This window comes from Streptomyces sp. NPDC008238 (assembly GCF_042956445.1).
Taxonomy (GTDB): Bacteria; Actinomycetota; Actinomycetes; order Streptomycetales; family Streptomycetaceae; genus Actinacidiphila.
Genome location: NZ_JBIBGK010000043.1, coordinates 1 through 48,009, shown reverse-complemented (window position 1 = coordinate 48,009; position 48,009 = coordinate 1). Strand labels below are relative to the sequence as shown.

Sequence of the window (48,009 nt, the reverse complement as noted above, 5' to 3'; positions counted from 1 at the left end):
TCGATGAGCGGCACGGTCGGTACGCCGGGTCAGGGTAATTACGCCGCTGCGAACGCCTTCCTGGATGCGTTGGCGGAGCAGCGTCGTGCGGATGGCCTGGTGGCGACGTCGATCGCGTGGGGTCCGTGGGCCGAGGGTGGCATGGCGGCCGACGAGACGATGGCCGCCCGGATGCGCCGTGATGGTGTGCCGCCGATGCGGGTGGATCTGGCGGTCGACGCCCTGCGGCGGGCGGTCGGTTCCGGTGAGGCCGCGCTCACCGTGGCGGACGTGGAATGGGACCGCTTCCTCGCGGGATTCACCACCGTGCGCCGCAGCTCGCTGTTTGCCGAGCTTCCTGAGGTGCGCGCGAAGCAGGCAGAGGTGGCGGTGACGGCCGCCGACGCCGGAGGCCCGACGTCTCTCGCGAAGCGGTTGTCCACCGTCGCTGGGGCTGAGCAGGAGCGGATGCTGCTGGAGCTGGTCAGGAGCCAAGTGGCGGCCGTCCTGGGTCATGCCGGTGTCGATGCGGTGGGGGCCGGGAGGGCGTTCAAGGAGCTGGGCTTCGACTCACTGACCGCGGTCGAGTTGCGCAACCGGTTGGGTGCGGCGACGGAGCTGCGCTTGCCGGCGACGCTGGTCTACGACTACCCGACGTCCGCTGCGCTCGCCGGCTATCTGCGGGACGAGTTGCTGGGGACGATCCGGGTCACGGATGCCGACCTCCCCGCGGCGGTCGCCACGGACGACGATCCCATCGCGATCGTGGCGATGAGCTGCCGTTTCCCCGGCGGTGTCACGACTCCCGAAGAACTGTGGCAGTTGCTGGTGACGGGGACGGACGCGGTGGGGGAGTTCCCCGTCGACCGCGGCTGGGACCTGGAGGAGCTTTACAGTCCGGACCCGGATCGTCAGGGGACGTTCTATGCCCGCGGAGGTGGATTCCTCTACGACGCCGCCGAGTTCGACGCGGACTTCTTCGGGATCTCGCCGCGTGAGGCGCTGGCGATGGATCCGCAGCAGCGGTTGCTGCTGGAGACGTCGTGGGAGGCGTTCGAGCGGGCCGGCATCGCCCCCTCCTCGCTGCGCGGCAGCCGGACCGGTGTGTTCGTCGGCACCAACGGCCAGGACTACTACCTCTCCCTTCTCGCCGGGGAGACCGAGGGCCTCGAAGGTCACCTCGGGACGGGCAATGCCGGCAGTGTGATGTCGGGTCGGGTGTCGTACGCGCTGGGGCTTGAGGGGCCGGCGGTGACCGTGGACACGGCGTGTTCGTCGTCGCTAGTGGCGTTGCATTGGGCGGTGCAGGCGCTGCGGCAGGGCGAGTGCTCCATGGCGCTGGCGGGCGGCGTCACGGTGATGTCGACGCCTGAGACCTTCGTCGACTTCAGTCGCCAGCGGGGTCTGGCGGAGGACGGCCGGATCAAGGCGTTCGCGGCGGCTGCGGACGGTACGGGGTGGGGTGAGGGCGTCGGCATGCTGCTCGTGGAGCGGCTGTCGGACGCCCGGCGCAACGGCCACCCGGTGCTGGCGCTGGTGCGGGGCTCGGCGGTGAACCAGGACGGTGCGAGCAACGGTCTGACGGCGCCGAACGGTCCGTCGCAGCAGCGGGTGATCCGGCAGGCCTTGGCGAGCGCTGGGCTGTCCGCCTCGGACGTGGACGCGGTGGAGGCGCACGGCACGGGCACCCGGCTCGGGGACCCGATCGAGGCCCAGGCGCTGCTGGCCACCTACGGCCAGGACCGGATGCCGGAGCAGCCGCTGTTCCTGGGATCGATCAAGTCCAACCTCGGCCACACGCAGGCCGCGGCCGGCGTCGCGGGCGTCATCAAGATGGTCATGGCGATGCGCCACGGGGTGCTGCCGCAGACGCTGCACGTGGACGAGCCGACCCCGCACGTGGACTGGTCGGCCGGCGAGATCGCCCTGCTCACCGAACGGCGGGAGTGGCCGGAGACGGGCCGTCCGCGCCGGGCCGGTGTCTCGTCGTTCGGCATCAGCGGCACCAACGCCCACACGATCATCGAGCAGGCCACCGAGGTAGCGCAGGCAGACGAGGCGGACGAGGGGGACGCCGATCGCCCGGCGACATCGGCATGGGTGCTGTCGGGCAAGTCCGAGGATGCCCTGCGGGACCAGGCGGCACGCCTCCACGCCCGACTCGACGCCCGCACCGGCCTGCGCCCGGTGGACATCGGCCGTGCGCTGGCGAGCGGTCGGGCCGCGCTCGACCATCGTGCCGTCATCGTCGCCGGCGACCGCGACGCGTTCCTCCAGCGGCTTGCGTCCGTGGCCGGCGGAGAGTCCGCGGGTGTGGTGACCGGATCCCCGGTCGTGGGCAAGCTCGCGTTCTTGTTCACGGGGCAGGGCAGCCAGCGGCTCGGGATGGGGCGTGAGCTGTACGACACGTACCCGGTCTTCGCGGACGCGTTGGACGCTGTCTGCGCCCGGATGGACGCTCACCTCAATGTGCCGTTGAGGGATGTGCTGTTCGGGGAGGACGCGGGGGCTCTGGACCGGACGGAGTTCGCGCAGCCCGCGTTGTTCGCGGTGGAGGTGGCGCTGTTCCGGCTGGTCGAGTCGTGGGGTGTGCGACCGGACTTCGTGTCGGGGCACTCGGTGGGTGAGATCGCCGCGGCGCACGTGGCGGGTGTCTTCTCGCTGGAGGACGCGTGTGCTCTGGTGGCGGCGCGGGGTCGGTTGATGCAGGCGCTGCCGGGTGGCGGCGTGATGATCGCGCTGGAGGCCTCGGAGGACGAGGTCCTGCCGCTGCTGAACGACCGCGTGAGCATTGCCGCCGTCAACGGCCCGCGGTCGGTCGTGGTCGCCGGTGACGAGGACGTCGCCACGGCGATCGCGGCGTCCTTCGCGGGGCGGAAGTCGAAGCGGCTGCAGGTCAGTCATGCGTTCCATTCACCGCACATGGACGGGATGTTGCAGGCGTTCCGTGAGGTGGTGTTCGGGCTGTCCTTCGAGGTGCCGCGGATCCCGGTCGTCTCGAACCTGACCGGTGCCGTGGTCACGGACGAGCTGGCGTCCGCGGAGTTCTGGGTGCGGCACGTTCGTGAGGCCGTGCGCTTCCTGGACGGCGTCCGCACCCTGGAGGACGCCGGGGTCACCACGTACGTCGAGCTCGGCCCGGACGGTGTGCTGTCGGCGATGGCGCAGGAGTGCGTGACGGGCGAGGGCGTGGCCTTCGTTCCGGTGCTGCGCAAGGGCCGTCCGGAAGCCGAGACGGCCGTCACGGCTATGGCGCGGGCACATGTGCGAGGCGTGGAGGTCGACTGGCGCACGTTCTTCGCCGGGGCCCGAGACCGGTACGTCGACTTGCCGACTTATGCGTTCCAGCGGCAGAGGTACTGGCCGGAGCCCATCGACGCGCCTCAGCGCGGTGTCATCGCCGATGCGTCGGACGCTCGCTTCTGGGACGTGGTGGAGCGGGAGGATCTGGCGTCGCTCCTGGCCGAGTTGGACGTGTCCGGTGATGCGTCGCTGGGTGAGGTGCTTCCGGCGTTGTCCGCGTGGCGTCGTCAGGGTCGTGAGCGGTCGGAGGTGGACGGCTGGCGGTACCGGGTGGTGTGGAAGCCGCTCGCCGAGGCCTCCGGCGCGCGGTTGTCCGGGTCGTGGCTGGTGGTCGTGCCGGCCGGGGGCGCCGACGACGCACTGGTGGTGGGCGCGCTGGCGGGCCGGGGCGCCGACGTCCAGCGGGTCGTGGTCGGCCGGGGCACGGATCGCGCGGCGCTGGCGGAACTGGTCGACGGTGAGTACGCGGGTGTCGTGTCGATGCTGGACCTCGCCGGCACGGTGGCGTTGGTACAGGCCCTGGGCGATGCCCGAGTGGACGCCCGGTTGTGGTGTCTGACGCGGGGTGCGGTCTCGGTCGGCCGGTCGGACCGGCTGGTGTCGCCGGTGCAGGCGCAGGTGTGGGGTCTGGGCCGGGTCGCCGCGCTGGAGGTCCCGGAGCGCTGGGGTGGCCTGATCGACCTCCCTGGGCTCCTGGACGAGCGGGCGCAGTCCCGTCTGGTGGGTGTGCTGGCCGGTTCCGGTGAGGACCAGGTGGCCGTGCGCTCAACCGGTGTCTTCGGCAGACGGCTGGTCCGCGCGGCGCTGCCGGAGGACACGGAGTCGTGGGTCCCGTCCGGGACGGTGCTGGTGACGGGTGGCACGGGTGCGCTGGGCAGCCGTGTCGCGCGGTGGCTGGCGGGTGCCGGTGCCGAGCGGCTGGTGCTGACCAGCCGGCGCGGCATGGAGGCGACCGGTGCCGCGGAGTTGGTGGCGGAACTGGGCGTCGACGTCTCGGTCGTCGCGTGTGATGCCTCCGACCGGGAGCCCCTGCGTGCGGTGCTGGCTGAACACGCCGCTGCGCTGACCGCCGTCGTGCACACGGCTGGTGTGCTGGACGACGGGGTGCTCGATGCCCTGACCCCGGAACGTCTTGAGACCGTTCTGCGGGCGAAGGCCACGTCGGCGGCGAACCTGCACGAGCTGACGAGCGAGCTCGGCATCGTGCTGGACGCGTTCGTGCTGTTCTCGTCGGTCAGTGGCACGGTCGGCACGTCCGGGCAGGCGAACTACGCGGCTGCGAACGCCTTCCTGGACGCTTTGGCGGAGCAGCGCCGGGCGGACGGTCTGGCGGCGACGTCGATCGCGTGGGGTCCGTGGGCCGAGGGCGGCATGGCCGCCGACGAGGAGATGGCGGCCCGCATGCGCCGAGGCGGGGTCCCGCCGATGAAGGCCGGGTCCGCCGTCACGGCGATGGGACGCGCCGTCGGCGCCGCCGACGCCACCGTCGTGATCGCGGACTTCGTCTGGGAGCGCTTCGCCTCCGAGTTCACCGCCGGGCGCCCCAGCAACCTGTTCGCCGATCTGGTGGACGCAAGGCCTGTCCCTACGGACGCCACCACACCCGATGCGTCGGTCGTCGCGGCGTCGACGTCCCTGGCCGAGCGGCTGGCGGCCCTTCCCGCGGCTGAGCGGGAGCGTGAACTGCTCGCACTGGTGCGTGCCCAGGTCGCGGCTGTGCTCGGTCATGCCGGTGTCGACGCGGTGGGGGCCGGGCGGGCGTTCAAGGAGCTGGGCTTCGACTCGCTGACGGCCGTCGAGCTGCGGAACCGGCTGGGTGCGGCGACCGAGCTGCGGTTGCCGGCGACGCTGGTTTACGACTACCCGACGTCCGCGGCGCTGGCGGAGTATCTGCGCGGTGAGCTGCTGGGGACGGTGCGGGTCGCGGATGCCGATCTGCCCGCGGCGGTCGCCACCGATGACGACCCGATCGCGATCGTGGCGATGAGCTGCCGCTTCCCAGGCGGCGTGCGGACACCGGAAGACCTGTGGCAGTTGCTGGTGACGGGGACGGACGCGGTGGGGGAGTTCCCCGTCGACCGCGGCTGGGACCTGGAACGGCTCTACAGTTCCGACCCGGACCGTCAGGGGACGTTCTACGCCCGCGGAGGTGGATTCCTCTACGACGCCGCCGAGTTCGACGCGGACTTCTTCGGGATCTCCCCGCGTGAGGCGCTGGCCATGGATCCGCAGCAGCGGCTGCTGCTGGAGACGTCGTGGGAGGCGTTCGAGCGGGCCGGCATCGACCCGACCTCGTTGCGCGGAAGCCAGGCGGGCGTCTTCGTCGGCACCAACGGGCAGGACTACGCCACGGCACTCCAGTCGATCCCCGACGGCATCGAAGGATTCCTGGGCACGGGCAACGCGGCCAGCATCGTCTCCGGCCGGCTCTCCTACGCCTTCGGGCTCGAAGGCCCCGCGATGACGGTCGACACCGCCTGTTCCGCGTCCTTGGTCGCCCTGCACCTCGCCGCTCAGGCCCTGCGCAGCGGTGAGTGCTCGCTCGCACTGGCCGGCGGTGTGACGGTGATGTCGTCGCCTGGCACGTTCATCGACTTCAGCCGGCAGCGCGGGCTCGCCGAGGACGGCCGGATCAAGGCGTTCGCCGCCGCCGCGGACGGTACGGGGTGGGGTGAGGGCGTCGGCATGCTCCTCGTGGAGCGGCTGTCGGACGCACGGCGCAACGGCCACCCGGTCCTCGCCCTCGTCCGGGGCTCGGCGGTGAACCAGGACGGTGCGAGCAACGGTCTGACGGCGCCGAACGGCCCGTCGCAGCAGCGCGTGATCCGCCAGGCCCTGGCGAGCGCCGGGCTGTCCGCCTCGGACGTGGACGCGGTGGAGGCGCACGGCACGGGCACCCGTCTGGGCGACCCGATCGAGGCCCAGGCCCTTCTGGCCACCTACGGCCAGGACCGGATGCCGGAGCAGCCACTGTTCCTGGGATCGATCAAGTCCAACCTCGGTCACACGCAGGCCGCGGCCGGTGTAGCGGGCGTCATCAAGATGGTGCTGGCGATGCGGCACGGCGTCCTGCCGCAGACCCTCCACGTCGACGAGCCGACCCCGCACGTCGACTGGGCGGCCGGCGAGATCGCCCTGCTCACCGAACGGCGGGAATGGCCGGAGACGGGCCGTCCGCGCCGGGCCGGTATCTCGTCGTTCGGCATCAGCGGCACCAACGCCCACACCATCGTGGAGCAGGCCCCGGACGACATCGCCGCGACGGCCCCGTCCGACCGGCCCGCGGTGACGCCGTGGGTGCTGTCGGCGAAGAACGGGACGGCGCTGGCCCTCCAGGCCGACAGGCTCCGGGCTCGTATCGCAGCCGATCCGCTGCTGGAGCCGGTCGACGTGGCCTACACCCTGGCCACGTCGCGGGCCGCTCTGGAGCGGCGTGCGGTGGTCGTGGCGGGGGAGCGGGAGGAGTTCCTGGAGGCGCTCACGGCCGTGGCCGCGGGCGAGGAGGCGTCCGACCTCCACCTCGGGACAGCCGCGGACGGCGCGCTCGCGTTCCTGTTCACGGGGCAGGGCAGCCAGCGGCCGGGGGCGGGACGGGCGCTCTACGACAGCTACCCGGCCTTCGCGGACGCCCTGGACGCGGTCTGCGCCCGGATGGACGCGCATCTCGATGTGCCGCTGCAGGACGTGCTGTTCGGCGACGACGGCGACCTGCTCGACCGGACCGGGTACACGCAGCCAGCGCTGTTCGCGCTGGAGGTGGCACTGTTCCGGCTGGTCGAGTCGTGGGGCCTGACGCCGGACTTCGTGTCCGGGCACTCGATCGGTGAGATCGCCGCCGCCCACGTGGCGGGAGTCTTTTCGCTGGAGGACGCGTGCACGCTGGTGGCGGCGCGTGGGCGGTTGATGCAGGCGCTGCCGGGTGGTGGCGTGATGATCGCGTTGCAGGCCTCGGAGGACGAGGTCCTGCCGCTGCTGAACGAGCGCGTGAGCATCGCGGCCGTCAACGGGCCGCAGGCGGTGGTGGTCGCCGGTGACGAGGACGCGGCGACGGCGATCGTGGCGCGGTTCGCGGACCGGAAGTCGAAGCGGCTGACGGTCAGTCACGCCTTCCACTCCCCGCACATGGACGGCATGCTGGCGGACTTCCGGAAGGTCGCCGAGGGCCTGGCCTTCGCCCCGCCCCGGATTCCCGTCGTTTCCCAGCTCACCGGTGCCGTGGTCACCGACGAGATGTCCTCGCCCGACTTCTGGGTGCGGCACGTCCGTGAGGCCGTCCGCTTCCTGGACGGCGTCCGCGCTCTGGAGGAAGCCGGGGCCACGACCTACCTGGAGCTCGGCCCGGACGGTGTGCTGTCCGCGATGGCGCAGGAGTGTGTGACCGCCGAAGGCGCTGCCTTCCTCCCCGTCCTGCGCAAGGGCCGTCCGGAGCCGGAGACGGCCGTGACCGCCCTCGCCCGGGCCCACGCCCGCGGCGTCACCGTCGACTGGGCGCTGTTCTTCGCCGGGACCGGCGCCCGCCGCGTCGACCTGCCCACCTACGCCTTCCAGCGCGAGCGCTACTGGCTGGAGGAGGCCGACGCCGTGACCTCCGGCGCGGACGTCGACGGGCGGTTCGGTGCGGCGGACGGGGCCGACGCACCGTTCTGGGAGGCCGTCGACAACGCGGACCCGATCGCGCTCGCGGGCGCCCTGGGCGTCGACGCGGACCAGCCGCTGAGCGCACTGCTGCCCGCCCTGTCGGCGTGGCGGCGGCAGCGCCAGGAGGAGTCCGCCGTGGACGGCTGGCGGTACGGCGTGACCTGGAAGCCACTGGGCCTTCCCGCCACCGGCGGCCCGTCCGGGACGTGGATCGTCGTCAGCACCGCGGAGGACGGGGAGGGAGGCCTTCACGGCGTCTCCGGCGCCCTGGCGGCGCGCGGGGCGGACGTGCGGAGTCTCGTCGTCACCGAGTCCGAGGCCGGCCGGGAGGAACTCGCGGGCCGGCTGCGCGAGATCGCCGGAGCGGGCGGGGCCGGTGGTGTCGCGGGCGTCGTGTCGCTGCTGGCCTTCGCCGAGCAGCCGCATCCCGTGCACGGCGCCGCGCCCGCGGGGCTGTTGCTGACGGGATCGCTGGTGCAGGCGCTGGGCGACACCGGCATCACGGCACCGCTGTGGTGCGTCACGTCGGGGGCCGTCGCGACCTCCGCGTCCGACCGCCTGACGAGCGTCGCGCAGGCCCAGGTGTGGGGCCTGGGCCGGGTCGTGGCCCTGGAGCACCCCGACCGCTGGGGCGGCCTCGTGGACCTGCCGGGCACCGTCGACGACCGGGTCCTCGACCGGCTGCTCGGTGTCCTCGCGAGCCGCGGGGACGAGGACCAGATCGCCATCCGCACAACCGGCCTGCTGGCGCGCCGCATCCAGCACGACCCCGACCGCGCGCCCGCGGCGGCGCGTACGCCGTGGCGTCCCCGCGGCACCGTCCTCGTCACCGGCGGAACGGGCGCCCTCGGCGGCCACGTCGCCCGCTGGCTGGCCGCACACGGCGCGGAGCACCTGGTGCTGGTCAGCCGGCGCGGGCCGGAGGCGCCCGGCGCGGACGGACTGGTCGCCGAGATCGGAGCCCTGGGCGCCCGGGCCACGGCCGTGGCCTGCGACGTGACCGACCGGGAGGCCGTCGCCGACCTGCTGGCGCGGCTGCGCGGACCGCGGGCCGACGGAACGGGCGGGCCGGGTCTCACCGCCGTCTTCCACACGGCGGGCGCCGGACAGTTCGCGCCGATGGCCGAGACGGGCCCCGCCGACGTGGCCGACGTCCTCGCCGCCAAGGTCGCCGGCGCCGCCCACCTCGACGAACTCCTCGGCACGGCCGACCTCGACGCCTTCGTCCTCTTCTCCTCCATCGCGGGTGTGTGGGGCAGCGGCGGCCAGGCCGCGTACGCCGCCGCCAACGCCCACCTCGACGCCTTGGCGCAGCACCGCAGGGCCCGCGGGCTGACGGCGACCTCGGTGGCCTGGGGCCCCTGGGCCGAGGGCGGCCTCGTCGCCGACGACGGCGCGGAGGAGCAGCTGCGGCGGCGCGGACTGCCCGCGATGGCGCCGAACCGGTCCATCGCGGCGCTCCAGCGTGCCCTGGACGGTGACGAGACCACCGTGATCGTGGCCGACGTGGACTGGCACCGGTTCGCCCCGGCCTTCACCGCCGCCAGGCCGCGCCCGCTGATCGGCGACCTGCCCGAGGTGCGCCGCGCGCTCGCCGCAGAACAGGACAGCGTCGCTGCGTCCACGGGCGAAGCCCCCGACCTCCAGGCGCGGTTGCAGGGCCTGCCCGTGGCCGAGGCCGAGCGGGTCGTGCTCGACCTGGTCCGCGCGCAGGTCGCGGCCGTCCTCGGTCACCAGGGCGGGGCGTCGGTCGAGGCCGGACGCGCCTTCAAGGAACTCGGCTTCGACTCGCTGACCGCCGTCGAACTGCGCAACCGGCTGCAGACCGCCACCGGGCTGCGCCTGCCGGCCGCCCTCGTCTTCGACCACCCGACCCCCGCGGCGCTCGCGGCCCACATCCGGGCCGAAGTCGTCGGCGAGGACACCACCCCCGCACTGCCCGCCCTCGCGGAGATCGACAAGCTCGAGTTCCTCCTGTCGTCCGTCCCCGAGGACACCACCGAACGCGCCCGCGTCACCGCACGGCTCGAATCCCTCCTGGCGAAGTGGAACAGGGCGGAACGAGCCGCCACCGGAGGGGGCGAGGACGAGGACGTCGAAATCGCGTCGGCGTCCGCCGACGACCTCTTCGACCTCATCAACAAAGAATTCGGAAAATCCTGAACCGATGGCTGATCCGACGACCCGACCGATGTCCGTACGGCCGCATTTCGCGATTCCCCAGGGGGTGACGTTCCGGTGACCAGCGCGAACGAAGAGAAGCTTCTCGAAAACCTGAAGTGGATGACGGCCGAGCTGCGCCGGTCCCGCCGCCGCGTCCAGGAGATCGAGGCCGACGCCGCCGAGCCCATCGCCATCGTGGCGATGAGCTGCCGCTTCCCCGGCGGGGTCAGGTCGCCGGAGGACCTGTGGCGACTGGTCGACGAGGGCGGCGACGCCATTTCCGGATTCCCCGCCGACCGCGGGTGGGACGTCGAATCCCTCACTGATTCGGATCCCGACCGCAAGGGCGCCTTCTACAACACCGGCGGTGGATTCCTCGACGACGCGACGCTCTTCGACCCCGCGTTCTTCGGGATATCGCCGCGCGAGGCGCTGGCGATGGACCCGCAGCAGCGCCAGCTGCTGGAGGTCGCCTGGGAGGCGTTCGAGCGGGCCGGCATCGACCCCTCGACCGTGCGCGGCAGCCGTACCGGCGTCTACGTCGGTGCCAGCGCGATGGGATACGGAGCCGACCTCAGGGAGGTCCCGGAAGAGCTGGAAGGGCTGCTGCTGACCGGCGGCGCCACCAGTGTCCTGTCCGGCCGCGTCAGTTACGTCTTCGGGCTCGAGGGTCCGGCCGCCACCGTCGACACCGCGTGCTCGTCCTCGCTCGTCGCCCTGCACCTGGCGACCCAGGCGCTGCGCCAGCGCGAGTGCTCGCTCGCCCTGGTCGGCGGCGTGTGCGTGATGCCCAACACCGACGTGTTCATCGAGTTCAGCCGTCAGCGCGGCCTCGCCCCCGACGGGCGCTGCAAGTCCTTCGCCGCCTCCGCCGACGGCACCGGATGGTCCGAGGGCGTCGGCGTGCTGCTGGTCGAGCGGCTGTCCGACGCGCTCCGCAACGGTCACCCGGTGCTGGCGGTGGTGCGGGGCTCGGCCGTCAACCAGGACGGTGCGAGCAACGGCCTGACGGCACCGAACGGCCCGTCTCAGCAGCGCGTCATCCGCCAGGCCCTGGAGAACGCACAGCTCTCCGCCGCCGAGGTCGACGTCGTCGAGGCCCACGGGACGGGCACCCGCCTCGGGGACCCGATCGAGGCGGAGGCCCTGCTGGCCACCTACGGCCAGGATCGCCCCGAGGGCCACCCGCTGCGCCTCGGTTCGCTGAAGTCCAACCTCGGCCACACCCAGGCGGCCGCCGGTGTCGCGGGCGTCATCAAGATGGTCATGGCGATGCGGCACGGCGTGCTGCCGCAGACCCTGCACGTCGACGAGCCCACCCCCGACGTCGACTGGTCGGCCCGCGACGTCGCCCTGCTCACCGAGCGGATGCCGTGGCCCGGGACGGGCGCACCGCGTCGCGCCGCCGTGTCGGCCTTCGGCGTCAGCGGCACCAACGCCCACACGATCATCGAGCAGGCCCCGGAGCCAGAGCAGGCCCCGGAGCCGCAGCCCGTCGCACCGGCGCGCGTGGTGCCGTGGCTGCTGTCGGCGAAGGGGCAGGAGGCTCTGCGCGACCAGGCCCGCCGCCTGTCCGCGTACGTGGGCGAGCGCACCGGGCTGCGCGCGGTGGACGTCGCCCACTCGCTGGCGCAGGGACGTGCCGCGTTCGCGGACCGTGCGGTGGTCGTGGCCGGGGACCGCGCGGGCCTGCTGGCCGCGCTGAACGCGCTCGCCGACGGCGGCCCGGCCGCCGGTGTGGTGACGGGGTCGCCGGCCGAGGGCAAGTTGGCGTTCCTGTTCACGGGGCAGGGGAGTCAGCGGCTGGGGATGGGGCGTGAGTTGTACGACGCCTATCCGGTGTTCGCCGAGGCGTTGGACGCGGTGCGTGAGCGGCTGGGTCTGGATGTGCTGTTCGGGGATGACGCGGAGGCGTTGGACCGTACGGAGTTCGCGCAGTCGGCGTTGTTCGCGATCGAGGTGGCGCTGTTCAGGCTGCTGGAAAGCTGGGGTGTGAAGCCGGACTTCCTGTCCGGGCATTCGGTGGGCGAGATCGCCGCCGCGCATGTGGCCGGGGTGCTGTCGCTGGACGACGCGTGCACGCTGGTCGAGGCGCGGGGTCGGTTGATGCAGGCGCTGCCGGGCGGTGGCGTGATGATCGCGCTTCAGGCGTCGGAGGACGAGGTCCTGCCGCTGCTCACCGACCGGGTGAGCATCGCGGCGGTCAACGGGCCGCAGGCGGTCGTGATCTCGGGTGACGAGGATGCCGCGGTCGTGATCGTGGATTCCCTTGGGGACCGCAAGTCGAAGCGGCTGACGGTCAGTCATGCGTTCCACTCGCCGCACATGGACGGCATGCTGGACGCCTTCCGCGAGGTCGTGTCCGGGCTGACGTTCGCAGCCCCGCGCATACCCGTCGTCTCCAACCTGACCGGCGCCCTGGTCACCGACGAGATGTCCTCGCCCGACTTCTGGGTGCGGCACGTCCGCGAAGCCGTCCGCTTCCTTGACGGCGTCCGCGCGCTGGAGACCGCCGGCGTCACCACGTACCTCGAACTCGGCCCGGACGGCGTGCTGTCGGCCATGGCGCAGGAGTGCCTGACCGGCGAGGGTGCCGCCTTCGTCCCCGTCCTGCGCAGGGACCGTTCCGAGGCCGAGACCGTCACCACCGCGCTCGCCCACGCCCACACCCGGGGGATCGCGGTCGACTGGCAGGCGTACCTCGCCGGGACCGGCGCGCAGCGCGTCGACCTGCCCACCTACGCCTTCCGGCGGCAGCGCTACTGGATCGAGCCGCCGGTCCCGGGCGTCGGGGACGTGCGTGCCGCCGGGCTGGAGGCCGTCGATCACCCCCTGCTCGGCGCGACCGTCGCCCTCGCCGACGGCGAAGGGTTCCTCCTCACCGGCCGCCTCTCCCTGGACACCCACCCCTGGCTCGCGGACCACACCGTCTGGGGCTCCGTGATCCTGCCCGGCGCGGCCGTCGTGGAACTTGCCGTACGCGCCGGTGACCAGGTCGGCTGCGACGTGCTGGAGGAGCTCACCCTCCAGGCCCCGCTGGTGCTGCCCGAGCGCGGCGGCGTGCAGGTGCAGATCCACGTGGGCGCGCCGGACGCCGACGGCACAGGCCGGCGCACGTTCACGCTCGCGTCCCGCGTCCAGGACGGCGCCGGCGACGAGCCGTGGGTGCGGCACGCCGACGGCGTCCTCGCCCGGGGCGCCGCGCGCCCGGACTTCGAGTTCACCCAGTGGCCCCCGGCGGGCGCCGAACCCGCCGAATCGGACGACCTCTACGACGTGCTGGCCGGGCTCGGCATGGGCTACGGGCCGGTGTTCCGCGGTCTGACGGCCGCGTGGCGGCACGGGGAGAGCGTCTACGTCGACGTCGCGCTGCCCGAGGGGTCCGCCCCGGCCGCGCGGGACTTCGGCCTGCACCCGGCTCTGCTCGACGCCTGTCTGCACGCGCTGGCGCTGGGCGGGCTCGGCGGCACCGTGGGCGTGGGACGCCTGCCGTTCGCCTGGACCGGGGTCACCCTGCACGCCGCCGGTGCCGAGGCGCTGCGCGTCCACGTCGCGCGCACGGGCACGGACGGCATACGCCTGGAGATCGCCGACACCTCTGGCGCACCCGTCGCCACCGTGGACGCCCTCGCCCTGCGCACCGTCTCGGCGGAGCAGGTACGCGTCGCCGAAGCGGCCCACCTGGAGTCGCTGTTCGGCGTGGAATGGGCGCCGGTGACCGTTGGGCGTGGTGAGGGCCCGCAGGGACGGCGCTGGGCCGTGCTCGGCCGGGACGAACTGGGCCTCGCCTCCACGGGTGCGGAGGTGGCGGGGTACGCCGACCTTGCCGCGCTCCGCGAGGCGTTGACGGCGGGGGAGCCGAGCTTCGACTCCGTCTTCGTCCACCTGCCGGCGACGGATCACGGCAGTGTGGCCGATACGGTGCATGCGGCCGTGCAGGGTGCGCTGGCGACCGTGCAGGAGTGGCTCGCGGACGAGCGCCTCGCGGACGTGCGGCTGGTCTGGCTGACGTCGGGTGCCGTGACGACGGTGCCCGGTGGCGCGGTGACGGATCTCGCGGGCGGCGCGGTGCGGGGACTTCTGCGCTCGGCGCAGTCGGAGCACCCCGACAGCTTCGTGATGGTCGACCTCGACGACGACCCCGCCTCCGCGCGGGCGCTCGCGGCCGCCCTGGCCAGCGGCGAGCCGCAACTCGCCATTCGCCGCGGCATGGTGCAGGCGCCCCGGCTGGCGCGGGTCCCCGCCACGACACCGCTGACCCCGCCGGCGGACACCAGCGCCTGGCGCATGGACATCCGGGACAGGGGTACGGTCGACAACCTCGTGCTCGTCCCGAGTCCGGAGTCCGAGGCGCCGCTGGCGCCGGGTGAGGTGCGCGTCGCCGTCCGAGCGGCCGGCCTGAACTTCCGTGACGTCCTCAACGCCCTGGGCATGTACCCGGGTGACGCGGGCCTGATGGGCGTCGAGGGTGCGGGCCTCGTCGTGGAGACCGGCCCCGGCGTCACCGACCTCGCCCCCGGTGACCGTGTGATGGGCATGCTGCCGGGTGCGTTCGGCCCGTTGGCCGTCGTCGACCGGCGGATGGTCGCCCCGATGCCGGAGGGCTGGACGTTCGCCGAGGCGGCGTCGGTGCCGATCGTCTTCATGACGGCGTACTACGCGCTGCACGACCTCGCCGGTTTGCGCGGCGGCGAGTCCGTTCTCGTGCATGCGGCAGCGGGTGGTGTCGGCATGGCCGCCGTCCAGCTCGCCCGCCACTGGGGCGCCGAGGTGTACGCCACCGCGAGCCCCGGCAAGTGGGACACCCTGCGCGGGCTGGGTCTGACCGACGACCGCATCGCCTCGTCCCGCACCCTCGACTTCGAGGACGCCTTCCGCACCGCGACCGGGGGCCGGGGTGTCGACGTCGTCCTGGACTCTCTGGCGCGGGAGTTCGTGGATGCCTCGCTGCGGCTGTTGCCGCGCGGCGGGCGTTTCGTGGAGATGGGCAAGACCGACGTCCGTGAGCCGCAGGACGTCGCCGCCGCCCACCCCGGCGTCACCTACCAGGCCTTCGACCTGACCGAGGCCGGCCTCGACCGCATCCAGGAGATGCTCACCGAACTGCTGGCGCTGTTCCGGTCCGGTGCCCTGCACCGGCTCCCGGTCTCGGCATGGGACCTGCGCCAGGCCCCCGAGGCGTTCCGTCATCTGAGCCAGGCACGCCATGTGGGGAAGATCGTGCTCACGGTTCCCCGTGACTGGGATCCGGACGGCACCGTCCTCATCACCGGCGGGACGGGTGCCCTCGGTGGTCTGGTCGCCCGGCACGCCGTGACCGCGCGCGGCGCCCGCCACCTGCTGCTGACCAGCCGCCGTGGTGGGTCGGCCGCCGGAGCCCGCGAACTCGCGGAGGAACTGCGCGCCCTGGGTGCCGAGGTCACCGTCGCCGCCTGCGACACCGCCGACCGCGACGCGCTGGCCGCCCTGCTGGACTCCATTCCGGCCGAGCACCCCCTGACGGCCGTCGTGCACACGGCGGGCGTCCTCGACGACGGCGTCATCGGCTCCCTCACTCCGGAGCGGCTCGAGAGGGTCCTGCGCCCGAAGGTCGACGCGGCGCTCCACCTGCACGACCTCACCCGCCGGCTCGACCTCGCCGACTTCGTCGTCTTCTCGGCGATCGCCGCGGCACTCGGGGCGCCCGGGCAGGCGAACTACGCCGCCGCCAACGCGTTCCTGGAAGGCCTCGCGGAGCAGCGGCGAGCCCAGGGACTCGCGGCCACCGCCCTCGCCTGGGGCCTGTGGGCCCCGCAGGTGGGCGGAATGGCGACGCACCTGGACGAGGGCGATCTCCAGCGCATGGCCAGAGACGGCGTGGGCGCCCTCTCGAGCCAGGACGGCCTCGCCCTCTTCGACACCGCGCTGTCCGTCGGCGCGGCTGTGCTCCTGCCGATGAAGCTCGATCTCGGCGTCTTGCGCGGTCAGGCCCAGGCAGGTGCCCTCGCGCCGCTGCTGCGCGGTCTCGTGGGTGCCCCCACGCGCCGGGCCGCGGCCTCCGCCGGTGGGGGCGGAAGGGAGGACGGGCTGCGGGCGCGTCTGGCAGGGCTCGCCCCGGCCGAACGCGACCGTGTCCTGCTCGACCTCGTACGCAAGCAGGTCGCCGTCGCGCTCGGCTACCCGGGTCCGGCCTCCGTCGAGCCGGGACGCTCCTTCAAGGAACTGGGCTTCGACTCACTGACCGCCGTCGAACTGCGCAACTTGCTGGGTGCCGCGACCGGCCGGCGCCTGCCGGCCACCCTCGTCTTCGACTACCCGACCGCCACCGCGCTCGCCGGCCACCTGCGCCGGGAACTCGTCGGCGACGTCGCGGACGGGAACGCGGACGGGGTCGGGACCGCCCTCGCGCCGACCGGATCGCGCACGGTCGGCGCAGACGACGACCCGATCGCGATCGTCGCCATGGGTTGCCGCTACCCCGGCGGCGTCCGCAGCCCCGAGGACCTGTGGCGCCTCGTCGAGACCGGCGGCGACGCGATCTCCGGCCTTCCCGGCGACCGCGGCTGGGACACCGCCGAACTCCTCGCCCACGGCGACGCGCAGACCTTCCAGGGCGGCTTCCTGTACGACGCCGACACCTTCGACGCGGACTTCTTCGGGATCTCCCCGCGCGAGGCGCTGGCCATGGACCCGCAGCAGCGTCTCCTCCTGGAGACCGCCTGGGAGACGATCGAACGCGCGGGCATCGACCCGACCACCTTGCGCGGCAGCCAGGCGGGCGTCTTCGTGGGAGCCGCGTACACCGGGTACGACGCACAGCTCGAGCGGAACGGCACCGACGGGGTCCTGGGCCATGTCATGACGGGCAACGCGGGCAGTGTGATGTCGGGGCGTGTCTCGTACGCGCTGGGGCTGGAGGGCCCGTCGGTGACCGTGGACACGGCGTGCTCGTCCTCGCTGGTGGCGCTGCACTGGGCGGTGCAGGCGCTGCGTAACGGCGAGTGCACCGTGGCGCTGGCCGGCGGCGTCACCGTGATGTCGACTCCCGCCACGTTCAGCGAGTTCAGCCTCCAGGGCGGCCTCTCGCCCGACGGCCGCTGCAAGGCGTTCGCCGCCGCGGCCGACGGTACGGGGTGGAGCGAGGGCGTGGGCATGCTGCTGGTGGAGCGGCTGTCGGACGCGCGGCGCCACGGGCACCCGGTCCTGGCGCTGGTGCGTGGTTCGGCCGTGAACCAGGACGGCGCGAGCAACGGCCTGACGGCGCCGAACGGCCCCTCGCAGCAGCGCGTCATCCGCCAGGCACTGGCGAGCGCCGGGCTGGCCGCTTCCGACGTCGACGCCGTGGAGGCACATGGCACCGGCACCCGGCTCGGGGACCCGATCGAGGCGCAGGCGCTGCTCGCGACGTACGGCCAGGACCGCTCGCCGGAGCAGCCGCTGCTTCTCGGCTCGATCAAGTCCAACCTCGGGCACACGCAGGCCGCGGCCGGTGTCGCGGGCATCATCAAGATGGTCATGGCGATGCGGCACGGCGCGCTGCCGCGCACGCTCCACGTGGACGAGCCGACCCCGCACGTCGACTGGTCGACGGGGGACATCGACCTGCTCACCGAGCAGCGGGAGTGGCCCGGGACGGGACGTCCGCGCCGGGCCGGCATCTCGTCGTTCGGCATCAGCGGCACCAACGCCCACACGATCATCGAGCAGCCCCCGGGCGTCGCGAAGGCCGCCGAGGCCCCCGTGCAGGCGCCCGGCCTCCTCCCGTACGTCCTCTCGGCCAGGACCCCCGAGGCCCTGCGCGACCAGGCCCGACGCCTGCTGCCGGTGGTCGAGTCCGGCGCCGCGCCTCTCGCCGACCTGGCCCACTCGGTGGCGACCACCCGGGCGGCCCTCGGCGAGCGGGCCGCGATCGTCTCCGGCGACACCGATGGGCTGAAGACGGCCCTCGTGGCACTCGCCGAGGGACGGCAGGCCCCCGGCCTCGTCCAGGCGACGGTCACCGCCGGCCCGCTCGCCTTCCTGTTCACGGGGCAGGGCAGCCAGCGGCTGGGGATGGGGCGTGAGTTGTACGACGCCTATCCGGTGTTCGCGGAGGCGCTGGACGCGATCGGTGAACGGCTCGCACTGGACGCGCTGTTCGGTGATGACGCGGTGGCGTTGGACCGGACGGAGTTCGCGCAGCCCGCGTTGTTCGCGGTGGAGGTCGCCCTCTTCCGGCTGCTGGAGTCGTGGGGCGTGCGTCCCGACTTCGTGTCGGGGCATTCGGTCGGTGAGATCGCTGCCGCGCATGTGGCGGGGGTGTTCTTGCTGGACGATGCGTGCACGTTGGTCGAGGCCCGTGGGCGGTTGATGCAGGCGCTGCCGGGCGGCGGTGTGATGATCGCGCTGGAGGCGTCGGAGGACGAGGTTCTGCCGCTGCTGGACGAGCGGGTGAGCATCGCGGCCGTCAACGGGCCGCAGGCGGTGGTGGTCGCCGGTGACGAGGACGCGGCGACGGCGATCGTGGCGCGGTTCGCGGACCGGAAGTCGAAGCGGCTGACGGTCAGTCACGCCTTCCACTCGCCGCACATGGACGGCATGTTGGCGGACTTCCGGAAGGTCGCCGAGGGTCTGTCCTACGGCGCGCCCCGCATCCCCCTGGTGTCCAACCTGACCGGCGCCCTGGTGACGGAGGAGGTGACGTCGGCCGAGTTCTGGGTGCGGCACGTCCGTGAGGCCGTTCGCTTCCTTGACGGCGTACGGGCGCTGGAGGCCGCAGGCGTCACCACCTACGTGGAGTTGGGCCCGGACGGCGTGCTTTCGGCCATGGCCCAGGACTGCGTGACCGGGGAGGGTGCTGCCTTCGTTCCCGTCCTGCGCAAGGGCCGCCCCGAGGCGGAGACGGCCGTGACCGCCCTCGCGCAGGCCCACACCCGTGGCGTCACGGTCGACTGGGCCCGGTTCTTCGCCGGGACCGGCGCCCGCCGCGTCGACCTGCCCACCTACGCCTTCCAGGGGCAGCGCTACTGGCCCGCGCCGGCGGCGCCGCGCCCCGCCTCCAACGGCACAGGTGACGCGGTGGACGCCCGTTTCTGGGAGGTCGTCGAGAACGCCGATCCCCAGGGCATCGCCGACGAGTTGGGCATCGACGCCGACCAGCCGCTGAGCGCCCTGCTGCCCGCCCTCTCGCTCTGGCGCCGCGACCAGCAGGCGCGTACCCAGGCGGACGGCCGGCGCTACCGCGTCACCTGGCACCCGTGGCCGAGCGGGAACGGGAACGGCGACGGCACCCCCACCGGTGTCTGGCTGGTGGCCCTCCCGGCCGCCCACGCCGACGACCCCTGGGTGCGTGCCGTGACGGCGCGCGTCGAGGCCGGCGGTGCCCACGTCGTACCCGTCGTGCTCGACTCCGCCGACGCCCACCCGGAGGCGATCACCGCTCGCCTGCGCGGACATGGCGCCGTCGCCGGTGTCCTGTCCCTCCTCGCGCTGGACGAGCGACTCCACCCGGAGCACCCCGGAGTCCCCGTCGGCCTCGCGTTGACCTTCGCGCTCGTCGAGGTGCTGACGGGCGACGCCGCCGGGGTCGACGCGCCGCTGTGGTGCGCGACCCGAGAGGCCGTCGCGGCCGTCGCCGCGGACGGGCTCACCGGCGCCGCCCAGGCCCACGTATGGGGCCTGGGCCGGGTCGTGGCCCTGGAGCACCCCGACCGCTGGGGCGGGCTCGTCGACCTGCCCGCCGACTGCGACGAACGGACGCTGAACCGCCTGGCCGCGGTGCTCGCCGGAGCGGGCGACGAGGACCAGCTCGCCGTCCGTGCGTCCGGAACCTTCGTACGCCGCCTGGAGCATGCCGCGCCCCAGGGACCGGCCGCCGGGACCTGGACCCCGCGCGGCACCGTGCTCGTCACCGGCGGCACGGGCGCGCTCGGCCGCCACACGGCCCGCTGGCTCGCCGAGCGCGGAGCGCAGCGGCTCGTCCTCGTCAGCCGCAAGGGAGCCGACGCCCCCGGCGCGGCGGAACTCGAGAAGGAACTGTCCGGGCTCGGCGCCGAAGTGACGCTCGCCGCCTGCGACGTCGCCGACCGGGCAGCGCTCGCGGCGCTCGTCGACCGACTGGCCGCCGAGGGCACCCCGGTACGCGCCGTCGTGCACGCCGCCGGTGTCTCCCAGCCGCCCGGGGCGCACACCGATCTGCCCGGCCTCTCTCACGTCGTGGCCGCGAAGACCGCCGGAGCCGTGAGCCTCGACGCGCTCTTCGGGACGCCGGACTCCCTCGACGCCTTTGTCCTCTTCTCGTCCATCGCCGGTGTCTGGGGCAGCGGCGGACAGGGCGCGTACGCTGCCGCCAACGCCTTCCTGGACGCGCTCGCCGAGCGCCGCAGGGCCCAGGGCCTGCCCGCGACCGCCGTCGCCTGGGGCCCGTGGGCCGACGGCGGCATGGCGGCCGAGGGAGACGCGGAGGAGCAGCTGCGCCGCCGCGGCCTGCCGCCCATGGCCCCGGCCGACAACCTGCTGGCGCTGGAACGCGCCGTCACCGGCGACGAGGCGGCCGTGACCGTCGCCGAGGTGGACTGGGCGCGCTTCGCGCCCGCCTTCACCGCGGCCCGGCCCCGCCCCCTCGTCGCCGACCTCCCCGAGGTCCGGGACGCGCTGCGCGCCGACCCGCCGGCCGCCGCGGACGGCACCGACGACCCGTCCTCCGCGACGCTCCGGCGCCTCGCCGAACTCACCGGCGACGACCGGCATGCGGCCCTGCTCGACCTCGTGCGCGAGCACGCCGCCGCGGCCCTCGGACACGCCTCCGCCGACGCCGTGGCCGCCGAACGCGCCTTCAAGGACCTCGGCTTCGACTCCCTGACCGCCGTCGAACTGCGCAACCGCCTTGGTGCCGCGTGCGGGCTGCGGCTGCCCTCCAGCCTCGTGTTCGACTACCCCAACCCCCGCGCCCTCACCGGGCACCTGCTCCACAGCCTCTTCCCCGAGGCCGCCGGCACCACGACCGCCCACCCCGTGGACACCGACCCGCAGGACGCCGAACTGCGCCGGACTCTGGCCACCATCCCGCTGGGCCGGATCCGCGAGGCCGGGCTGCTCGACACCCTGCTGCGGCTGGCCGCCCCGGACGACACACCCGCCGGCGCGGCCGACACCGCCGACCCCGCGGACGCCGCGGACTCCATCGACGCGATGGACCTCCAAGCCCTCCTCGACCTGGCACTCGACGGCCACGGCGACCCCGACGGGTCCCACGGCGGCGCCACCGACGACGACAGCAACCGATCCTGACGTGCCCGAAGTGCGGAGTTTGTGATGACCACCCCGAACGAAAAAGTCGTTGAAGCGCTGCGGGCATCCCTGAAGGAGACCGAGCGGCTGCGCCGCCGGAACCGGGAGCTGACCGACGCCTCGCGCGAGCCGATCGCCATCGTCGCCATGGGCTGCCGCTTCCCCGGCGGCGTCCGCTCGCCCGAGGACCTGTGGAAGCTCGTCGACAGCGGCGGCGACGGCATCACCGGTTTCCCCGTCGACCGGGGCTGGGACATCGAGTCGCTGTACGACCCGGACCCCGACCACGAGGGCACCACTTACGCCCGCCACGGCGGCTTCCTCCACGACGCGGGCGACTTCGACCCCGCCTTCTTCGGGATCTCGCCGCGCGAGGCGCTCGCCATGGACCCGCAGCAGCGCCTGCTGCTGGAGACCACCTGGGAGACGTTCGAGCGGGCCGGCATCGACCCGGCCACCCTGCGCGGCAGCCGCGCCGGCGTCTTCGTCGGCGCCTCCGCCAACGCGTACGGCGCCGGCGCCGGGGACCTCCCCGACGGCGTGGAGGGACACCTCCTCACCGGTACCGCCTCCAGCGTCGTCTCCGGCCGCCTCGCCTACGTCTTCGGCCTCGAAGGCCCTGCCGCCACCATCGACACGGCGTGCTCGTCCTCCTCCGTCGCCCTGCACATGGCCGTCCAGGCGCTGCGCCAGGGCGAATGCTCCCTTGCCCTGGCCGCGGGCGTCACCGTGCTCGCCGGGCCCGACGTCTTCGTCGAGTTCAGTCGCCAGCGCGGACTGTCCCCCGACGGGCGCTGCAGGTCCTTCGCGGAAGCGGCCGACGGCACCGGATGGTCCGAGGGCGTCGGCGTGCTCCTCGTCGAGCGCCTGTCCGACGCGGTCCGCAACGGCCACCCCGTGCTCGCGGTGGTGCGGGGTTCGGCCGTCAACCAGGACGGCGCCAGCAACGGCCTGACGGCGCCCAACGGCCCGTCCCAGCAGCGCGTCATCCGCCAGGCCCTCGAGAACGCCCGCCTGACCCCCGCCGACATCGACGCCGTCGAGGCGCACGGCACCGGCACGACGCTCGGCGACCCCATCGAGGCGCAGGCCCTCCTCGCCACCTACGGCCAGGAGCGGCCCGAGGACCGGCCGCTGCTCCTGGGCTCCCTCAAGTCCAACATCGGCCACACCCAGAACGCCGCGGGTGTCGCGGGCATCATCAAGATGGTCATGGCGATGCGGCACGGCGTATTGCCCCGCACCCTCCACGTCGACCAGCCGACCTCGCACGTCGACTGGTCGTCCGGCGCTGTGTCCCTGCTCACCGACGCCGTGGACTGGCCGGAGACCGGCCGTCCGCGCCGCGTCGGCGTCTCGGCCTTCGGCGTCAGCGGCACCAACGTGCACACGATCATCGAGCAGGCCCCGGAGCCCGAGGAGCCGGACGCCCCGGCCACCGCCGCCTTCGGGGGCGCGGTGCCGGTGCTGCTCTCGGCGAAGGGACGGGACGCGCTGCGCGAGCAGGCCCGCCGCCTCCACGCGTACGTCGAGGAGAACTCCGGGGCGCGCGCGGTGGACGTCGCGCACTCCCTGGCCACGACCCGCGCCGCCTTCGAGGACCGCGCCGTCGTCGTCGCCGAGGACCGCGCGGGCCTGCTGTCCGGCCTCGCCGCCCTGTCCGAGGGCGAAGCGGCACCGGGCGTGGTGACCGGCTCGCCCGTCGCCGGCAAGGTGGCGTTCCTGTTCACGGGGCAGGGGAGCCAGCGGCTGGGGATGGGGCGTGAGTTGTACGACGCCTATCCGGTGTTCGCGGAGGCGCTGGACGCGGTACGTGAACGGCTTGGGCTGGACGTGCTGTTCGGGGACGACGCGGAGGCGTTGGACCGTACGGAGTTCGCGCAGCCGGCGTTGTTCGCGGTGGAGGTGGCGCTGTTCCGGCTGCTGGAGAGCTGGGGCGTGAAGCCCGACTTCCTGTCCGGGCATTCGGTGGGTGAGATCGCCGCCGCGCATGTGGCGGGGGTGCTGTCCCTGGAGGACGCGTGCACTCTCGTCGAGGCCCGTGGTCGTTTGATGCAGGCGCTGCCGACCGGTGGCGTGATGATCGCGGTGCAGGCTTCGGAGGACGAGGTCCTGCCGCTCCTGACCGACCGCGTGAGCATCGCAGCCGTCAACGGGCCTTCGTCGGTTGTCATCGCCGGCGACGAGGATGCCGCGGTCGCGATCGTGGATTCCCTCGGGGACCGCAAGTCGAAGCGCCTGACGGTCAGCCACGCGTTCCACTCGCCGCACATGGACGGGATGCTCGACGCGTTCCGCGAGGTGGTGTCCGGGCTGTCGTTCGAAGCCCCCCGCATCCCTGTGGTCTCGAACCTGACCGGTGCCGTTGTCACGGACGAGATGTCCTCGCCCGAATTCTGGGTGCGGCACGTCCGCGATGCCGTGCGCTTCCTCGACGGCGTCCGCGCGCTGGAGGCCGCGGGCGTCACGACGTACGTCGAACTCGGCCCGGACGGCGTGCTGTCGGCGATGGCGCAGGAGTGCGTGACCGGCGAGGGCGCCGCCTTCGTGCCCGTCCTGCGCAAGGACCGTCCCGAGGCCGAGACCGTCACCTCCGCGCTCGCCCACGCCCACGTCCGCGGGGTGCCGGTGGACTGGGCCGGGTACTTCGCCGGGACCGGCGCCCGGCGCGTCGACCTGCCCACCTACGCCTTCCAGCGGCAGCGCTACTGGATCGAGTCGGGCCGCGGCGCCGGGGACCTGCGCGCCGTCGGCCTCGAGGCCGTGGGCCACCCGCTGCTGGGCGCCACCGTGGCGCTCGCCGATTCCGACGGCTTCCTCTTCACCGGCCGCCTCTCGCTCGACACGCACCCGTGGCTGGCGGATCACGCCGTCATGGGCTCCGTGCTCCTGCCCGGCACGGCCTTCGTCGAGCTGGCCGTACGCGCCGGCGACCAGGTCGGCTGTGACGTACTGGAGGAACTCACCCTCCAGGCACCCCTCGTGCTGCCCGAGCGGGGCGGCGTGCAGGTGCAGATCCACGTGTCCGCGCCGGACGCGGACGGCACCGGCCGGCGCACCTTCACGCTCTCCTCCCGCGCCGAGGACGGCGCGGCCGACGAATCGTGGGTGCGGCACGCCGACGGCGTCCTCGCCCAGGGCGCGGCACGCCCGGACTTCGCATTCGCCCAGTGGCCTCCGGCGGGCGCCGAGGCCGTTCCGACGGAGAACCTGTACGCGGAGCTCTCCGCGCTCGGCATGGCCTACGGCCCCGTCTTCCGCGGGCTGACGGCTGCGTGGCGGGACGGGCAGAGCGTCTACGTCGACGTCGCGCTGCCCGAGGGGCACGCGACGGCCGCCCGGGACTTCGGCCTGCACCCCGCCCTGCTCGACGCCGGCCTGCACGCGCTCGCCCTCGGTGGGCTGGGCGGCAACGACGGCGAAGGACGCCTCCCGTTCTCGTGGACGGGCGTGACCCTGCACGCCGCGGGAGCCGAGGCCGTGCGCGTCCGGCTCGCACCGGCGGGGACGGACGGCGTACGGCTGGAGATCGCCGACACCTCCGGCGCGCCTGTGGCCACCGTGGACGCCCTCGTGCTGCGCGCCGTCTCGGCCGAGCAGGTGCGGGCCGCCCGTACCGCCCACCACGAGTCGGTGTTCCGCGCCGAGTGGACCCCGCTGCCGGGCACCCACGACACCGCCTCCACGCCCCGGCGTTGGGCCGTCGTGGGCGGGGCGGCAGCCGTCGCCTCGCTGCCCGGGGTGCTGCCCGGCGAGGTCGGCGTGCACGCGGACCTCGCCTCGCTCGCCGCGGCCGTCGAAGCCGGGGCGCCCGTGCCGGACGCCGTGGTCGTCGGATACGGCCCGGCGGAGGAACTGTCCGCCCAGGCCGTGCACGCCGCCGCCCATGACGCGATCGCGCTCGCCCAGGCGTGGTGCGCGGACGAGGCCTTCGCGGGCGAGGCCTTCGCCGGCTGCCGTCTGGTCGTCGTCACCCGGGGCGCGGTCGCCACGGGCGACGGCACCGGGAGCGCCGACCCCGTGCACGCCGCAGTCGTCGGCCTGCTGCGCTCCGCGCAGTCCGAGTACCCCGACCGGCTGCTGCTCGTCGACACCGACGGACACGAGGACTCCGTCCGCGCCCTGCCGTACGCCCTCGACGCGGCCCTCGCGGCGGACGAGCCCCAACTCGCCATGCGCAGCGGCTCCGTTCACGCCCTGCGGCTGGCTCGCGTTGCCCGGCTGGATGACGACGCCGCCGTCACCGTCTACGCACCCGACAGGACCGTGCTCATCACCGGCGCGGGCGGCATGCTCGGCGGCCTGGTCGCCCGCCGCCTCGTCACCGAGCACGGCGTACGCCACCTGCTGCTCGTGGGACGCCGGGGCGGTACCACCCCGGAGGCCGAGCGGCTGCGGGACGAACTGACCGCGCTGGGTGCCACCGTCACTTGGGCGGCGTGCGATGTCGCCGACCGCGAAGCGCTCGCGGACGTCCTGCGCGGCATCCCCGGCGCAAACCCGCTGGGCGCGGTCGTCCACACCGCGGGCGTGCTCGACGACGGCGTCATCACCTCCCTCACCCCGGAGCGGCTCTCCGCCGTCCTGCGCCCCAAGGCCGACGCCGCGCTCAACCTGCACGACCTCACCCGGGACCTCGACCTCTCGGCCTTCGTCCTCTTCTCCTCCATCGGCGGCGTCTTCGGCGGCCCCGGCCAGGGCAACTACGCGGCCGCCAACGTCTTCCTCGACGCCCTCGCCCACCACCGGCGCGCCCAGGGACTCCCCGCCACCTCCATGGCCTGGGCCCTGTGGGCCGGCGGCGCGGACGACGCGACCGGCGGCGCGGGCATGGCGGGCACCCTGGACGAGGCCGACATCAGCCGCATGCGGCGCGCCGGCCTGCCCCCGCTGACCATCGCGGAAGGCCTCGAACTCTTCGACCTCGCGCACCGCGTCGACGAGGCGACGCCCGTCCTCATGCACGCCGACCTGGCCGCCCTGCGCAACCAGGCCGGGTCCGGCGCCCTGTCGCCGCTCCTGCGCGGCCTCGTCCGGGTGCCGGCCCGCCGGGCAGCCGCCACCACCGGCGCCGCGGCAGAGGACGGCCTGCGGCAGCGGCTGGCCGGGCTCGCCCCGGCCGAACGCGACCGCGCCCTGCTCGACCTCGTCCGCAAGCAGGTCGCCACCGCCCTCGGCTACCCCGGACCGGCCTCCGTCGAGCCCGGACGCTCGTTCAAGGAGCTCGGCTTCGACTCCCTGACGGCGGTCGAGCTGCGCAACCTGCTCGGCGCCGCCACCGGCCGGCGCCTGCCCGCGACCCTCGTCTTCGACTACCCGACGGCCACCGCGCTCGCCGGCTACCTGCGCGAAGAACTCGTCGGCGACTTGACGGACGGCGCCTCCATCACCACCCACCGGGCCGGCGACCCGACGCCGGCCGGCTCCCGCGCGGGAGCGACCGGATCGGGCGCGGACGACGATCCCATCGCCATCGTCGCGATGAGCTGCCGCTTCCCCGGCGGCGTCACGTCCCCCGAGGACCTGTGGGAGCTCCTGGCCGCCGGGCGCGACGGCATCACCGGCTTCCCCGCCGACCGCGGCTGGGACCTCGACCACCTCTACAGCGACGACCCCGACAGCGAGGGCACCAGCTACGCCCGCGAAGGCGGCTTCCTCCACGACGCCGCCGAGTTCGACGCCGACTTCTTCGGCGTCTCGCCGCGCGAGGCGCTGTCCATGGACCCGCAGCAGCGGCTCCTGCTGGAGACCACCTGGGAGACGTTCGAGCGCGCCGGGATCGACCCCACCACGCTGCGCGGCAGCCGTACCGGCGTCTTCGTCGGCTCCAACGCCCAGGACTACCTGCACCTGTGGCTCAACGACGCCGACGGCCTGGAAGGCCACCTCGGGACCGGCAACGCGGCCAGCGTCGTCTCCGGCCGCATCTCCTACACCTTCGGCCTCGAGGGCCCGGCCGTCACCATCGACACGGCGTGCTCGTCGTCCCTGGTCACGCTGCACCTGGCGGCGCAGGCACTGCGCCGCGGCGACTGCTCGATGGCACTGGCCGGCGCCGTGACCATCATGTCCACCCCGGGCGCGTTCACCGAGTTCAGCCGCCAGCGCGGCCTGGCCGCCGACGGCCGCATCAAGGCGTTCGACGCCTCGGCCGACGGGACCAGCTGGTCCGAGGGCGTCGCCCTGCTGCTGGTCGAGCGCCTGTCGGACGCGCGCGCCAACGGGCACCCGGTGCTCGCGGTGATGCGCGGCTCGGCCGTCAACCAGGATGGCGCGAGCAACGGCCTCACCGCGCCGAACGGCCCGTCCCAGCAGCGCGTCATCCGGGAAGCCTTCGCCGACGCCGGCCTTTCGGCGACGGACGTCGACGCGGTGGAGGCGCACGGCACGGGCACGACCCTGGGCGACCCGATCGAGGCGCAGGCGCTGCTGGCGACGTACGGCCAGGGCCGACCCGAGGGCAGGCCGGTGTGGCTCGGCTCCGTGAAGTCGAACATCGGCCACACCCAGGCCGTCGCCGGAGCCGCCGGCGTCATCAAGATGGTCATGGCGATGCGGCACGGCATGCTGCCGCGGACGCTGTACGTGAACGAGCCGACGCCGTACGTCGACTGGACGGCGGGCGACATCGCCCTGCTGACCGAGGCCGTCGACTGGCCGGAGACCGGCCGCCCGCGCCGCGCCGGCATCTCGTCGTTCGGCTACAGCGGCACCAACGCCCACGCGATCATCGAGCAGGCGCCCGATGTCGTCGTGCCCGCCCAGCAGGAACCGGCCCGCGACCTGCCCGTCGTGCCCTGGCTCGTCTCCGGCCGGACCTCGGAGGCCCTGCGCGCCCAAGCCGAGCGCCTGCACCCGACGGCCGCCGGCATCGCGGACACGGGCGAACTCGACTTCGCCTACTCCCTCGCCACCAGCCGCGCCGCCCTGGAACACCGCGCCGTCGTTGTCGCCGGGGACCCGGCCGCCCGACTCGACGCCCTCGCCGCCCTGGCCCGCGGCGACCACGCACCGGGCCTGGTGCAGGGCGCCGTGACGACCGGCGCGCTCGCCTTCCTGTTCACGGGGCAGGGGAGCCAGCGGCTGGAGATGGGTATTGAGTTGTACGGCGCCTATCCGGTGTTCGCGCGGGTGTTGGACGCGGTGCGTGAGCGGCTTGGGCTGGATGTGCTGTTCGGGGACGATGCGGAGGCGTTGGATCGGACGGAGTTCGCGCAGCCGGCGTTGTTCGCGGTGGAAGTTGCCTTGTTCAGGCTGCTGGAGAGCTGGGGTGTGCGGCCGGACTTCGTGTCGGGGCATTCGGTGGGTGAGATCGCGGCTGCGCATGTGGCTGGCGTGTTGTCGCTTGAGGACGCGTGCACGCTGGTCGAGGCCCGTGGGCGGTTGATGCAGGCGCTGCCGGGCGGTGGCGTGATGATCGCGGTGCAGGCGTCGGAGGACGAGGTTCTGCCGCTGCTGAACGAGCGGGTGAGCATCGCGGCGGTCAATGGGCCGCAGGCTGTGGTGATTGCGGGTGACGAGGATGCCGCGGTCGCGATCGTGGATTCCCTCGGGGACCGGAAGTCGAAGCGCCTGACGGTCAGTCACGCGTTCCACTCCCCGCACATGGACGGGATGCTGGACGCGTTCCGCGAGGTGGTCTCCGGGCTGTCGTTCGAGGCGCCGGGTATCCCGGTCGTCTCGAATCTCACTGGTGAGGTCGTCACCGATGAGATGGCGTCGGCAGAGTTCTGGGTGCGGCACGTCCGTGAGGCTGTCCGCTTCCTGGATGGTGTGCGTGCGCTGGAGGCCGCGGGCGTCACGACGTTTGTGGAGCTGGGTCCGGATGGCGTGCTGTCGGCGATGGCGCAGGAGTGCGTGACGGGCGAGGGCGCGGTCTTCGTTCCGGTGCTGCGCAAGGACCGTCCGGAGGCCGAGACGGCCGTCACGGCTCTAGCGCAGGCGTACGCGCGGGGCGTGGAGGTGGACTGGGCCGGATTCTTCGCCGGCTCGGGTGCGCGGCGGGTGGACCTGCCGACGTATGCCTTCCAGCGGCGGAGGTTCTGGCCGGAGACCGTTCTCTGGGCGGCCCCGCAGGCCACGGCGCCGGATCAGGCGAGCGCGGTGGACGCCAGGTTCTGGGACGCGGTGGAACGCGAGGACCTGGTCTCCCTGGCAGCCGAGTTGGACGTCTCCGGCGATGCGTCGCTGGGTGAGGTGCTTCCGGCGTTGTCGGCGTGGCGTCGGCAGGGCCGGGAGCGGTCGGAGGTGGACGGCTGGCGGTACCGCGTGGTGTGGAAGCCGCTGGCCGAGGCTTCCGCCGCCCGTCTGTCCGGGGCGTGGCTGGTGGCCGTCCCGGTCGGGAGCGACGTTGCCGGGCCGGTGGTGGATGCGCTGGCGGGGCGTGGTGCCGACGTACGCCGGGTCGAGGTCGAGCCGGGCATGGACCGTGTGGCGTTGGCGGGTCTGGTCGCCGGTGAGTACGCGGGTGTGGTCTCGCTGCTGGGGCTGGTCGACACGACGGGTCTGATCCAGGCTCTGGGCGATGCCGGGGTGGATGCACCGCTGTGGTGCCTGACGCGAGGCGCCGTTTCCGTTGGCCGTTCCGACCGGCTGCTGTCGCCGGTGCAGGCGCAGGTCTGGGGTCTGGGCCGGGTGGCTGTGCTGGAGGTGCCGGAGCGTTGGGGCGGTCTGATCGACCTGCCGGAGGTGCTGGACGAGCGTGCGCTGTCCCGTCTGGTGGGTGTGCTGGCCGGTTCTGGTGAGGACCAGGTGGCGGTTCGGTCGTCCGGGGCGTTCGGGCGGCGGCTGGTTCGGGCCGTGCTGCCGGCGGGCGCGGGGTCGTGGATCCCGTCGGGCACGGTGCTGGTGACCGGTGGCACGGGTGCCCTGGGTGGCCGGGTCGCGCGGTGGCTGGCGGAGGCTGGTGCTGAGCGGCTGGTGCTGACCAGTCGCCGTGGGATGGATGCCCCTGGTGCTGCCGAGCTGGTGGCGGAGCTGGGTGTCGAGGTCTCCGTCGTCGCGTGCGATGCCTCCGACCGTGACGCGCTGCGGGCGCTGCTCGCCGAGCACGCTGATTCGCTGACCGCTGTCGTCCACACGGCGGGCGTCCTGGACGACGGCGTTCTCGACTCCCTCACGCCGGACCGTCTCGAGACCGTCCTGCGGGCCAAGGCGACCTCCGCCCTCAACCTGCACGAGCTGACGATCGAACTCGGTGTGGAGCTTGACGCCTTCGTCCTGTTCTCGTCGATGAGCGGCACGATCGGCGCCGCCGGGCAGGGCAATTACGCGGCCGCGAATGCCTTCCTGGACGCTCTTGCTGAGCAGCGTCGAGCGGATGGTCTGGCGGCGACGTCGATCGCGTGGGGTCCGTGGGCCGAGGGTGGCATGGCGGCCGACGAGGCGATGGCCGCCCGGATGCGCCGTGGTGGGGTTCCGCCGATGCGGGCAGAGCTCGCCATGGTGGCGATGCACCAGGCCGCCGGATCTGCGGAGGCGGCCCTCCTGATCGCCGACTTCGACTGGGAGCGTTTCGCTCCGGGTTTCACGTCCGCGCGTCCCAGCAGGCTGCTCGTAGAACTCCAAGAGGCGGCCACCGTTGCGCACAAGGAGAACGCGAACGATGCCTCCGATTCGGCTGGTTCGTCGTTCGCTGTGCGGTTGCGGGGGATGGCTGAGAGCGACCGTGCGCCGTTCGTGCTGGAATTGGTGCGTCGGCTGGTTGCCGAGGTTCTGGGGCATGGGGGTGTGGGGGATGTCGAGGCGGGTCGGGCGTTCAAGGAGCTGGGCTTTGACTCGCTGACGGCGGTCGAGCTGCGGAACCGGTTGGGTGCGGCGACGGAGCTGCGGTTGCCGGCGACGTTGGTTTATGACTATCCGACGTCTGCGGCGCTTGCGGATTATCTGCGGGGTGAGGTGCTGGGGACGGTCCGTGTTGCGGATGCGGATCTGCCGGCGGTGATCGTTGCGGATGATGATCCGATCGCGATCGTGGCGATGAGTTGCCGGTTCCCGGGTGGTGTGCGGTCTCCTGAGGATCTGTGGCAGCTGTTGGCGTCGGGGACGGATGCTGTTTCGGGGTTGCCGTTGGACCGTGGTTGGGATGTCGCGGGGTTGTATGACGCTGATCCTGGTGCGCAGGGGACGTCGTATGCGCGTGAGGGTGGCTTCGTTTATGACGCGGCTGACTTCGATGCGGACTTCTTCGGGATCTCGCCGCGTGAGGCGTTGGCGATGGATCCGCAGCAGCGGTTGCTGTTGGAGACGTCGTGGGAGGCGTTCGAGCGGGCCGGCATTGATCCTGTGACGTTGCAGGGCAGTCAGACGGGTGTGTTCGTCGGCACGAACGGCCAGGACTACCTGTCGGTGTTGCTGGAGGATTCCGAGGGCCTGGAAGGCCACCTCGGGACCGGCAACGCGGCGAGCGTGGTCTCGGGTCGCATCTCCTACACCTTCGGCCTCGAGGGCCCGGCGGTGACGGTCGACACGGCGTGTTCTGCCTCGCTGGTGGCGTTGCACTGGGCGGTGCAGGCCCTGCGTAATGGTGAATGCTCGCTGGCGCTGGCCGGTGGTGTGACGGTGATGTCGACGCCCGGCACCTTTGTGGAGTTCAGTCGTCAGCGCGGTTTGGCGGAGGACGGCCGGGTCAAGGCGTTCGCTGCTGCTGCCGATGGCACCGGGTGGGGTGAGGGTGTCGGTCTGTTGCTGGTCGAGCGGCTGTCCGACGCGCGGCGCAACGGCCACCCGGTGCTGGCTTTGGTGCGGGGTTCGGCGATCAACCAGGACGGCGCGAGCAACGGCCTGACCGCCCCGAACGGCCCGTCGCAGCAGCGGGTGATCCGCCAGGCCCTGGCCAGTGCCGGCCTGTCGGCGACCGATGTGGACGCGGTGGAGGCGCACGGCACGGGCACGCGGCTGGGTGACCCGATCGAGGCCCAGGCGCTGCTGGCCACCTACGGCCAGGATCGGCCGGAGGACCGGCCGCTGCTCCTGGGCTCGATCAAGTCGAACATCGGGCACACGCAGGCCGCGGCCGGTGTCGCGGGTGTGATGAAGATGGTGCTCGCGATGCAGCACGGAGTGCTGCCGCAGACCCTGCACATCGATGAGCCGACCCCGCACGTCGACTGGACGGCCGGAGACATCGCGCTGCTCACCGAGCAGCAGGAGTGGCCGGAGACCGGGCGGCCCCGTCGGGCGGGCATCTCGTCGTTCGGGTTCAGCGGCACCAACGCCCACACCGTCATCGAACAGGCACCGGAGGCCGCCGAGCTCGATGACTCGGAACTGCCCGTCGACGAAATGCCGTTCCTGCCGCTGGCACTGTCTGCGAAGACCGACATCGCCCTGCGTGAGCAGGCGGCGAATCTCCGGGACCGGCTCGTTGCGGCTCCGGAGGTACGGCTGTCCGATGTGGGGCGGATGCTGACGACGGGTCGCGCGGCACTCGAACGTCGTGTGGTGGTGACGGCACAGAGCCGTGAGGATGTGCTGGCCGCGCTCGAGGCGCTGGCCGACGGGGCCCCGGCGCCTGGTGTGGTGGCCGGATCTCCGGTGGCGGGCAAGCTCGCCTTCCTGTTCACGGGCCAGGGCAGCCAGCGGTTGGGGATGGGGCGTGAGCTGTACGGCGCGTACCCGGCCTTCGCGGACGCCTTGGACGTGGTCTGTGCGCACGTGGATGTTCACCTTGATGTGCCGCTGAGGGATGTGCTGTTCGGGGACGACGCCGCGGTTCTGGACCGGACTGAGTTCACCCAGCCGGCGCTGTTCGCCGTCGAGGTCGCGCTGTTCCGGCTCATCGAGTCGTGGGGCGTGAAGCCCGACTTCCTGGCCGGTCACTCCATCGGTGAGATCGCCGCTGCCCATGTGGCTGGCGTGCTGTCGCTGGAGGATGCCTGCGCGCTGGTCGCCGCTCGTGGGCGGTTGATGCAGGCGCTGCCGGGTGGCGGTGTGATGATCGCGTTGCAGGCGGCGGAGGACGAGGTCCTGCCGCTGCTGAACGACCGCGTGAGCATTGCCGCGGTCAACGGGCCGGAGTCGGTGGTCATCGCCGGTGACGAGGACGCGGCGGTTGCGGTCGTCGCGCGCTTCGAGGGACGGAAGTCGAAGAGGCTGCAGGTCAGTCACGCGTTCCACTCGCCGCACATGGACGGGATGCTGGACGCCTTCCGGGAGGTCGTGGCAGGGCTTTCGTTCGAGGCCCCGCGCATCCCCGTGGTCTCCAACCTGACGGGCGCCGTGGTCACCGACGAGATGGCCTCGCCCGACTTCTGGGTGCGGCACGTCCGTGAGGCTGTCCGCTTCCTGGACGGTGTCCGTGCGCTGGAGGCGGCCGGGGTCAGCACGTTCTTGGAGCTGGGCCCGGACGGTGTGCTGTCGGCGATGGCTCAGGCGTGCGTGACGGGCGAGGGCGCGGTCTTCGTTCCGGCGCTGCGCAAGGGCCGCCCAGAGGCGGAGACGGCCGTCACGGCTCTGGCGCAGGTGCACGTGCGAGGCGTCGAGGTCGACTGGCGGAAGTTCTTCGCCGGGACCGGTACGCGGCGGGTGGACCTGCCGACGTATGCCTTCCAGCGGAAGCGCTACTGGCCGGAGGCGGCACTGCCGGGCAATGCTCCGGCCGGTGGGGTCGTGGACACCGTGGACGCCCGTTTCTGGGACGCCGTCGAGCGCGAGGACCTCACGTCACTGGTCACCACCCTCGGTGCCGATGACGACACTGCTTGGGCGAGCGTCCTGCCTGGTCTGTCGGCGTGGCGTCGACAGGGCCGGGAGCGGTCGGAGGTGGACGGCTGGCGGTACCGGGTGGTGTGGAGGCCGCTGGCCGAGGCTTCCGGCGCGCGTCTGTCCGGGACGTGGCTGGTGGTCGTGCCGACCGGGGACGACTCGCTGGTGGCGGACGCACTGGCGGATCGAGGCGCGGAGGTGCGCCGGGTCGAGGTCGAACCGGGCATGGATCGTGCGGCGCTGACGGGTCTGGTTGCCGGTGAGTACGCGGGTGTCGTGTCCCTGCTCGGGCTTGTGGAGTCGGTCTCGCTGCTGCAGGCGCTGGGCGATGCCCAGGTGGATGCCTCGTTGTGGTGTCTGACGCGGGGTGCTGTGTCGGTCGGCCGGTCGGACCGATTGACCTCGCCGGTGCAAGCGCAGGTGTGGGGTCTGGGGCGGGTCGCCGCGCTGGAGGTGCCGGAGCGTTGGGGCGGTCTGATCGACTTGCCCGAGGTGCTGGACGAGCGTGCGCTGTCGCGCGTGGTCGGTGTGCTGGCCGGCTCCGGTGAGGACCAGGTGGCTGTGCGTTCGTCCGGGGTGTTCGGGCGACGGCTGGTCCGCGCTGCGCTGCCGGAGGGCACGGCGTCGTGGACTCCGACGGGCACGGTGCTGGTGACGGGTGGCACGGGCGCGCTGGGTGGCCGGGTTGCGAGGTGGTTGGCCGAGGCTGGTGCCGAGCGGTTGGTGCTGACCAGCCGGCGGGGCATGGACGCGCCGGATGCCGCGGAACTCGTTGCCGAGCTGGGCGTTGACGTCTCCGTTGTGGCGTGTGATGCCTCCGACCGTGGCGCGCTGCGGGCGCTGCTCGCCGCGCACGCCGATTCCCTGACCGCCGTCGTCCACACGGCGGGCATCCTGGACGACGGCGTGCTGGAATCCCTGACGCCGGAGCGCATCGACGGTGTTCTGCGGGCGAAGGCCACGTCGGCGCTCAACCTGCACGAGCTGACGATCGAGCTGGGCATCACCCTCGACGCCTTCGTCCTCTTCTCTTCTGCCGCCGGTGTATGGGGAGCGGCGGGTCAGGGCAATTACGCCGCGGCGAACGCCTACCTGGACGCTCTTGCCGAGCAGCGTCGTGCGGATGGTCTGGCGGCGACGTCGATCGCATGGGGTCCGTGGGCCGAGGGTGGCATGGCGGCCGACGAGGCGATGGCCGCCCGGATGCGCCGAGGTGGTGTATCGCCGATGAACGCGGCCACGGCGGTGACCGCCCTGCACCGCGCGGTGGGTGCCAAGGACACCGTCGTCGCCGTCGCGGACATGGACTGGGAGCGCTTCGCTCCCGGCTTCACGTCCGCGCGTCCCAGCAGGCTCCTCGCCGAGCTGCCGGAGGCGATGGCGGTCGCCCGTACTGAAGAGGACACGGATGAGTCCTCTCAGGCAGACGGTTCGTCGTTCGCTGTGCGGTTGCGGGGGATGGCTGAGGGCGACCGTGCGCCGTTTGTCCTGGAGTTGGTGCGTCGGCTGGTTGCCGAGGTTCTGGGGCATGGGGGTGTGGGGGATGTCGAGGCGGGTCGGGCGTTCAAGGAGCTGGGCTTTGACTCGCTGACGGCGGTCGAGCTGCGGAACCGGTTGGGTGCGGCGACGGAGCTGCGGTTGCCGGCGACGTTGGTTTATGACTATCCGACGTCTGCGGCGCTTGCGGATTATCTGCGGGGTGAGGTGCTGGGGACGGTCCGTGTTGCGGATGCGGATCTGCCGGCGGTGATCGTTGCGGATGATGATCCGATCGCGATCGTGGCGATGAGTTGCCGGTTCCCGGGTGGTGTGCGGTCTCCTGAGGATCTGTGGGAGTTGCTGGCGTCGGGGACGGATGCTGTTTCAGGGTTGCCGTTGGACCGTGGCTGGGATGTCGCGGGGTTGTATGACGCTGATCCTGGTGCGCAGGGGACGTCGTATGCGCGTGAGGGTGGCTTCGTTTATGACGCGGCTGACTTCGATGCGGACTTCTTCGGGATCTCGCCGCGTGAGGCGTTGGCGATGGATCCGCAGCAGCGGTTGCTGTTGGAGACGTCGTGGGAGGCGTTCGAGCGGGCCGGCATTGATCCTGTGACGTTGCAGGGCAGTCAGACGGGTGTGTTCGTCGGTACGAACGGCCAGGACTACCTGTCGGTGTTGCTGGAGGATTCCGAGGGCCTGGAAGGGCACTTGGGCACGGGCAACGCGGCGAGTGTGGTGTCGGGTCGGCTGTCGTACGTGTTCGGGCTGGAAGGCCCGGCGGTGACGGTCGACACGGCGTGTTCGGCGTCGTTGGTGGCGTTGCACTGGGCGGTGCAGGCGCTGCGCAATGGTGAGTGTTCGCTGGCGTTGGCCGGTGGTGTGACGGTGATGTCGACGCCGGGCACGTTTGTGGAGTTCAGTCGTCAGCGTGGTCTGGCGGAGGACGGCCGAGTCAAGGCCTTCGCTGCTGCTGCTGATGGCACCGGGTGGGGTGAGGGCGTTGGTCTGCTGCTGGTCGAGCGGCTGTCGGACGCCCGCCGCAACGGCCACCCGGTGCTGGCTTTGGTGCGGGGTTCGGCGATCAACCAGGACGGTGCGAGCAACGGCCTGACGGCGCCGAACGGCCCGTCGCAGCAGCGGGTGATCCGCCAGGCCCTGGCTAGTGCCGGCCTGTCGGCCACTGACGTGGACGCGGTGGAGGCGCACGGCACGGGCACGCGGCTGGGTGACCCGATCGAGGCCCAGGCGCTGCTGGCCACCTACGGCCAGGATCGGCCGGAGGACCGGCCGCTGCTCCTGGGCTCGATCAAGTCGAACATCGGGCACACGCAGGCCGCGGCCGGTGTCGCGGGTGTGATGAAGATGGTGCTGGCGATGCAGCACGGAGTGCTGCCGCAGACCCTGCACGTCGATGAGCCGACCCCGCACGTCGACTGGACGGCGGGTGACATCGCGCTGCTCACCGAGCAGCAGGAGTGGCCGGAGACCGGGCGGCCCCGTCGGGCGGGCATCTCGTCGTTCGGGTTCAGCGGCACCAACGCCCACACCGTCATCGAACAGGCACCGCTGAACGACGACGTGGAGCAGGTCGCTCCGCAGGACGAGGAGAAGCGCTACCTCCCCCTGGCGCTCTCGGCGAAGAGCGACAGCGCCCTGCGTGAGCAGGCCGGGAATCTTCGTGCGCGGTTGGCCGCGGCTCCGGAGCTGCGGCTGTCCGATGTGGGGCAGACGCTGACGACGGGCCGCTCGGCTCTCGAACGGCGTGTGGTGGTGACGGCCCAGGGCCGTGAGGATGTACTGGCGGCGCTTGAGGCGCTGGCCGAGGGAAGCCCCGCTCCCGGCACGGTGACCGGATCCCCGGTGGCAGGCAAACTCGCGTTCCTGTTCACGGGCCAGGGCAGCCAGGGCCTGGAGATGGGCAGGGAGCTCTACGACACCTACCCGGCATTCGCCGAAGCCCTGGATGCGGTCAGCGCACACCTCGACACCCAGCTCGAACGGCCCCTGCAGACCGTTCTGTTCGGGGACGACGCGGAGGCGCTGGACCGGACGGAGTTCACGCAGCCGGCGCTGTTCGCCGTCGAGGTCGCGCTGTTCCGGCTCATCGATTCGTGGGGCGTGAAGCCCGACTTCGTGTCCGGCCACTCCATTGGCGAGATCGCCGCTGCGCATGTGGCAGGGGTGCTGTCGCTGGAAGACGCGTGCACGCTGGTAGCGGCGCGCGGTCGGTTGATGCAGGCGTTGCCGGGTGGCGGTGTGATGATCGCGGTGCAGGCGTCGGAGGACGAGGTCCTGCCGCTGCTGAACGAGCGCGTGAGCATAGCTGCGGTCAACGGTCCGCAGGCGGTGGTGATCGCGGGTGACGAGGACGCGGCAACGGCGATCGTGGAGTCCTTCCCGGACCGCAAGTCGAAGCGCCTGACGGTCAGCCACGCCTTCCACTCGCCGCACATGGACGGCATGCTGGACGCGTTCCGCGAGGTGGTGGCGGGGCTGTCCTTCGAGGCCCCCCGCATCCCCGTGGTCTCCAACCTGACCGGCGCCCTGGTCGCTGATGAGATAGCCTCGGCGGACTTCTGGGTGCGGCACGTCCGTGAGGCCGTCCGCTTCCTGGACGGCGTTCGCGCCCTGGAGGCCGAAGGCGTCACGACCTACCTGGAGCTCGGTCCGGACGGCGTCCTGTCCGCGATGGCGCAGGAGTGCCTGACGGGCGAGGCCGCGGCCTTCGCCCCGGTCCTGCGCAAGGGCCGCCCCGAGGCGGAGACCGCCGTCACGGCGCTCGCGCAGGCGTACGTGCGAGGCGTGGAGGTGGACTGGACCGGATTCTTCGCCGGGACCGGCGGACGACTTGTCGATCTGCCGACATACGCCTTCCAGCGCAGGCGGTACTGGCCGGAGGCGGCACTGACCGTCAACGCTCAAGCCGGCGGGACCGTGGACACCATCGACTCCCGGTTCTGGGACGCCGTCGAGCGCGAGGATCTGGCCTCGCTGCTGGCGGAGTTGGACGTCGCGGGCGATGCGTCGCTGGTCGAGGTGCTTCCGGCGCTGTCGGCGTGGCGCAGGCAGGGTCGGGAGCGGTCGGAGGTGGACGGCTGGCGCTACAGGGCAGACTGGAAGCCGCTGACCGAGGCCCCCGGCGCGCGCCTTTCCGGGTCGTGGCTGGTGGTCGTGCCGACCGGGGGTGCGGATGGTGCAGCGGTCGTAGGCGCCCTGGCTGGGCGTGGTGCGGAGGTGCGCCGGGTCGAGGTCGAGCCGGGCACGGATCGCGGGACGCTGGCGGGTCTGGTCGCCGGCGAGTACGCCGGTGTGGTCTCGCTGCTGGGGCTCGTCGACACGGTGAGCCTGATCCAGGCCCTCGGCGATGCCCGAGTGGATGCCCGGTTGTGGTGCCTGACGCGAGGCGCCGTTTCGGTCGGCCGGTCGGACAGATTGACCGCGCCGGAGCAGGCTCAGCTGTGGGGCCTGGGTCGGGTCGCCGCCCTGGAGGTGCCGGAGCGCTGGGGTGGTCTGATCGACCTGCCCGAGGTGATGGACGAGCGGGCGCTCTCGCGCGTGGTCGGTGTGCTGACCGGCTCCGGTGAGGACCAGGTGGCCGTGCGCTCCTCCGGGGTGTTCGGGCGAAGGCTGGTCCGCGCTGCGCTGCCGGAGGGCACGGCGTCGTGGGCGCCGTCGGGCACGGTGCTCGTGACCGGTGGCACGGGCGCGCTCGGTGGTCATATCGCCCGGTGGCTGGCGGGTGTGGGTGCCGAGCGGCTGCTGCTGACCAGCCGGCGCGGTATGGACGCACCCGGTGCCGTGGAACTCGCTGCCGAGCTGGGCGTCGACGTTTCCGTCGTCGCGTGTGATGCCTCCGACCGTGATGCGCTGCGGGCACTGCTCGCCGAGCACGCCGGCTCGCTGACCGCAGTCGTCCACACCGCCGGTGTCCTGGACGACGGAGTCCTCGATTCGCTCACCCCGGACCGTCTCGAGACCGTCCTGCGGGCCAAGGCCACATCCGCCCGCAACTTGCACGAGCTGACGACCGAACTCGGCATCACCCTCGACGCCTTCGTCCTCTTCTCCTCGACGAGCGGCACGATCGGCGCCGCCGGCCAGGGCAACTACGCGGCCGCGAACGCCTACCTCGACGCCCTCGCCGAGCAGCGCCACGCCGACGGCCTGGCCGCGACGTCGATCGCCTGGGGTCCGTGGGCCCAGGGCGGCATGGCCGCCGACGAGGCGATGGCCGCCCGGATGCACCGCGGCGGCATTCCTCCCATGGACGCCGCTCGTGCCATCTCGGCCCTGCGGCGTGCGCTGGAGGCAGGGGACGCCGCCGTCGCCATCGCGGACATCGACTGGGAGCGTTTCGCCCCCGGCTTCACCTCCGTCCGGGGCAGCATGCTCCTCGCCGATCTGCCCGAGGCCCAGCGAGCCCTCGCCCCGCGTACCGGCGAGGCCGGGGACGCCCGGGGCGACGGGAACGTGGCACACGGTGCCGACTCGCTCGCGGAACGGCTCGGGAAGCTGAACGAGCCGGAGCGGGAGCGGGCGCTGCTCGACCTCGTGCGCGGGGAGGTGGCGGCGGTCCTCGGACATGCCGGAACGGAGACCGTCGGCGCCGAGCGGGCGTTCAAGGAGCTCGGCTTCGACTCGCTGACCGCCGTCGAGCTGCGCAACCACCTGGGTGCGGCGACCGGGATGCGGCTGCCGGCCACCCTGGTCTACGACTACCCGACGTCGGCGGCCCTCGCCGACTACCTGCGCGGGGAGCTGTTCGGCACGCAGCCCGTGGTGCCGGGCACGGTCGTCGCCTCCGCACCGGTCGACGACGACCCCATCGCGATCGTGGCGATGAGCTGCCGCTTCCCCGGCGACGTCCGTACCCCGGAGGACCTCTGGCACCTGCTGGCGACCGGAACGGACGCGGTCGGGGAGTTCCCGGCGGACCGCGGCTGGGACGCGGAAGCGCTGTTCGGCTCGCAGGCGGCCGGCGAGGAGGTGCCGCCGTACGCCCAGGAGGGCGGATTCCTCTACGACGTGGCGGACTTCGATCCCGGCTTCTTCGGGATCTCCCCGCGCGAGGCCGTCGCCATGGACCCGCAGCAGCGGCTCCTGCTGGAGACGTCGTGGGAGGCGTTCGAGCGGGCCGGCATCGACCCGGCCTCGCTGCGCGGCAGCCAGGCGGGCGTCTTCGTCGGCACGAACGGTCAGGACTACCTCTCCCTCGTGCTCAACTCCGCAGATCGTGACGGGGGTTTCCTCGGCACCGGCAACTCCGCGAGCGTGGTGTCGGGCCGTATCTCGTACGTCTTCGGCCTGGAGGGGCCGGCCGTGACGGTCGACACGGCGTGCTCCGCGTCCCTGGTGGCGCTGCACCTCGCGGCGCAGGCGCTGCGCAACGGCGAGTGCTCGCTCGCCCTGGCCGGCGGCGTGACGGTGATGTCGACGCCGGGCGCCTTCATGGAGTTCAGCCGCCAGCGCGGTCTGGCGGCGGACGGCCGGGTCAAGGCGTTCGCCGCTGCCGCGGACGGTACGGGCTGGGCCGAGGGCGTCGGCATGCTGCTGGTCGAGCGCCTCTCGGACGCCCGCCGCAACGGCCATCCGGTCCTCGCTCTCGTCCGGGGCTCGGCGGTGAACCAGGACGGCGCGAGCAACGGTCTGACGGCGCCGAACGGCCCGTCGCAGCAGCGCGTGATCCGGCAGGCCCTGGCCAGTGCCGGACTGTCGGCCACCGATGTGGACGTGGTCGAGGCGCACGGCACGGGCACCCGTCTGGGTGACCCGATCGAGGCCCAGGCACTACTGGCCACCTACGGTCAGGGCCGCTCGGCGGAGCAGCCGCTGCTGCTCGGCTCGATCAAGTCCAACATGGGCCACACGCAGGCCGCGGCCGGTGTCGCGGGTGTGATGAAGATGGTGCTGGCGATGCAGCACGGCGTGCTGCCGCAGACGCTGCACGTGGACGAGCCGACCCCGCACGTCGACTGGTCGGCCGGAGAGATCGCCCTGCTGACCGAGCAGCGGGAGTGGCCGGACACCGGTCGCCCCCGCCGCGCCGGCATCTCGTCCTTCGGCGTGAGCGGCACGAACGCGCACACCATCGTGGAGCAGGCCCCGCCCGCCCCGCAGGCCGCTGACGCGGAGCCCGACTGGACGGACGAGGAGGGCGCCGCGACGCCGTCGGTGTGGGTGCTGTCCGGCAGGACCGAGGCCGCCCTGCGCGACCAGGCGGAACGACTGCGCGACCATCTGGCCGCCCACGGGGAGTCGCGTCCCATCGACGTTGCCTTCGCTCTGGCGACCGGACGCGCGGCGCTGGACCACCGCGCCGCGATCGTCGCCGATCACCGCGAGGCTTTCGCGGAGGGACTTGCCGCGCTGGTGGCGGGGGACTCCACCGCGCAGGCGGTCCGCGGCGTGGCGGACACGGAACAGCGGGTGGCGTTCCTGTTCACGGGGCAGGGCAGCCAGCGCCTCGGGATGGGACGCGAGCTGTACGACACGTACCCCGCGTTCGCCGAGTCACTGGACGCGGTGTGTGCGCACCTGGACCGGCATCTCGAAGTGCCGCTCAAGGACGTGCTGTTCGGGGACGACGCCGATGTCCTCAACCGCACGGAGTTCACCCAGCCGGCGCTGTTCGCGGTCGAGGTGGCGCTGTTCCGCCTGGTCGAGTCGTGGGGTGTGCGACCGGACTACCTGTCCGGCCACTCCATCGGTGAGATCGCCGCCGCGCATGTGGCCGGGGTGCTGTCCCTGGACGACGCGTGCGCGCTGGTCGCGGCGCGTGGCCGGTTGATGCAGGCACTGCCGGGCAGCGGTGTGATGATCGCCCTCGAAGCGGCCGAGGACGAGGTCCTGCCGCTGCTCAACGACCGGGTGAGCATCGCCGCCGTCAACGGGCCGCGGTCGGTGGTCATCGCGGGAGATGAGGACGCCGCGGTCGGCATTGCGGCGTCGTTCGGGGACCGCAAGTCGAAGCGCCTGACCGTCAGCCATGCCTTCCACTCCCCGCACATGGACGCCATGCTCGCGGACTTCCGGAAGGTCGCCGAGGGTCTGTCCTACCGGGCCCCGCGCATCCCGCTGGTCTCCAACCTCACCGGCGCCCTGGTGACCGACGAGGTGACCTCTCCCGACTTCTGGGTGCGGCACGTCCGTGAGGCCGTGCGCTTCCTGGACGGCGTCCGCGCCCTGGAGGCCGCGGGCGTCACCACGTACCTCGAACTCGGCCCCGACGGAGTTCTCTCCGCCATGGCCCAGGACTGCGTGACCGGAGAGGCTGCGACCTTCCTCCCCGTCCTGCGCAAGGGCCAACCCGAGGCCGAGACGGCCGTGACCGCCCTCGCCCACGCCCACACCCGGGGCGTCACCGTCGACTGGGCCCGGTTCTTCGCCGGGACCGGCGCCCGGCGCGTCGACCTGCCCACTTACGCGTTCCAGCGCGAGCGCTACTGGGCGGAGTACCTGCCCGAGTACGAGGACGTGGCATCGGTCGGCATCGGCGCGGCCGGACACCCGCTGCTCGGGGCCGCGGTCGAGCTGCCCGGCTCGGACGGCTTCGTCCTCACCGGGCGGCTGTCCACCCGGACGCACCCCTGGCTCGCCGACCACGTGGTGGCCGACACGGTCGTCCTCCCCGGCGCGGCCTTCGTCGAGCTGGCCCTGCGCGCCGGCGACGAGGCCGGGTGCGCCGGAGTGGAGGAGCTGACGCTGGAAGCGCCGCTGGTCCTCCCCGACAAGGGCGCCGTGCAGCTGCGCGTCACCGTGGGCGGCGCGGACGAACGGGGGCGGCGTCCCGTGCAGGTGCACAGCCGGATCGACGCGGCGACCGGGACGGGCGCAGGCGCGGACGGGGCGTGGACCCGGCACGCCGACGGTCTCCTCTCCGGTGTCACGGACCTGCCGACGACCGTCACCACGGACCAGGAAGGGGCGGCGCAGTGGCCGCCCGCCGGTGCGGAGCAGGTCTCCTTGGACGACGTCCGTGAGCGGCTGTCGGGCGCCGAGCTCTACCACGGTCCCGCCTTCCGGTCCCTGACCCGGGCCTGGGTGCGGGGCGGGGAGGTCTTCGCCGAGGCCAGGCTGCCGCAGGAGCAGCAGGCGTCGGCCGGGCGGTACGCGCTGCACCCGGCGCTGCTCGACGCCGTCTCGCAGGCGCTGGCGGCCGGCCCCGCCGGCACGGGGCGGACGTCCGTGGCGTGGCGCGGCGTGCACCTGCACGCCGTCGGCGCCGACGCCCTGCGGCTGCACGTCGCACCGGCCGGTGAGGACACCGTCTCGGTCGTCGTGGCCGACCTGAACGGCGCGCCCATCGCCACGGTCGACGCGCTGGTGACGGAGCGGCCCGACCCCGCCCGGTTCACGCAGGCCCCGGTGGGTGTCCGCGAGTCGCTGTTCCGGCTCGACTGGACCCCGGTGCCGACGACCGGTTCGCCGACCGCGGGCGCCGTCCCCTACGCGGTGGTCGGGGACTTCGCCGGCGTGCTGGAGCAGGCCGGCGTCGGTACGGAGACGTACGCCGACCTCGCGGCGCTCGACGCGGCCGTCGCGGCGGGCGGGACGATGCCCGGCACGGTGCTCGTGCCGCTGACCGGGACGACCGGCGCGCAGACCGGCATCGACACGGCCGACGGCGTCGCACGCCTCACGGGCGAGGTGCGCGAGACAGCGCACCGGGCGCTGGAACTGGTACAGGACTGGCTGGGCAACGGCAGGTTCGCCGGGGCGCGGCTCGTCGTCGTGACCCGGGGCGCGGTGGCGGCGGACGCCGACGAGGCCGTGGATCTGGCGCAGGCGCCGGTGTGGGGCCTGGTGCGTACGGCGCAGACGGAGAACCCGGACCGCTTCGTGCTTGTCGACGTCGACGGGACCGACGCCTCGTGCCGGGCGCTGTCGGCCGCCCTCGCGTCCACGGAGCCCGAACTCGCCGTACGCGGGGGAGCGGTGTTCGCCTCCCGCCTGGCCTGGACCGAGGCGACGGGCACAGACAGCGCCGTTCGCCCCTTCGACCCCGACGGCACCGTCCTGATCACCGGCGCCGGCGGCGGCCTGGCCGGGCTCGTCGCCCGGCATGTCGTGGAGGCGCACGGGGCACGGCGGCTGCTGCTGGTGAGCCGGCGCGGCGCGGCGGCGGACCACGCCGCCGAGCTCACCGCACGGCTGACGGCGTCGGGCGCGGAGGTGACGTGGGCGGCGTGCGACGTGGCCGACCGTGACGCGCTCGCCGCGGTCCTGGCGGGCGTACCCGCCGAGCATCCGCTGACGGCGGTCGTGCACACCGCGGGCGTCCTGGACGACGGGATCGTGGACCTGCTCACCCCGGAGCGGATGGACCGGGTGCTGCGACCCAAGGCCGAGGCCGCCCTCCACCTGCACGAGCTGACCCGGGACCTCGACCTGTCGGCGTTCGTCCTCTTCTCGGCCGCCGCGGGCACGCTCGGCGGCGCCGGGCAGGCCAACTACGCCGCGGCGAACGTCTTCCTCGACGCCCTCGCCCGGCACCGCGGCCGCAGCGGTCTGCCCGCGCTGTCCCTGGCCTGGGGCATGTGGGCCGAGGAACGCGGCATGGCGGGCCGGCTCACCGAGGCGGAGCGGCGCAGGGTCGCCCGCGGCGGCATCGTGCCGCTGTCTGCGGAGGAGGGCCTGGCGCTCTTCGACGCGGCCCTCACGGCGGGCGCGCCCGTGCTCGTACCGGTCGGCATCGACCTGCCGACGCTACGGGCGAGAGCCGCGGACGGCGCGCTCCTGCCGATGTTCCGGGGCCTGGTGCGCACCCCCGCGCGCAGGACGGTACAGGGTACGGGGAGCGCGGCGGCCACGGCCGTGGACGGTGGTGCGGACGAGCTCACGCTGACCGAGCGCCTCACCGGGCTCCCGGCGGCGGAGCGGGAGCGGACCGTCCTGGACCTGGTGCGTACCCAGGTGGCCGCCGTCCTCGGGTACCGGTCGGCCGATCTCGTCGGTGACGGGCAGGCGTTCAAGGAGCTCGGCTTCGACTCGCTCACGGCGGTGGAGCTGCGCAACCGGCTGAGTGCCGCCAGCGGCCTGCGACTGCCGGCCACCCTGGTCTACGACTACCCCAACCCGGCGGCCCTCGCCGGACACCTCCTGGCGGAGATGGCCCCGGAGCCGGCCGAGCGCGGGCTGTCGGTGCTCGAGGAGATCGGCCGGCTGGAGAGCACCTTCTCCTCGCTGACCCCGGAGGAACTGTCCGAGGCGGCGGCGGACGACGCCGCGCACGCGCGCGTGGCGGTGCGTCTGCAAGCACTGCTGGCGCAGTGGAACGAGGCCCGCGGGACGGCCGGCGAGTCCGGGGCCGACGAGATCGAAGAGGCCAGCGACGACGAGCTGTTCGCGCTCATCGACAAGAAGTTCGGCAAGGCCTGACCCGACACGTCGCGGACGCACCGCCGCCCTCTGGCGGTGCGTCCGCGACGACCCCCGAACCCTCGACCCCCGAACCGAGACATCCCGAGATCCCGAGCACGTGCGAGAAGACTCCACGGTCTCGACCACGCGAATAGGTGAAGCGCCAGTGGCGAACGAAGCGAAGCTCCGCGAGTACCTCAAGAAGGTCACGACCGATCTCGACGAGGCGTATGGACGCCTGCGGGACATCGAGAGCCAGGCTCACGAGCCGATCGCCGTCACGGCGATGAGCTGCCGCTTCCCGGGCGGTGTACGTTCCCCCGAGGACCTGTGGGACCTGCTCGCCGCCGGCGGCGACGCGCTCACCGCGTTCCCCGCGGACCGGGGCTGGGAACTCGACGGACTCTTCTCCGACGACCCCGACGAACCCGGCACGTCGATCACCCGCGAGGGCGGTTTCCTCGCCGACGCCCCCTCCTTCGACGCCGGGTTCTTCGGGATCTCGCCGCGTGAGGCGCTGGCCATGGACCCGCAGCAGCGGCTGCTGCTGGAGACGTCGTGGGAGGCGTTCGAGCGGGCGGGCATCGACCCGGGCACCCTGCGCGGCAGCCAGGCCGGCGTGTACGTCGGGGTCAACGGATCCGACTACCTGACCCCGCTGCTGGAGGCGGCCGAGGACTACGCCGGTCACCTGGGCACCGGAAACGCCGCCAGCGTGATGTCCGGCCGCATCTCGTACACCCTCGGCCTCGAAGGGCCGGCGGTCACCGTTGACACCGCCTGCTCGGCCTCGCTGGTGGCGCTGCACCTGGCGGTGCAGGCGCTGCGGGCGGGGGAGTGCTCGCTGGCGCTGGCCGGCGGCGTCCACGTGATGTCGACGCCGGGCCTGTTCATCGAGTTCTCCCGTCAGCGCGGCCTAGCGCCGGACGGACGCTGCAAGGCGTTCTCGTCCGACGCCGACGGCTTCGGCCCGGCGGAGGGCGTGGGTCTCCTCCTGCTGGAGCGGCTGTCGGACGCGCGGCGCAACGGCCGCCCGGTGCTCGCGGTGGTGCGGGGTTCGGCCATCAACCAGGACGGCGCGAGCAACGGCCTGACGGCGCCGAACGGTCCCTCGCAGCAGCGGGTGATCCGCGCGGCCCTCGCCAACGCGCGCCTTTCGGCGGGCGACGTGGACGTGGTGGAGGCGCACGGCACGGGCACGGCGCTGGGCGACCCGATCGAGGCCCAGGCGCTGCTGGCCACCTACGGCCAGGACCGGCCCGCGGAGCGGCCCTTGCTCCTGGGTTCCGTGAAGTCGAACATCGGTCACACGCAGGCCGCGGCCGGTGTGGCGGGCGTGATGAAGATGGTGCTGGCGATGCGGCACGGTGTGGTGCCGAAGTCGTTGCACGTGGATGAGCCGTCGCCGCATGTGGATTGGGCTTCGGGTGCGGTGTCGTTGGCGTCGGACGCGGTGGTGTGGCCGGAGTCGGGGCGTGCGCGGCGGGCGGGTGTGTCGTCGTTCGGGTTCAGTGGGACGAACGCGCACGTGATCGTTGAGCAGGCGCCGGAGCCCGAGGCCGAGGACGAAGGCGCCTCGCCCTCCGGTGGTCCTGCGGTGGTGCCGTGGGTGCTGTCGGGCAAGAGCGCGGCGGCGTTGCGGGGGCAGGCCGAGAGGATGTCGGACTGGCTTGCGGGTGGGGCTGGTTCGGCGGCTTCGGTGGCTGATGTGGGGTGGTCGTTGGCGTCGTCGCGGGCGGCGTTGGAGCACCGTGCGGTGGTGCTGGGTGATCACGTGGCGGGGTTGTCGGCGGTGGCGCAGGGTGTGCCGGCGGCGGGTGTGGTGTCCGGGCGTGTCGTCGGTGGCAAGACGGTTTTCGTGTTCCCGGGGCAGGGTTCGCAGTGGGTCGGTATGGCCGTGGAACTGCTGGATTCCTCGCCGGTGTTCGCGGCCCGGGTCGAGGAGTGCGCTCAGGCGCTGGAGCCGTTGACCGGCTGGTCGCTGATCGATGTGCTGCGTGGTGTGGAGGGTGCTCCGTCGCTGGAGCGTGTGGACGTGGTCCAGCCTGCGCTGTTCGCGGTGATGGTGTCGCTGGCGGAGGTGTGGAAGGTCGCGGGGGTGCGTCCGGCGGCGGTGATCGGGCATTCGCAGGG

4 protein-coding genes are annotated in these 48,009 nt (G+C 73.0%); all 4 read left to right on the top strand.

Annotated features, from left to right (window positions below; all coding sequences use genetic code 11):
- On the top strand, positions 1–10,083 hold a 10,083-nt coding region (locus ACFZAU_RS39605; protein ID WP_500556236.1), incomplete at its 5' end, for a type I polyketide synthase.
- A 75-nt stretch (positions 10,084–10,158) separates the two neighbouring features.
- The gene (locus ACFZAU_RS39600) at positions 10,159–21,330 is read left to right on the top strand and encodes a type I polyketide synthase (RefSeq protein WP_500556235.1); all 11,172 of its coding nucleotides are present in this window, start codon (positions 10,159–10,161) and stop codon (positions 21,328–21,330) included.
- Between the two features lie 24 nt (positions 21,331–21,354).
- Entirely contained in the window at positions 21,355–45,894 is a 24,540-nt protein-coding gene (locus tag ACFZAU_RS39595) for a type I polyketide synthase (protein WP_500556234.1), read from the top strand.
- A gap of 148 nt (positions 45,895–46,042) precedes the next feature.
- Positions 46,043–48,009: type I polyketide synthase (locus ACFZAU_RS39590; protein WP_500556237.1), on the top strand; the 1,967-nt coding region annotated here is incomplete at its 3' end.

What these genes read in the sequence shown, in the direction of transcription:
- ACFZAU_RS39595 (WP_500556234.1), top strand. Translation starts at nt 21,355, where the DNA reads ATGACCACCCCGAACGAAAAAGTCGTTGAAGCGCTGCGGGCATCCCTG.